This is a genomic window from Pseudomonas sp. BNK-30 (assembly GCF_047456185.1).
In the GTDB taxonomy this organism is placed as follows: Bacteria; Pseudomonadota; Gammaproteobacteria; order Pseudomonadales; family Pseudomonadaceae; genus Aquipseudomonas; species Aquipseudomonas putida_E.
The window spans coordinates 281,866-338,185 of record NZ_CP179904.1 but is presented as its reverse complement, the minus strand read 5'-3'; the positions used below and the strand labels follow the sequence as shown (position 1 = coordinate 338,185).

The following is a 56,320-nucleotide window of genomic DNA, read 5'->3' as shown; positions in this document are numbered from 1 at the left end:
ACCGAACTGCCCCAGGTACAACGTGGCACACTGCTCAAGGACGCCCTCCTTGAAATGTCCCGCAAAGGCCTGGGCATGACCGTGGTCGCCGAAGCGAACGGCACGCTGGCCGGGATCTTCACCGACGGCGACCTGCGCCGCAGCCTGGACCGCAACATCGACGTGCACACTACCCTGATCGACCAGGTCATGACCGTGCACGGCAAGACAGCCCGCGCCGAGATGCTCGCCGCCGAAGCACTGAAGATCATGGAAGACCACAAGATCAGCGCCCTGGTGGTGGTGGACAAGGACGACCGCCCGGTCGGTGCCCTGAACATGCACGACCTGCTGCGCGCAGGCGTGATGTAAATGAGAACGACGCAAATGACCCAGAACCTGATGCAGCGCGGCAAGGCCATCAAGCTTGCCGTGTTCGATGTGGACGGTGTGCTCACCGATGGCCGCCTTTACTTCCTCGAAGATGGCAGCGAATTCAAGACGTTCAACACCCTCGACGGCCAAGGCATCAAGATGCTGATGGCTTCGGGCGTGACCACGGCAATCATCAGCGGGCGCAAAACCCCGGTGGTCGAGCGTCGCGCAAAAAACCTCGGCATCCCGCATCTGTTTCAGGGCCGCGAGGACAAACTGGTGGTGCTCGACGGCCTGCTCGCCGAACTGGGCCTAAGCTATGAGCAGGTCGCCTATCTGGGCGACGACCTGCCCGACCTGCCGGTCATTCGCAAGGTCGGCCTGGGTATCGCCGTGGCCAATGCAGCGCCCTTCGTTCGCCAGCATGCCGACGGCGTGACCCAGGCACGCGGCGGCGAGGGCGCCGCTCGCGAATTCTGTGAGCTTATCATGCAGGCCCAGGGCACCCTGGACGCTGCCAACGCCAACTACCTGTAGGTTGCCCATGTTCAGCAAGAAAGCCCGCAATATTGCGCTGCTCGCGGTGATCGCCGCCCTGCTGGCGGCAATAGGCTACTGGAATGTCAGCCCCGAGAGCTTCCTCGACAAGCCGGTAGCGCAGGTCGACGAAAGCGCGATCGACTATTATGCGATCAACGCCCACAGCGTACAGTTCTTGCCCGATGGCAAGCTGCAGTATGAAATGACCGCCGACAAGGTCGAACACCTCAAGGCCACCGAGGTCACACTGGTGACCACGCCCGACCTGCATATGTACCGCGGCACCGAATACCCCTGGCACATACAGAGCGTGCGCGCCGAGGTCAACCCGGACGGCACCGAGGTCGAACTGATCGACAAGGTGCGCGTGGCCCGCACCGATGAGAAGCAGCGTGAGACCATCATTACCAGCTCACGCATGACCGTGTTCCCGCAGAAGCAATATGCGCAGACCGAGCAAGCCGTTAGAATCGACGGCGCCGGTGGCACAACTACGGGCAAAGGAATGAAAGCGTATTTGAAAGAAGGCAGGATGGACCTGCTCTCTAACGTAAGAGGACAGTATGAGGCTCGTTAAAACCCTCCCCCTTTTGCTCAGCCTGAGCGCAGCACTGGGAAGCGCGAGCGCCTTCGCCCTGCCGACCGACCGTGACCAGCCTATCCGCATCCAGGCCGACAACGCGCACCTGGACGACAAGCAAGGCGTAGCCACCTACACCGGTGACGTGATCATCACTCAGGGCTCGATGATGATCAAAGGCAATACCGTGACCATGACCCGCGCCGCCAACGGTGACATCGACGTGGTCACTTCGGTGGGCAACCTGGCCTATTTCGAGCAGCAGCAAAGCGCCGCCAAGCCTGACAAGATGAAAGGCTGGGCCGTGACCATCCAGTATCAGGCGCAAAAGGACACCGTGATTCTCACCGACCGCGCCAAGGTCGAAAACGAAGGCAACACCACCGAAGGCGAGAAGATCGTCTACAACACCAAGTCCCAGGTTGCGACCGCCGGTCGCGGCGGCAACGTGACCCAGCCACGTCAGCGCATCGACATGGTGATCCAGCCGAAGAAGAAGGCCGAGTAAATGGCAACCCTCAAAGCCCAGCACCTGGCCAAGAGCTACAAAGGGCGTCAAGTCGTGCGTGACGTCAGCCTGTCGATCGACAGCGGTCAGATCGTCGGCCTGCTAGGCCCCAACGGCGCAGGCAAGACGACCTGCTTCTACATGATCGTCGGCCTGGTCCAGGCCGACCAGGGGCGCGTGCTCATCGACAACCTCGATGTCAGCCATCAGCCCATGCACGGGCGCGCACGCGCCGGCATCGGCTACCTGCCGCAGGAAGCTTCGATCTTCCGCAAGCTGTCGGTGGCCGACAACATCATGGCCATCCTCGAGACCCGCAAGGAGCTCGACCGTGAGGGCCGCCGCAAGGAGCTGGAAAGCCTGCTGCAGGAGTTCCACATCAGCCACATCCGCGACAACCTCGGCATGAGCCTTTCCGGCGGCGAGCGTCGCCGTGTCGAGATCGCACGCGCCCTGGCAACCGCCCCCAAGTTCATCCTGCTGGACGAACCCTTCGCTGGCGTCGACCCCATTTCGGTCGGTGACATCAAGCAGATCATCCACCACCTCAAGGCCAAGGGCATCGGCGTACTGATCACCGACCACAACGTCCGCGAGACCCTGGATATCTGCGAAACCGCCTATATCGTCAATGACGGGCAACTGATCGCCGAGGGCGATGCGCAGACCATCCTGGCCAACGAACTGGTCAAGGAAGTTTACCTGGGTCACGAGTTCCGACTCTGATTCAGGGACGCGCCTGGAGCACTGGTTTTACAGCCTTGAATGGGCTTAAGTTGTTACAGTGCTCTAGGCAAACGCTACAATTTAAGGCATAAAACTTGCTTGAAATTGGCGCTCCGGCGCCCTCGTGTAGTGGATGGCGCATGCGCGCCGGCGAACAAGGTATTAGCCCCTGCCATGAAACCATCGCTCGTCCTAAAAATGGGCCAGCAACTGACGATGACCCCGCAGTTGCAACAGGCCATCCGCCTACTCCAGCTCTCTACCCTGGACCTTCAGCAGGAAATCCAGGAAGCGCTGGAGTCCAATCCGATGCTCGAACGTCAGGAAGACGGCGAAGACTTCGACAACAGCGACCCGATGGCGGATAACGCCGAGAGCAAGCCGGCCGCCGAAGTCCAGGACAACAGCTTTCAGGAAAGCACCGCCAGTGCCGAGACCCTGGAAGACGGTGAGTGGAACGAGCGCATCCCCAATGAGCTTCCGGTCGACACGGCCTGGGAAGACATCTACCAGACCAGCGCCAGCAGCCTGCCGAGCAACGATGACGACGAGTGGGACTTCACCACCCGCACATCAGCCGGCGAAAGCCTGCAAAGCCACCTGCTGTGGCAGCTGAACCTGGCACCGATGTCCGATACCGACCGCCTGATCGCAGTCACCCTTATCGACAGCATCAACGGCCAAGGTTATCTGGAAGACACGATCGAAGAGATCTGCGCCGGTTTCGATCCGGAGCTGGATATCGAACTGGACGAAGTCGAAGCGGTGCTGCACCGTATCCAGCAGTTCGAGCCTGCAGGCGTCGGCGCACGCAACCTGGGCGAGTGCCTGTTGCTGCAACTGCGCCAACTTCCGGCCAGCACACCATGGATGGCCGAGGCCAAGCGCCTGGTCACCGAGTTCATCGACCTGCTCGGCGGGCGCGACTACAGCCAGCTGATGCGCCGCATGAAGCTCAAGGAAGACGAGCTGCGCCAGGTCATCGAGCTGGTTCAGAGCCTCAACCCGCGCCCGGGATCGCAAATCGAGTCCAGTGAGCCGGAATACGTGGTGCCCGATGTCATCGTGCGCAAGGACAGCGATCGCTGGCTGGTCGAACTGAACCAGGAAGCGATCCCGCGTCTGCGGGTCAACCCGCAATATGCCGGCTTCGTCCGCCGGGCCGACACCAGCGCCGACAACACCTTCATGCGCAACCAGTTGCAGGAAGCACGCTGGTTCATCAAGAGCCTGCAAAGCCGCAATGAAACACTGATGAAAGTCGCCACACAGATCGTCGAGCATCAGCGCGGTTTCCTGGACCACGGCGACGAGGCAATGAAACCCCTGGTACTGCATGACATCGCCGAAGCCGTGGGCATGCACGAGTCGACCATCTCGCGGGTGACCACGCAGAAATTCATGCACACGCCACGCGGCATCTACGAACTGAAATACTTTTTCTCAAGCCACGTCAGCACCTCCGAGGGCGGAGAATGCTCGTCCACGGCAATCCGCGCGATCATCAAGAAACTGGTTGCGGCGGAAAATCAGAAAAAGCCATTGAGTGACAGCAAGATCGCTGGTTTACTGGAGGCACAAGGCATCCAGGTAGCCCGTCGCACCGTCGCCAAATACCGCGAGTCTCTCGGCATCGCACCGTCGAGCGAACGCAAGCGACTGATGTAGCCCCTCGGATCTGCCACAGCGTTTGTGGGGCAGGTGCAAGACCTGCCTCTTTATGCACGGGCAACAAAGGAGAAGCTGTATGCAAGTCAATATCAGTGGACAGCATGTAGAAGTCACCGAGCCGCTGCGCGATTACGTGCTTGAAAAGCTCGCCCGGGTGGAGAGTCACTTCGACAAGATCACCAACGTGCAGGTCATCATGAAAGTCGAGAAGCTGCAGCAGAAGGTCGAAGCGATCCTGCAGATTCCAGGCGGTGAAGTGGTTGCCAACGCCGAACACGAAGACATGTATGCAGCGATCGATGCCTTGGCCGACAAGCTCGACCGCCAACTGAAAAAACACAAGGAAAAACAGCAAAGCCTGCTGCAAGGTGCAGCCGCCCGCTGATCCCCTCATCCATGATCCGACTTGAAACCATCCTGACCCCCGGCCGTTCCCTGGTGAACGTGCCGGGTGGCAGTAAGAAGCGCGCCTTGGAAAAGGTCGCTAATCTGATTGCCGATCAAATACCCGAGCTGGAGATGCAAGACGTCTTCGAAAAGCTGATCGCTCGTGAAAAGCTCGGTTCCACAGGCTTCGGCAATGGCATCGCCATACCTCACTGCCGGCTCGAAGGCTGCACCTCTCCCGTCAGTGCCCTGCTGCACCTGGATGCTCCGATCGACTATGACGCCATCGATGGCGCGCCAGTCGACCTGCTGTTCATCCTTCTGGTGCCGGAGGCTGCCACCGACGCCCATCTGGAACTGCTGCGCCAGATCGCCAGCATGCTGGATCGCAAGGAAGTTCGCGAGCGCCTGCGTGCCGCCAACAGCAGCGAGGCCCTGTACCAGGTAGTCCTGGACGCACAGAACGAGCACTGAACATGCGCCTGATCATCGTCAGCGGCCGGTCCGGCTCCGGCAAGAGTACCGCCCTCGACGTGCTGGAAGACAACGGCTTTTACTGTATCGATAACCTGCCTGCCGGTTTACTGCCGCAGCTGGCGGAAAACGCGTTGATCCATACAGAGTTGCTGCAACCGAAAGTGGCAGTGTCCATTGATGCCCGCAACCTGCCCAGCCACCTGTCACGCTTCCCCGAACTGCTCGCCGAAGCGCGTGGCCGCCATATCCAGTGCGATGTGCTGTTTCTCGACGCCGACGAGGACACGCTGCTCAAGCGTTTCTCCGAAACGCGCCGGCGTCATCCGCTGACAAATGCAGATCGCTCACTGGCCGAAGCGATCCGCGTGGAAAGCGAACTGTTGGGGCCAATCTCCGACCTCGCCGACCTGAAGATCGACACTACCAGCCTCAACCTTTACCAACTGCGCGACTCGATCAAGTTGCGCCTACTCAATCAGCCTGAGCCCGGCACCGCATTCCTGGTCGAATCGTTCGGCTTCAAGCGTGGCATGCCGGTCGATGCAGACCTGGTTTTCGATGTACGCTGCCTGCCCAACCCGTACTGGAAGCCCGAACTGCGTGAGCATTCTGGCCTGGATCAGCCGGTTATCGATTACCTTGCCGCGCAGCCGGATGTCGAAGAGATGTTTACCGATATCTCGACCTACCTGCTCAAATGGCTGCCCCGCTTTGCCGCCAGCAACCGCGCCTACGTCACCATCGCCATTGGCTGCACAGGTGGCCACCACCGCTCGGTGTACATCACCGAGCGCCTCGGCCAGCTGCTGCAACAGTCCTTGAAAAACGTCCAGGTCCGCCACCGCGACCTCTAGCCCACAGGATCCGCACCACGATGCCCGCCCGCGAAATCACCATCATCAACAAGTTGGGCCTGCATGCCCGGGCGGCCGCCAAGTTCGTCGGCGTAGCCGGGCGCTTCCCCTGCCAGGTGCGGGTGGGCCGCGCACCCGACAAGCTGGTGGACGGCAAGAGCATCATGGCCGTGATGATGTTGGCGGCAGGCAAAGGCACCCAGGTGCACCTGCACACCGAGGGTGAGCAGGACAACGATGCGCTGGAAGCGCTGGTAGCGTTGATCAACAACTACTTCGACGAAGGCGAATAAGCCACCCCAAATCCAGGCTGGCCTCATCGCCGGCAATGCCAATTCAAGACATCGCCGTATCCATCACCATCATCAGGCAAAAACCCACGCACAGCCCGAGGCTGGCCAAACGGTGATGCCCATTGCTGCGCGACTCGGGGATGATTTCCTGGGTCACCACCAACAACATCGCCCCTGCCGCACAGGCCAGGCCCAGCGGTAGCAGCAATTCGGCGACATTCACCAGCCAGGCACAGATCACCGCTGCCAGTGGCTCCACCAACCCCGACGCGGCACCGATCAGAAACGCCTTGAACCGCGGCATCCCCGCCCCTGCCAGCACCAGCGCAATGACCAACCCTTCGGGTACATCCTGCAAGGCGATACCCATGGCCAGGCTGTCAGCGTCGGCCATGCCACCGCCCGCCGAAACACCGATAGCCATGCCTTCAGGAATGTTGTGGGCGATGATGGCGATCACGAACAGCCAGATTCGCGCCGCGATCACCGGCTGCCTCTCGTTGCCGACCAAGGCCTCGGGCGAAGCACCTGAGACTTTCAGATCGACCACGAACAGGCACATCGCACCGAACAGTAAACCGGCACTGATCAGGCCTCCCGCGCCCCAAGGGCTGAAACCTATGGACTGAGCGGCATCCAGCCCAGGGATGATCAGCGAGAAAGCGGTGGCCGCCAGCATCACACCGGCCCCGAAACCCAATAAGGTATCGGCCAGGGCCACCGGCATGTTGCGAATCACCAGCACCGGTACCGCGCCCAGCGCTGTTCCCAGCGCGCACAATGCGCCGCCCTCAAGGGCACGCAACATGCGTGGGTCCAGGTCCAGCCAGGCGATGCCCCGGGCCACCAGCAGGGCTGTGCCAACCAAGAGCAGCAAAGTACCCAGCGCCAGCCGGAACAGGCGCACACTACTGACCGACATCACCTCTGAGCGCATACCGGTCCGACTCACTGGCTGGCTTCGAGATAACGACGTTCCACTTCGGCCCAGTCAATTACGTTGTAGAAAGCCCCAATGTATTCCGGGCGACGGTTCTGGTACTTCAAGTAGTAGGCATGCTCCCACACATCCAGGCCGAGGATCGGTGTGTTGCCATGCATCAGTGGGCTGTCCTGGTTGCCGCTGCTTTCCACCACGAGTTTCTGCTCAGGGGTCACGCTGAGCCAGGCCCAGCCGCTGCCGAAGCGGGTCAGCGCAGCTTTGGTGAAAGCTTCCTTGAACGCCTCGAAACCACCCAGTTCAGCCTCGATGGCCTTGGCCACCAGGCCCTGTGGCTGGCCGCCGCCTGTGGGCGACATGACCTTCCAGAACAGCGAATGGTTGGCGTGACCACCCCCATGGTTGGTCACCGCGCCTCGCAGGTTCTCCGGCAACTGCTTGACCGCAGCAACCAGCTTTTCAACCGGCCATTCAGCCCACTCGGTACCTTCGACCGCGGCGTTGAGGCCGTTGACGTAGGTCTGGTGGTGCTTGGTGTGGTGGATTTCCATGGTCTGGGTATCGATGTTCGGTTCCAGCGCATCGTAGGCATAGGGCAATGCAGGCAAGGTATGAGGCATATCAATGGATTCCGTAAGCTTGGGTTGTGGGCGGCAGGTCCGGCTGGGCAGCCAGTTCACTGGCCAAGGGCGCCTGGCGATCGAGCAGACGCTCGGTGCGCGGATACTGGCCGTACTCGGCAATGAAGCTCAGCAATTGGGTGTAAGTGCGCCCGCTGTGGCGCAGCGCGGCATCACGCAGCGCCTGCGGCAAACGCGCTTGCTGGCTGGCCTGGAGCAGGCGCTGGTGAGCGGCGCACAGGTAGTCGACGCTCTCCTGCGGCTGGTTCAGGCGCAGGTGCAGGTCGGCCAGGTTGTGATGGGCGACGACGAACGCCGCCACCGCTTCGTCGACGTCATGCCAGCGCTCCAATAGCACCTGGGCCAGAGCCAGGGCTTGCAGGTAGAGTTCCCGGGCATCGACCAGCTCGCCCTGTTCGAACAGGCGATTGGCGGCCTCGGTGGTGCGTTTCCAGTGCTGCATGACACGTCTCCTGGGCGATGACGCGGGTCAGATGCCCCCAGCGGTGAGTTTTTCCGGGTCCAGCAGCGCCTCGAGCTGATCGCGCGACAGGTCGGTATGCTCCAGCGCCACGTCGATGATCGGCCGGCCCTGCTTGTAGGCGGTCTTGGCGATCTCGGCGGCCCTGAGATAGCCGATGATCGGGTTCAGCGCGGTGACCAGGATCGGGTTGCGCGCCAGGGCTTCCTTGAGCTTGTTCTCGTTGACCTTGAAGCTGGCGATGGCCTTGTCGGCCAGCAGGCGGCTGGCATTGGCCATCAGCTCGATACTCTCCAGCAGGTTGCGGGCAATCACCGGCAGCATCACGTTGAGCTCGAAGTTGCCCGACTGGCCGGCAACGGCGATGGTCGCGTCGTTGCCGATCACCTGGGCGGCAACCATGGCGGTGGCTTCCGGGATCACCGGGTTGACCTTGCCCGGCATGATCGAGGAGCCAGGCTGCAGGCCTTGCAGTTCGATTTCACCGAGGCCGGCGAGCGGGCCGGAGTTCATCCAGCGCAGGTCGTTGGCGATTTTCATGAGTGCCACGGCTGTGGTCTTGAGCTGGCCGGACAGCGCCACGGCGGTGTCCTGGGAGCCGATCAGGGCGAACAGGTTCGGTCCTTGGGTGAACTCGACCTGGGTGAGGCCGCTCAGCTGACGGGCAAAGCCTGCGGCGAACTGCGGGTGGGCGTTGATCCCGGTGCCCACGGCAGTGCCACCCTGGGCCAGGGCCTGCAGGCTCGGCAAGGTCGCTTCGATATGCGCCTTGGCGCCGTTGATCTGTGCTGCCCAGCCATCGAGCACCTGGCTCATGCGCACCGGCATGGCATCCATCAGGTGGGTACGGCCAGTCTTCACGTACTGATGCACCTGCACCGATTTGGCTTCGATCACCTGAGCCAGGTGAGCCAGGGCGGGCAGCAACTGCTCATGCAGCGCCAGTGCGGCACTGACGTGGATGGTGGTCGGGATGATGTCGTTGCTGCTCTGGCCACAGTTGACGTGGTCGTTGGCATTGACCGGCTCACCGAGCAGGCGGCTGGCCAAGGTGGCGATCACCTCGTTGGCATTCATGTTCGAGCTGGTGCCGGAGCCAGTCTGGTACACGTCCACCGGGAAGTGCTGGATGAAGTCCTCGGCAAGCAGCTGCTCGACCGCCTTGACGATGGCTTGGCCCTGGGCGGCGGAAATTTGCTCAAGCTCGATGTTGGCCTTGGCTGCCGCAGCCTTGGCCAGCAGCAGGGCACGAATGAACTGGGCCGGCATACGCTGACCGCTGATCGGGAAATTGTCGACCGCGCGCTGGGTCTGGGCGCCGTACAGGGCCTGGGCCGGCACTTGCAGTTCACCCATGCTGTCACGCTCGATACGGGTATCACTCATCATCAAATCCTTGCATCAGTTCATCGGGGGAAATGGACGGCAGCAACCGGCAATTGGCCAGTTGCAGAGCGTAGGGTTGCCAGCGCTGGTTCTGTTCGCGGCGGTCCAGGTTGCGCAGTTCAAGCAGAGGGCGCCAGGCCTGGTCCAGGCACTGGCAACGCCAATGCCATGGCAGCATGCGATCGCAAGCGGTATCCAGCAGCAGGCGGAAGGAAGTCAGAGCCACCGTCCATGGCGAGGTATCCGTGCAGCACACCAGGTAGCGGCCTTCGGCAAGGTAGTGCTCGATCAGGCGCGGCTCGTCGGGTTCGAGCGCGCAGCGGATGCGCCGGCTGAGCCAGCGCCAGTTTTCCAGGTAGGGCAGTTCGCGCAGGACAGGTTTCATGAACATCATCACCGAAGCTTTGGGTAATGATATTCATTATTAAATGATAAACGTAATCACTTCAAGCGCGGATTGAGCAAATAAAAACCCGGCACAGTGGCCGGGTTTTTAGGTTTTGCTTAACGCTCAAGCAACTCAGCTACCTGCAACGGTCATCCGCTCGATCAACACCGAGCCCGTGTGAATATTGCTGCGGGTTTCAAGATCGCTGCCAATCGCGACAATCTGCTGGAACATGTCCTTCATGTTGCCGGCAATCGTCACTTCCTGCACCGCATGCTGGATCTCGCCATTCTCAACCCAGAAACCTGCGGCACCCCGTGAGTAGTCGCCCGTGACCATGTTCAGGCCATGGCCCATCAGCTCAGTCACCAGCAAACCGCGCCCCATGCGCCGGATGAGTGCTGCCTGATCTTCGATGCCATGGGTGACATACAGGTTATGCACGCCACCGGAGTTGGCCGTGCTTGGCAAGCCGAGCTTGCGGCCGGAATAGGTGCCCAGCAGGTAAGACACCAGCTCCCCTTTATCGACAAACGGCTTGGCATAAGTCGCCAGGCCATCACCGTCGAATGCCGCGCTGCCAAGGGCACGCGGAATATGCGGGCGCTCGTCCAGCGTCAGCCAGCTGGGGAACAGACGCTGGCCAATGGCACCATCGAGGAACGACGACTTGCGGTACAGGTTGCCACCAGAAATGGCCGACAGGAAGCTGCCGAACAGACCACCCGCCAGCTCGGCGGAGAACAGCACCGGCACTTCGCATGTCTTGACCGGACGCGCACCGAGTCGGCTGGCTGCTCGCTGTGCCGCGCGCTGGCCAATGCTGCGCGGGTCGGCCAACAGGTGGCCCTGGCGGTTGACGTCATACCAGTAATCACGCTGCATCTGGCCTTCACCTTCAGCGATCATCACGCAGCTCAGGCTGTGCCGGGTCGATGCGTAGCCACCGATGAAGCCATGGCTGTTGCCATATACACGGCAGCCCTGGTGGGTATTGAGGGTGGTGCCATCGGCGTTGAGAATGCGCGGGTCAGCGTCAAACGCCGCAGCCTCGCAGGCCAGCGCCATCTCGATGGCTTTCTCGGGCTCCAGATCCCAGTCATGGTAAAGGTCCAGGTCAGGGATCTCGCGCGCCATCAGTGCCGCATCAGCCAGCCCCGAGCACTCGTCTTCGGAGGTGTGCCTGGCAATGGCCAGGGCGGCGGCAACGGTTTCGCGAATAGCCTCCGGCCCACTGGCCGAGGTGCTGGCCGAGCCCTTGCGCTGGCCGACATAGAGGGTGATGCCAAAGCCTTGGTCGCGGTTGAACTCTACCGTCTCAACCTCACGCTGGCGCACCGTGGTGGACAAGCCCTGCTCCAGCGATACTGCCACTTCGCAGGCGCTGGCACCCTGCCGGCTCGCCTCGGCGATGATCGCTTCGACCTGCTCCTGCAATGCTGGCAGGTCCTTGGGGCCTACGCTCTGGACTGCACTCATGGTTTTCTCCACTCAAATTCTGCGTTCGGCGAGGGTCATTCTACGACCGGGCCGGACAAGCGGCCCCCGGGTGGTTATCATGGCGGCAATTTCTATGCCTTGTACGAAAAGTGCCTGCGCGGCGACTTTTCATAAAACTTAAACGGACTGCCACCATGGTTGATTCATACGACGACGCCTTCGACGGCGAAAAAAGCAAAACCCAGATCAAGCGCGAGTTGCATGCGCTGGTCGAACTCGGCGAACGCCTGACCACGGTCAAGGCCGATACCCTGGCGCGCCTGCCGTTGACCGACGAGCTGCGCAAAGCCTTGGCCGAAGCCTGCAAGCACACCGCCCATGGCGCACGCAAACGGCATATGTCGTTCGTCGGCAAACTGATGCGCGACCAGGACCTGGACGCCATCCACGCGGTGCTCGAGCAGATCGACAGCTCCAGCCGCCAGTACAACGAACGCTTCCACAACCTGGAGCGCTGGCGGGACCGCCTGATCGACGGTAACGACGAGGACCTTGAACGCTTCGTCAACGAATACCCCGACACCGACCGTCAGCAACTGCGTTCGCTGATCCGTCACGCTCAGCACGAAAAGGCGCGGAACAAGCCGCCTGCCGCTGCGCGCAAGGTCTTCAAGTACATCCGCGACCTCGACGAACTTCAGCGCGGCCTGCGCTGAGCCCCGCCACCTGGGGCTGCCCTGCAGCCCCGGGGCATGCATCACGCGCCGGTACCACCGACGGTGATCGCGTCCAGCTTCAAGGTCGGCTGGCCAACCCCTACCGGCACCGATTGCCCATCCTTGCCGCACGTGCCCACACCGCTGTCCAACGCAAGATCGTTACCCACCATCGACACTCGGCTCATGGCCTCGGGCCCGTTGCCGATCAGCGTCGCGCCCTTGACCGGCGCGGTGATTTTCCCGTCTTCGATCAGATAGGCTTCGCTGGTGGAGAACACGAACTTGCCGCTGGTGATGTCCACCTGGCCACCGCCAAGATTGGCGCAGTAGATGCCTTTCTTCACCGAGGCGATGATTTCCTGCGGGTCGCTTTCGCCGGCACGCATGTAGGTGTTGGTCATGCGTGGCATCGGCAGGTGGGCATAGGATTCCCGGCGGCCGTTACCGGTCACGGCCATCCCCATCAGGCGTGCATTGAGTTTGTCCTGCATGTAGCCCTTGAGCACGCCGTTCTCGATCAGCGTGGTGCATTCGGTCGGCGTACCTTCGTCGTCGACACTCAGCGAGCCTCGGCGGCCCTCGAGGGTGCCGTCGTCCACGATAGTGCACAGGCTCGAAGCCACCTTCTCGCCGATCCGGCCACTGAACGCCGAACTGCCCTTACGGTTGAAGTCGCCTTCCAGGCCGTGACCGACCGCTTCATGCAACAGCACACCCGACCAACCAGAACCCAGCACCACCGGCAAGGTACCAGCTGGCGCAGGAATGGCCTCCAGGTTCACCAAGGCCTGGCGCAGCGCCTCACGGGCATAACCCATGACCCGTTCCTCGGTGAAGAAGCGGTAGTCGGTACGCCCGCCGCCGCCCTGCCCGCCCCGTTCGCGCCGACCATTTTGCTCGACGATGACACTGACGTTGAAGCGCACCAGCGGCCGCACGTCAGCGGCCAGGCTGCCGTCGGCCGCAGCAATCAGAATGCGCTCCCAAACCCCGGCCATGCTCACGCTGACCTGCTGGATACGCGGGTCGAGCGCCCGCGTGGCGGCATCGACACGTTTGAGCAGCTCGACCTTTTCAGCACGGCTGAGCACGTCCAGCGGGTTGTCCGGGGCATACAGGGCCGTCACGTCCTGGCTGCGGAACGCCTGGACAGTGCCATTCTGGCCGGCGCGGGAAATCGAACGCGCCGCACGGGCTGCCGAAGTCAGAGCCTCGAGGTTGATCGCGTTGCTGTAGGCGAAACCGGTTTTCTCACCCGACTGGGCACGCACGCCCACGCCCTGGTCAAGGTTGAAGCTGCCCTCTTTGACAATGCCGTCCTCCAGCGCCCAGGTTTCCGAGATCTGGCCCTGGAAGTACAGGTCGGCGGCGTCGATGCCCGGCCCGGCCAACTCGCCCAGTACAGCCTGCAGGCTGTCCAGGGTCAGTCCGCCTGGGGCCAGGAGCTGCTCGCTGACGGTGGATAACATCTGGCTCATAGTCACTCCGAGGTGTGCGCAGGCCGCAAGGCGTCCTGCGAAAAAAAGCGCCGGTGCGAGGCAACCGGCATGCGCGCCCGAATGGACGCTTGTTCATCACTGTCGCGCTCGGCGAGCAATACCGCTTCGCCCTGCGCCTGTTCGGCGACGATCCGCCCCCAGGGGTCGACGATCGCCGCGTGCCCATAGGTCTCCCGCGGGCCTGGATGGGTACCGCCCTGTGCTGCGGCCAGCACATAGCACTGTGTTTCGATCGCCCGGGCACGAATCAGCACTTCCCAGTGCGCCGCGCCTGTGACCGCAGTAAATGCCGCAGGTGCCGTAATCAGTTGCGCGCCGGCACTGCGCAGCGCGCTGTACAGTTCCGGGAAACGCAGGTCGTAGCAGACGCTCAAGCCAAGGCGCCCTGCCGGCGTGTCGGCCACCACCACTTGCGCGCCATGGGCATAGTCGTCGGATTCACGGTAACGGCCGCGGTTATCGGCCACGTCCACATCGAACAGGTGCAGCTTGTCGTAGCGCGCCACCACCTCGCCGTGCTCGTCGATCAAAAGCGAGCAGGCATGCGCCTTGGCATCAGGCTGATCGGCAGGTGGCAGCGGCAAGGTGCCGGCAACAATCCATAATCTGAGGTCGCGGGCCGTGCGTTTCAACCAGGGCAGTATCGGCCCCTCACCCAGCGCCTCGGCCCGGCCGAGCGCAGCGGCGTCCTTGCGCCCCATGGCGGCGAAATTTTCTGGCAGCACCGCCAGCCTCGCGCCGCCGAATGCCGCCTGTTCCAGCAAGGTACCCGCACGCTGCAAGTTGGCCAGCACATCGTCCTGGCTGACCATCTGGATGACCGCTACCTTCATGGGCACTCCTGGCACTACTTGTTGAACGGTTTCACAAAGGTGATTCTAGGCTCTTTCCACGGCCCTTCGATGCGATAGTGCACGCTGGCGAAGCGCGATACCCGGTCACCGATCAGCCTATCGACCAGAAACAGCGCCCCACCGACCGCCGGTGCGCCGACGATCAGCGCGGCCAGCGGCAGGTTGTTGGTCACTGGCAGGGAGACCTGCAGGTTGGCGTCGACCCGGTCGCGAACGAGGTCCAGCGTACCGTCGAGCTCGAAGTTGCTCGAAGGCCCGGTCACGCTGATCGGCTCGCGGGTCACGTAGACGCCGTCACTGGCTACCAGCAAGCCTTTTACCCGGTCATAGGCCAGGCCCTTGTCGAACAGGTCGGAGAAGTCCAGGCGCAGACGCCGGCCGATGGAGTTGAAGTTGAGCAGGCCGAACACCCGCAAGGCTTGCGCGCCGCCCTCCACTTCGACGAACTGCCCTGTGCGCAACGCCGCATCCATGCTGCCCGAGAAACGGTTTAGGCCGACCCAGGCTGGCGAACCGGGCCAACGGCCATCCACATCCAGACGGAAGTCACGACTGGTCACGGTAGGCGCGAAGCCCCAGGCCTTGAGCACGTCGGCCAGGTTCTTGCCATCCAGGCGGCCCTTGTACCAACTGCTGGTGGCGCCGCTGTCACCTTCCCAGCCGCCCCGGCCGTCGATGTGCAGGCCTTTGAAGACGAGGTCGATATCCTGAGCTGCCACCCCTCGAGCGGTCGGGCGCAGTTTCAGCGCCAGGTTGCCGTACAGGTCGTCGCCGCGGTACAGCTTGTCGATGGTCAGGTCCAGTGCCGGTACCTTGCGTGGGTCGAACGAGGCCAGCGGGTCAGGGCCTTCCTCGGCCTGTGCCTGCGCCGGGTCCGCTGGTGGCAGGCGCAAGGTCTGCAGGCGCACGGTCATCGGTGCGCCCTTGGCATCGGGTAAACGTGCATTGCCGATGACTTCCTTGCTGTCCAGGCGCAGATCCCACGCTGGGCCTCCCCGGGCCAGACGCACGACCGCCTGGTTCAGGTCCATGCCAAGGGCCTTCAACTGGCCGATGCTCAGGTCTACGCTCTGCAGAGTCTGCCGGGCACTTGCGCCAGGGTCGTCGCCACTCATCTGCGTCATCTGCGCCTGCCAGGGCGCCAGGTCCAGGCTCTCGAGGCGCCCCCGTACACGCAGGCCCTGCCCAGCTGGCACCTGCGCCTGCCCTGCCCCCAGCAGCAGTTCGCCGCGACCTTGCGCCAGGTTTTGGCTGGGCGCGGCATAGGCAAAGCGGGCAAGGTCGGCGTAGGCAGCATCCAGACGCCGCTCAGGCCCCTGCAGGCTCATGCTGAATCGGCTCTCACGGGTATCTGCTGCGGCCTTGCCGAACGGCGCAGGCAAATCGATTGCAAGGCCTTTGAGCGACGAATTCACGCTCAGACTGTTGTCGCGGCTGCCAAGGTTGAGTTGCAATTGATAGGGCAGGTCACCGGACGCCGGCAAGGGCTGCTTGAACTGCAGCCAGTCGGTCAAGGCCCGGAGCGCCACGTGGCCATTCGCGCTGATACGCGTCTGCATCTGCCCAGGCTGGCCCCCGGCGGTTATCTGCGCGGTCACCGGCTTGCCAAATGCCTGCAGGGCGATGTTCTTCCCGCTCAGCCCCTTGTCGAGATCGAAACTGAAATCGCCCTTGAGTCGGCTCAGCTCCAGGCTTGGCGGCGCAACCTTGAGGCGTGCATCGGAGGTGGCAAAGTCGACCTGTACCTTCGGGCGTTGTCCTCGGGCCAGGGGGATGTCGAGCTTGAGCTTGCCCTTGAGCGGCCCCTCGCCCTCCCATCCTGCGAAAATTTCGCCCGTGCCGATAGGCGCTTCCTTGAGAATCCTCAGACCATCGCCGAGGCTGCCGTCGAAATTGCCATCAAGGTACAGGCGGCTTTGCTCGGCACCCTCCACATGGGGAATGTTGACACTGACGTCACTTACCTGGGTGTCCAGCAACAGGCCTTTATGGGCCTTGATGCGCACGCCACTGTCCTCGATCAGCACATCGCCATCGACGTTTTGCACCTGTGGCCAGCCAGGCTGGAAGTTCAGGGCGGCGTCGTGCACCTTGAAGAACAGGCTGATGCTGCGCGATTCGGGGCTGGCACCGTGGTTCAGCGAACCTTGGTACTGGAAGTAGCCTTCATCGACGTTGCCCTTGACGATGGCACTGCGCAGCCACTCATCGAGCGCCGGGCTGAGCACTTCAGGCAGGTATTTGGCGGTGTAGCGCCCATCGCCCTCGGTCAGGCCTACGCGCAGGTCCATATAGCTCTCGCTGCCTTCATTGAACAGCAGGCGAATCAGGAAATCCCCGGCGATCTTGCCCTCTTCGCCCAGCACTTTCAGGTAGGGGGCAGCCAAGGTAAAACCCTCTTTGTCGAGGGTATAGGTCAAACGGGCGTTGGCTTTCTGATAATGCCAAGGTTTGGCGAAGATCGGATACAGATGCAACATGAAAGCGTCGGTATCCAGGCGCAGCTCGCCATGGCCCAGGTCTCCGCTGATGCTGCCGCTGACATTGCCGGCAGCGGGTGCGCCGTGGTAGGCGTCAAAACCCACTTTTTCCAGATTGGCAGCGAACTGCAGCCGTTGATCACCCTCGGCCTTGGGCCGCAAGTCGAGGCGCAAGTTGCGCACGGCACCGGTCACATTCAGCGCATCGACCGCAGTCATGAATTTTTCAGGCAGTGGCGCCAGTGCATCTATCAAAGGCGTCAGCGGCGCAAGGTCAAGGCGGTCGGCCTGTACCTGCCAGCTTTCCCCACCGGGTTGCTCACCTGCGCGCTGACGCACCTGCAGCTTCGACTCCCAGCGAGCCTTGCCGATGTTGGCAGCCAGTGAATCGACAACCACATCGAACCCTTGCTCGCGACGCTGGAACCAGGCCGAGACCGCCAGGTTATCCAGTGTCACCGCCTGGCGCTGGGCATAGGCGCCGCGCAACTGAGGGGCATTGAGGCGGACCACCGCCTGCTGCAACCGGCCCTCGCCCCAGTCAACCCAGAATTCACCACCGGCGCGCAGGGCTTGGGCCTGCCACTGGCCGAGCAGGCGTGGCGGCAGCCAACGCGCCCAGTCGCTCTGCGGCAGGCTCAGGTAAGCCTCTGCCTTACCATCGCGCCAGGCCTGGGGCGTTACCCGGCTGCGCAGGTTCAGTGCCAACGGCTGGCCGTCAGGCAGGGTCGCACGCAGGTCCAGCGCCTGACGTGAAGCGCCGGCCTGCAGGCCAAGGCTGACATAGGTAAGAGTCAACGGGTCACGCTGCCAAGGCTGCAGGGTAACCTGGCTGTCGAATACGTCGATACGGCCCAACTGTTGCAAACGCTGCAGCACCTCGGCCGGGTCCAGCGGCGCGTCGTCCTTTTTCGGTAAGCCTTCAAGCGCCCAACCGCCCTGCTCGTTCTCACGCAGGATCAGTTGCAGGCCCGCCAACTGGATATGCGCCAGGCGTACTTCGCGTGCAGTGAGGCTGGCCCAGAGGTCCGGCACCAGCTTGACGTCATCCAGGCGCAACGCCGAAGCGCCCTCGCCCAACTGCAGGTCACGTACCCGCAGCACCGGCGCCAGGCCACTCCAGCGCCCTTCAAGCGCCCCCACATGCACCGGCAGGCCCAACGCCTGCTCGGCCTTGCTTTCAAGGTCGGCGCGGTATTCGGCCACCAGTGGCACCAGCTCCCGGCCGAGGCTGACATAGAGCGCCACCAACACAGCCAGCAGGGCGCAGATGCCCAGCCCCCAACGGGTCAAGGCGACAAGAACGCGGGTCAGACGTCCCATGGCCAAGGCCCTCCAGGTCGTTTATCCATGATGGCTCGAAGCAGCGGTTTTGCCAGCCCGAGCACCTTGGGCTGGGTATCAGAAAGCCTCAGAGCAGCACCACATCGTACTGCTCCTGCGAGTACATCGACTCGACCTGGAAGCGAATGGTTCGACCGATGAACGTTTCCAGCTCGGCCACGTTGCCGGACTCTTCATCGAGCAAGCGGTCGACCACCTTCTGGTTGGCCAGCACCCGATAGCCTTCTGCCTGATAGGCGCGGGCTTCACGAAGGATCTCGCGGAAAATTTCGTAACAGATAGTTTCCGGGGTTTTCAGCTTGCCACGCCCCTGGCAGGCGGTGCACGGTTCGCACAGTACCTGCTCCAGGCTCTCACGCGTGCGCTTGCGGGTCATCTGTACCAGGCCCAGCTCGGTGATGCCGATGATGTTGGTCTTGGCATGGTCACGTTCGAGCTGTTTCTCCAGCGTACGCAGCACCTGGCGTTGATGGTCCTCATCCTCCATGTCGATGAAGTCGATGATGATGATCCCGCCAATGTTGCGCAGGCGCAGCTGCCGGGCGATTGCCGTGGCCGCTTCAAGGTTGGTCTTGAAAATGGTCTCTTCGAGGTTGCGGTGGCCGACGAAGGCGCCGGTGTTGACATCGATGGTAGTCATTGCCTCGGCGGGGTCGACCACCAGATAGCCGCCGGACTTGAGCGGCACCTTGCGATCCAGTGCGCGCTGGATTTCGTCCTCGACGCCGTACAGGTCGAAGATCGGCCGCTCACCCGGGTAGTGCTCCAGGCGGTCGGCGATCTCCGGCATCAGTTCGGCAACGAACTGCGTGGTTTTCTGGAAGGTTTCCCGGGAGTCGATGCGAATCTTCTCGATCTTGGGGTTGACCAGGTCACGCAGTGTGCGCAAGGCCAGGCCAAGATCCTCGTAGATGACCGTCGGCGCGCCGCAGGTCTGGATCTGGCTGCCAATCTGCTCCCACAGGCGGCGCAGGTAGCGGATGTCCTGCAGGATCTCTTCGGCCCGTGCGCCCTCGGCAGCAGTGCGCAGGATGAAACCGCCGGCGTTCTTGATGTCTTCGCTGTCCATGCAGTCACTGACCACCTGCTTGAGGCGATCACGTTCGGCTTCGTCTTCGATCTTCAGGGAAATGCCGACATGGCTGCTGCGCGGCATGTACACCAGGTAACGCGACGGTATGGACAGCTGGGTGGTCAGCCGTGCGCCCTTGCTACCGATGGGGTCCTTGGTCACCTGCACCACCAGGGCCTGGCCCTCGTGTACCAGTGCGGTGATGGTCTCCACGGCAGAACCTTCGCGCTGGGAAATCTCCGAGGCATGAATGAACGCGGCGCGCTCCAGGCCGATATCGACGAACGCCGCCTGCATGCCTGGCAGCACCCGCACCACTTTGCCCTTGTAGATATTGCCGACGATGCCGCGACGCTGGGTGCGCTCGACGTGCACTTCCTGCAGCACCCCGTTTTCCACCACCGCCACACGCGACTCCATCGGGGTGATGTTGATCAGGATCTCTTCACTCATGGCAGGCTCTCGTCAAAGGTCTTCGGTAATCATGGATCGCGGGCGCCGGGCTGGCTACTGCTGCTTTGTTACCTCAGGAGAAAGCGCCGGCACCTGCCAGCAGGCGATACCGAATTGGGCGAGCAGCTCGGCCGTCTCGCTCAGGGGCAGGCCGACTACCGCCGAATAGCTGCCCTGAAGGCCGGTCACGAATACCGCCCCCAAGCCCTGGATGGCATAACCGCCGGCTTTATCCACTGGCTCGCCACTGGCCCAATAGCGCTGTGCTTCTTGCAGGTCGATGGCGCGAAAACGTACGTTGCTGGTGACGCAGACACTCAGGCAGCACTGGCCATCGCTCAGCGCCACCGCCGTCAACACCTGATGTTCGCGCCCTGCCAGGTCGGCCAGCATGGCCAAGGCATCTTCACGGTTTTCCGGTTTGCCGAGAATACGACCATCGAGCACCACCGCAGTGTCTGCGCCGAGCACCACGGCCGGGCCGGCAAGACTGGCAAGGCCAGCCTCGGCCTTGCTCCGGGCCAGGCGTTCGACATACGCCACGGCGCTTTCGTCTGGCAGCGGGGTTTCATCGATGGGGGCGCTGGTGACGGTGAACGGCACGCCGATCTGGGCCAGCAATTCACGACGACGGGGCGAGCCGGAGGCCAGGTAAAGTGGTTTCATGCAGACATCTCCCTGTCGGTGGCGGCGGCGCCGTCAGTTGATATGCAAACGCCGGCGCAGATCACGCAGGGCGAAGCTGATCCACGGCCAGAGCAAGGCGCTGATGACCGCCGACCAGACCAGCGCCAGCGTCGGCAAACGGTTGCCGGTGAGCGCACTGAGCCACAACTGGATCAGCTGGGCGATACCGAAGATCACCAGGATTACCAGGCTCTGCTGCCACATCGGGAACATGCGCAGACGCTGCTGCAGCGACAGCACCAGGAAGGTGATCAGGGTCAGGACCAGGGCATTCTGCCCGAGCAGCGTGCCGTACAGCACGTCCTCGGCCAGGCCCAGCACGAACGCAGTGGTCATGCCGACCTTGTTCGGGACCATGAGCGTCCAGAACGACACCAGCATCGCCAGCCACATGGGCCGGAACACCTCGAGAAACGGTGGCATGGGCGAGACGCTGAGTAGCAGGCCAATGGCGAAGGTCAGCCAGATGACCCACCCGTGGTTACGGCGCGTTTTGGCCATCATTGCCTCCGAGGCTGGGCGGGTGCCGCAGGCGCTGCGGCAGGGCTGGCGGGTGCCGGGGCCGGTGCTGAAGCGGCCGGGGCCGGGGCCGCTGTGGCAGGTACCGCCGGCGTGGCCGGGGCCGGCGCTGCCGCTGCAGGCGTGCCGGGGGCAGCCTGTTCGCCATTGGCGCCAGGCTGAGCAGGGTTCGCTGCGCCCTTGCGGTCCGCCTCTTCCTGGGCGAGCGCCGCGTCGGTGGCACGCTGCTCCGGAGAACGCCGGTCGCTGAACACCAGCAGCATGTAGCGGCTGCGGTTGAGTGCGGCGGTAGGAATGGCGCGAACGATGGCGAACGGCTGGCCGGAGTCATGGATCACTTCGTTGACCGTGGCCACCGGGTAGCCGGCCGGGAAGCGCTGGCCCATGCCGGAGCTCACCAGCAAGTCGCCTTCCTTGATGTCAGCCGTGTCGGCAACATGACGCAGCTCCAGACGCTCCGGGTTGCCAGTACCGCTGGCAATCGCGCGCAGGCCGTTACGGTTGACCTGTACCGGGATGCTGTGGGTGGTGTCGGTCAGCAGCAACACTCGTGCGGTGTAGGGCATCAGCTCGACCACCTGGCCCATCAGGCCGCGGGCATCGAGCACCGGCTGGCCAAGGAACACACCGTCGCGCTCGCCTTTGTTGATCAGGATACGGTGGGTGAACGGGTTGGGGTCGACGCCGATCAGCTCAGCCACCTCGACCTTCTCGTTGACCAGTGCAGAGGAGTTGAGCAACTCGCGCAGGCGCACGTTCTGCTCGGTCAGGGCCGCCAGCTTCTGCAGGCGCCCCTGCAGCAGCAGGGCTTCGGTCTTGAGTTTCTCGTTTTCCGCGATCAGTTCGTTACGGCTGCCGAACTGGCCCGCAACACCTTGCCACATCCGCTGAGGCAAGTCGGTGATCCAGTACGATTCCATCAGTACCAGGCCCATCTGGCTGCGCACGGGCTTGAGCAGGTCAAAGCGCGCATCGACCACCATCAGCGCGACCGAAAGCACCACCAGTACGAGCAGGCGCACGCCCAGCGAAGGGCCCTTGGAGAAAAGCGGTTTAATGGGCCGTTCCTCGTGGACGACTCAGGAAGTCATTGGACATGGGACAACGCACCAGCCTGGTTGCGGGTTGACGGAAGCGGCGCCCCAACGGACGCCAGCCCAACGCATACAGGTAGCACTGCGCGTGCCACCTGTAAACCGGGCGCTCGATCACTCGCTGGAGAGCAGGTCCATCGCGTGCTTGTCCATCATCTCCAGGGCGCGACCGCCGCCACGGGCCACGCAGGTCAGCGGGTCCTCGGCAACGATCACCGGCAAGCCGGTTTCCTGGGCCAGCAGCTTGTCGAGGTCGCGCAGCAGCGCGCCACCACCGGTCAGCACCAGGCCACGCTCGGCGATGTCGGAGGCCAGCTCCGGCGGAGACTGCTCCAGGGCGCTTTTTACGGCCTGAACGATGGTCGCCAGCGACTCCTGCAGGGCTTCGAGCACTTCGTTGGAGTTCAGGGTGAAGGCACGTGGCACGCCTTCGGCCAGGTTGCGGCCGCGCACGTCGACTTCACGCACTTCGCCGCCCGGGTAGGCGGTACCGATTTCCTGCTTGATGCGTTCGGCAGTGGATTCGCCGATCAGGCTGCCGTAGTTGCGGCGCACATAGGTGACGATGGCCTCGTCGAAGCGGTCGCCGCCAACGCGGACAGACTCGGCGTAGACCACGCCATTGAGCGAGATCAGGGCGATTTCAGTGGTACCACCACCGATATCGACGACCATCGAGCCACGGGCTTCTTCGACCGGCAGGCCCGCACCGATGGCAGCGGCCATTGGTTCTTCGATCAGGAACACTTCACGGGCACCGGCACCCAGAGCCGATTCGCGAATGGCGCGGCGCTCTACCTGGGTCGACTTGCACGGCACGCAGATCAGCACGCGAGGGCTGGGCTGGAGGAAGCTGTTCTCGTGAACCTTGTTGATGAAGTACTGCAACATTTTTTCACAAACGCTGAAGTCGGCGATGACGCCGTCCTTCATCGGACGAATGGCAGCAATGTTGCCGGGCGTACGGCCCAGCATGCGTTTGGCTTCGGTACCGACGGCGACGACGCTTTTCTGGTTGCCGTGGGTACGGATGGCAACTACCGAGGGCTCATTCAGGACGATACCGCGCTCACGCACGTAGATAAGGGTGTTGGCAGTACCCAGGTCGATGGAGAGATCGCTGGAAAACATGCCACGCAGTTTCTTGAACATGGGAAAGTGACCCTGGGGAAAGCGTGGGTAAAAAAGTGCGGCAAACTCTAACAATGGCAGGGATTTTGGGCAAGGAGCCAATATGTTAAATTGGTCGTTTTTCCGAGCACGCCAGCAGATGATCGCGGCCGTATGACCGCCAGAATGCCGACATGTTCCTCATCACGGACCTTATTCCGTTCTTTGTTTCCCCTGGAGATACCCATGGCGCTTGAACGCTGCGACGTGGAAAAGATCGCCCATCTGGCCCGCCTGGGCCTGAATGAAGGCGAACTGCCACGCATTACCGATGCACTGAACAGCATTCTCGGGCTGGTCGACCAGATGCAAGCGGTCGACACCACCGGCATCGAGCCCCTGGCCCACCCCCTGGAGGCCAGCCAGCGCCTGCGTCCCGACCAGGTCACCGAAAGCAACCAGCGCGATGCCTACCAAGCCATCGCACCAAAGACCGAAAGCGGTCTGTACCTGGTTCCCAAAGTCATCGAGTAAGGGATAGTGCCTGCCATGCATCAATTGACCCTGGCCGAGATCGCCCGCGGGCTCGCCGACAAGTCGTTTTCCTCCGAAGAGCTGACCGGCGCCCTGCTGGCGCGCATCCAGCAGCTCGACCCGCAACTCAACAGCTTCATCAGCGTCACCGAGGAGCTGGCCCTGGGCCAGGCCCGTGCCGCCGACGCCCGTCGCGCCGCCGGTGAGACCGGCGCACTGCTGGGCGCCCCTATCGCCCACAAGGACCTGTTCTGCACCAACGGCGTACGCACCAGCTGCGGCTCGAAGATGCTCGACAACTTCAAGGCGCCGTATGACGCCACCGTGGTCGCCAAGCTGGCCGAGGCCGGCATGGTCACCCTGGGCAAGACCAACATGGACGAATTCGCCATGGGGTCTGCCAACGAATCCAGCCACTATGGCGCGGTGAAAAACCCCTGGAACCTCGAGCACGTGCCAGGCGGCTCGTCCGGCGGCTCCGCTGCGGCCGTGGCTGCCCGCCTGCTGCCGGCGACCACCGGCACCGATACCGGCGGCTCGATCCGACAGCCGGCAGCACTGACCAACCTCACAGGCCTAAAACCGACGTACGGTCGCGTTTCGCGCTGGGGCATGATCGCCTATGCCTCCAGCCTCGACCAGGGTGGCCCGCTGGCCCGCACCGCCGAAGACTGCGCGCTGCTGCTGCAAGGCATGGCCGGTTTCGACGCCAAGGACTCCACCAGCATTGACGAGCCGGTGCCGGACTACAGCGCCAACCTGAATGCCTCGCTGCAAGGCCTGCGCATCGGCCTGCCGAAAGAGTACTTCGGCGCCGGCCTCGACCCGCGCATCGCCGAACTGGTCCAGGCCAGCGTCAAGGAGCTGGAAAAGCTCGGCGCAGTGGTCAAGGAAATCAGCCTGCCGAACATGCAGCACGCAATCCCTGCGTACTACGTGATCGCGCCGGCCGAAGCCTCTTCCAACCTGTCGCGATTCGACGGCGTGCGCTTCGGCTACCGCTGCGACGCCCCCAAAGACCTGACCGACCTGTACAAGCGCTCCCGTGGCGAAGGCTTCGGTGCCGAAGTCCAGCGCCGCATCATGGTCGGTACCTACGCCCTGTCGGCTGGCTACTACGACGCCTACTACGTCAAGGCGCAGCAGATCCGCCGCCTGATCAAGAACGACTTCATGGCCGCCTTCGAAGGCGTCGACCTGATCCTTGGCCCGACCACGCCCAACCCGGCCTGGAAGCTGGGCGCCAAGAGCAGCGACCCGGTCGCGGCATACCTTGAAGACGTCTACACCATCACCGCCAACCTGGCGGGCCTGCCGGGCCTGTCGATGCCAGCCGGCTTCGTCGATGGCCTGCCGGTCGGCGTACAGCTGCTGGCCCCGTACTTCCAGGAAGGCCGCCTGCTCAATGTCGCGCACCGCTACCAGCAGGTCACCGACTGGCACACCCGCGCCCCCAACGGCTTCTGAGGAATTCACACATGCAATGGGAAGTTGTGATCGGGCTGGAAATCCATACCCAGCTGGCCACCCAGTCGAAGATCTTTTCCGGCAGCGCCACCACCTTCGGCTCCGAGCCGAACACCCAGGCGAGCCTGGTTGACCTTGGCATGCCCGGCGTACTGCCGGTGCTGAACCAGGAAGCCGTGCGCATGGCCTGCATGTTCGGCCTGGCGATCGATGCCCAGATCGGCAAGCGCAACGTGTTCGCGCGCAAGAACTACTTCTACCCCGACCTGCCCAAGGGCTATCAGATCAGCCAGATGGACTTGCCGATCGTCGGCAAGGGCCACCTGGACATCGCCCTGGAAGACGGCACCATCAAGCGCATCGGCGTAACCCGCGCGCACCTGGAAGAAGACGCTGGCAAGAGCCTGCACGAAGACTTCAGCGGCTCCACCGGTATCGACCTGAACCGTGCCGGCACCCCGCTGCTGGAAATCGTTTCCGAACCGGACATGCGCAGCGCCAAGGAGGCCGTGGCCTACGTCAAGGCGATCCACGCGCTGGTGCGCTACCTGGGCATCTGCGACGGCAACATGGCTGAAGGCTCGCTGCGCTGCGACTGCAACGTCTCGATCCGGCCCAAAGGCCAGGCCGAGTTCGGCACCCGCTGCGAGATCAAGAACGTCAACTCGTTCCGCTTCATCGAGCGCGCGATCAACAGCGAAATCCAGCGCCAGATCGACCTGATCGAAGATGGCGGCAAGGTGGTTCAGGAAACCCGCCTGTACGACCCGAACAAGGACGAGACCCGCTCCATGCGCAGCAAGGAGGAAGCCAACGACTACCGTTACTTCCCCGACCCGGACCTGCTGCCGGTGGTGATCGAGGACAGTTTCCTCGAAACCATCCGTGCCGGCTTGCCGGAACTGCCACCGCAGAAGGTCGAGCGCTTCCAGAGCCAGTATGGCCTGTCGGCCTACGACGCCAACGTGCTGGCCTCCAGCCGTGAGCAGGCGGACTACTTCGAGCAGGTGGTGAAGATTGGCGGCGACGCCAAGCTGGCAGCCAACTGGGTCATGGTCGAACTGGGCAGCCTGCTGAACAAGCTGGGTATCGAGATCGACCAGGCACCGGTCAGTGCCGAGCAGCTCGGTGGCATGCTGCTGCGTATCCGCGACAACACCATCAGCGGCAAGATCGCCAAGACCGTGTTCGAGGCCATGGCCGCCGGTGAAGGCGATGCCGACAGCATCATCGAGAGCAAAGGCCTGAAACAGGTCACCGATACCGGCGCGATCGACAAGATGCTCGATGAAGTGCTTGCTGCCAACGCCGAGCAGGTCGAACAGTACCGCGCCGCCGATGAAGCCAAGCGCGGCAAGATGTTCGGCTTCTTCGTCGGCCAGGCGATGAAAGCCTCCAAGGGCAAGGCCAACCCGGGGCAAGTGAACCAATTGCTCAAGGCCAAGCTCGAAGGGTGAGCTTTGTAGGAGCGGCCTCGTGTCGCGAAAGGGCTGCAAAGCAGCCCCAAAGGCTTATGCAGTGACCTGGCCATGGGGCCGCGCTGCGGCCCTTTCGCGACACAAGGCGGCTCCTACAGCCACCGCGCCGCCAAGCGCGCCCAATGGCAGCACCGGAGCATCACCTTGCTAAAAAGATCCATCGCCACCCTGGCCCTGTTTTCCCTGTTGGCCGGCTGCGCCAGCCACGACATCGACCCCCGTGGTTACAACCAGACCGGCACCGCCTCCTATTACGGCGCCCGCCACCACGGCAAACGCACCGCCAGCGGCGAAGCCTTCAACCAGCACGGCCTGACCGCAGCGCATCGCAGCCTGCCCTTCGGCACCCGGGTACTGGTCACCAACCTCGCCAACCAACGCAGCGTGGTGGTCCGCATCAATGACCGCGGCCCGCACACACGCGGCCGGCTGATCGACCTGTCGCGCGCTGCAGCAGAAAAAATCGGCATGATCCGTAGCGGAACGGCGCGCGTGCGGGTACAAGGTCTAAGCGACTGACGCAACGGAGTTCCAACCATTTTCGACCTGGCCACCCTCCCCACCTTCAGCCTCCTGCAACTGGGCATAGCCTTGCTGTTGCTGGTGGCCGGCGCCGAACTGCTGGTGCGTGCCGCCCTTCGCCTGGCACAGCGTGTACACGTACGGCCGCTGATCATTGGCCTGAGCCTGGTGGCATTCGGCAGTACGGCGCCACAGCTGACCGTCAGCCTGCAGGCCGCCTATCAGGGCGCGCCCGATGTGGCCGTGGGCAGCGTGATCGGCAGTAACATCTTCAATGTTCTGGTGATCCTTGGCCTGGCTGCATTGATCATCCCGCTACGCGTGTCCCGCCAACTGGTGCGCCTGGACATTCCACTGATGATCCTCGCCAGCGCACTGGTCTATGCGCTGGCCGCCAACGGCCATCTGGGGCGCGTGGAAGGGCTGGTGCTGCTATCAGGCCTCGTGGGGTATCTGGTCATGCTCTGGCACCAGTCGCGCCACTATGCCCGCACCTACCCTGCACCGCGTGCGCTGGCCAGCAGCGCCGGGCGCTTCTGGACCGGCACACTGCTGCAAGTGGCGTTCGGCTTCGGCCTGCTCAGCCTGGCCGGCCACTTGCTGCTGGAAGCGGCGGTCGAAGTCGCGACCGACCTGGGCTTGTCTGAACGCATCATCGGCTTGACCGTTGTCGCGGTGTGCACGTCACTGCCCGAACTGGCTGCGGCGCTGATTGCCGCCCTGCGAGGGGAACGGGAGATCGCCGTGGGCACGGTGATCGGCAGCAACCTGTTCAATCTGCTGGCGGTGCTAGGCCTGACCGCACTGACCACACCCGAGCCGCTGACCATATCGCCAAACGCACTGGGCTTCGACCTACCGGTAATGCTCGGCGTCGCGGCGCTGAGCCTGCCAGTGTTCTACTCCGGGTACCGGATTACCCGGGCCGAAGGGTTGGTATTACTTGGCCTTTACCTGGTCTACGGGCTGCACGTGGTGGCGTTCACCATCGGCATGCCGCTGGCCGGCCGCCTGGAACGGCTGATGCTCTTCTACGTTCTGCCAGTGCTCGGCCTGGTGCTGTTGTACACCACTGTGAGGGCCTGGCGGCGGCAGCACTAACGGCGGGAAGGTAGTGTCGCGACGAAGTGCATGGCTTGGGTGGCGCGCCGCACCACTCAAGACATGCACCCTGACTCAAGCCTGCCGGGCTTTCTTCAACCGGAACGCTACCCAAAGCAGCGCAATCCACCCGGGTATCAGCATCACCGAAATACGAATCGGCGGGGTCAGGTACATCACCACCAGAATCAGCACGATAAATGCCAGGCACAGGTAGTTGGTGAACGGGTGCCCCCAGCTCTGGTAGAACGGCTGGATACCTGCCGCCAGCTTGGCCTTGCGGAACTTCAGGTGGGTAATGCTGATGCTCGCCCAGTTGATCACCAGCGCCGACACCGCCAGCGCCATCAGCAGGCCGAATGCATCACCCGGCATCAGGTAGTTGATCACCACGCACATGCCCGTAGCGAAAGCCGACACGCCCAACGCAGTCAGTGGCACACCGCTGCGGCTGACCTTGAGCAGCTGGCGTGGTGCGTCGCCCTGGCTGGCCAGGCCGAACAACATACGGCTGTTGGCGTACACGCAACTGTTGTAGACCGACAGCGCAGCTGTCAGCACCACGATATTGAGGATGGTCGCCACCAGGTCGCTGTCCAGTTCGTGGAAGATCATCACGAACGGGCTGCCACCCTGCACGACCTTCTGCCACGGGTACAGCGACAACAGCACCGCCAGCGCGCCGATGTAGAAAATCAGGATACGGTAAACCACCTGGTTGGTTGCCTTGGGAATGCTCTGGCGCGGGTTGTCCGCTTCGGCGGCCGTGATGCCCACCAGCTCCAGGCCACCAAAGGAGAACATGATCACCGCCAGCGCCATCACCAGCCCGGTGACGCCATTGGGGAAAAACCCGCCGTATTGCCACAGGTTGGCCACACTGGCGTCCGGGCCGCCGTGGCCACTGCTCAGCAGCCACGCGCCGAAACCGATCATGCTGACGATGGCCACCACCTTGACCAGGGCGAACCAGAACTCCATCTCGCCATAGACCTTGACCTGGGTCAGGTTGATCAGGTTGATCACCACGAAGAAGATCGCCGCCGTGGCCCAGGTGGGAAACTCCGGCCACCAGTACTGCACATAGATGCCAACGGCGGTGAGCTCGGCCATACCCACGAGCACATACACCACCCAGTAGTTCCAGCCCGAGACGAAGCCTGCGAACTCACTCCAGTATTGGTGTGCGAAGTGGCTGAAACTGCCGGCTACCGGCTCTTCGACCACCATTTCGCCCAACTGGCGCATGATGAAGAAAGCCATCAGGCCAGCGATGGCATAGCCCAGCAAAACGGAGGGGCCCGCCAGCTGGATGGTCTGGGCGATACCCAGGAACAACCCGGTACCGATGGCACCGCCCAGCGCGATCAGCTGGATATGGCGATTCTTCAGCCCGCGCTGCAACCGCTCGGGCGTGCTCTGGTCTTGCATGAAGTGTCCTTAAGCTCAGTGAGGCAGTGTTTTTTGAGGTATGCAGTCAAGGATCTAGATCCATCCGCCCCACTGCAAGATGAAAATACCAATATTGGTGGTGATCGCCGCCATTAGCGTAGTGATCACGATGATCGATGCCGCCAGTTCGTGATTGCCGTTGGCTGCCCGTGCCATGACGTAACTGGCCGCCGCAGTGGGGCTGCCGATGTACAGGAACAGAATGCCCAGCTCGGCCCCGCGAAAACCGCAGAGCCAGGCACCGAGCGTGCCGAACAGCGGCAACCAGAGCATCTTCACCAGGCTGGCATCGATGGCCAACTTGCCGCTGTCGCGCAGGGCGTTGAGCGACAGGGTGCCACCGATACAGATCAGCGCCAGCGGCAGGGTCATCTGCGCGAGGTAGTCGCCCGAGGTGAGCAACCAGTTGGGCAGGGGTACCTGCCCGTAGGCCATGGGCGTGGCCAGTAGCACGCTGATGATCAGCGGGTTGCTGAAAATGCTCTTGCAGATGCTCCACGGGTCGGACTTCAGGTCCGGGCTGTATACCGCCAGCACTACGGCTGAAAGCGAGTTGTACAGGAGGATCACCAGGCCTGCGAGCACTGCCCCCAGCGAGATACCGTAGTCCCCGTAAAGGCTGGCGGCCAGGGCCAGGCCGATCACGCCGTTGTTGCCGCGAAACGCACCCTGGGTGTAGATGCCGCGGTCGGCCAGCGGGCTGCGCCAGATTGCCAGGCCCCAGGCCACGGCGAAGCCGACCAGGGTGGCAGCGACGAAATAGAGGATGACACCCGGTTTGATCGCCGTTGCCAGGTCGGCATGGTAGATGCCGAGGAACAACAGCGCAGGCATGCAGACGTTGAACACCAGTTGCGAGGCAACCCGGTTGAAATTGTCGTCGATCAGGTGAATGCGTTTGAGCAGCACGCCCAGGAACAGCATGGCGAAGACGGGCGCCGTGATGTTCAGCGTCTGGATAAGAAGGGCGAGCATGCGCTAGCGATCCTGAAGGGTTGCCGTTAGGGGGCTAATGATACGCCAACGCGTCAGGAGTTGCGGGGATCAGCCGCAATATAAAGAAATTTCTGTTAGGCCCTATCGCCGGCAAGCCGGCTCCCACTGGTCCCCATCAAGCCTGAATACTGTGGAGCACCTGTGGGCCGGCTTGCCGGCGATAGGGCCGGTACTGCCAGGATAAGTTAGCGCCGCACAGGCCGTTTCTGCAGCTTGCGCTGCAACGTGCGCCGGTGCATGCCCAGCGCCCGCGCGGTAGCGGAGATATTGCCCTCGTGCTCGCTGAGCACGCGCTGGATGTGCTCCCACTGCAAGCGGTCCACCGACATGGGGTTTTCCGGCACCAACGTATCCAGGTCCGTATGCTCCGAAAGCAGTGCCGCCAGCACATCGTCGGCATCGGCCGGTTTGCACAGGTAGTTGCACGCCCCGCGCTTGACCGCCTCGACCGCCGTGGCAATGCTCGAGTAGCCGGTGAGGATCACCACGCGCATTTCCGGGTCCAGCTCCAGCAGCTTGGGCAGCAGCACCAGGCCGGAGTCGCCCTCCATTTTCAAGTCCAGCGTGGCGTAGTCCGGCAGATCATTCTGCGCCAGGACCAGACCTTCCTCGGCGGAGCTTGCAGTGCTCACGCGGAAACCGCGACGGCTCATGGCACGGGCCATGACCCGCGTGAAGGTGGCATCGTCATCCACCAGCAGCAGGTGCGGCAGCTCTTCGCTTTCGACCTGGTTTTCTTCGCTCATCATTCATCTCCTCGCTTGCCATGGGGCAGGCGCAGTTCGGTCAGGGTGCCACCCTGCTCATGACTATAGAGTTTCACCGAACCGCCCGCACGGGTCACGCTGGCTTTGCTCAAGAACAGGCCCAGGCCGAAGCCTTTGCCTTTGGTGGTAATGAAGGGTTTGCCGATTGCTTCGGCAATGGCCGGCGGCACGCCGGGGCCATGGTCGCGGATGCTGATGACGATGTCCTGGGCGTCCCAGTCCAGGCGTACCTCCAGGTCGTCAGGGCACGCATCGGCGGCATTGTTCAACAAGTTCAGCAGCGCCTGGGTCAGGTCCGGTGGCGGGGTCAGGCGGGGCACCTGGCCGTCGCGCAGACGCTGGAAGCGGTAGCTGGCTTCCGGACGCATCAGGTGCCAACGGTTCAGCGCCTCATCGAGCCACTCGGTCACGTCCTGCTCCACCATCGCCAGGCGGCGATTGGCTTCAGCGGCACGCACCAGTTGCTGCAGGGTTTCCTTGCACAGCTTGACCTGGTCCTGAAGGATCTGCAGGTCCTCCTGCAACAGCGGGTCGGCGTGGTCCTGGCGCATTTCGTTGAGCAGCACGCTCATGGTCGCCAGCGGCGTGCCCAGCTCATGGGCGGCACCGGCGGCCTGGGTGGCCACGGCCAACAATTGTTCGTCGCGCAGGCTTTCTTCGCGCCGTTCGGAGCGCAGTTTTTCCTGACGGCGCAGCTCTTCGGCCATGCGCGCGGCGAAGAAGGTGATCACCGCAGCCGCCAGCGCGATGCTCAACCACATGCCGTAGACCTGCATCTTGTCCCGCGCCATCGGCAGGCCTTCAAGCGGGTAGAACTGCACCAGCAACAGGCTGTAGGCGGTCAGGGCGATACCCGACAGGATCAGCGAGTAGAGCCAGGGCAAGGTCACGGCGGCAATGGCCAGCGGCACCAGGTAATAGGAAACGAAGGGGTTGGTCGAGCCGCCCGAGTAATAAAGCAGCGCGCTGTGGATCAGCAGGTCGCAGGCCAGTTGCAGCGCGTATTCCAGTTCGGTGACCGGCAGCGACAGGCGCAAGCGCAACGCGGTGAAGGCGCACAGCAGGGACGACAGAGCCAGGGTCGCGGCCAGGGAAAACCACGGCAGCGGCAGCAGTTCGGTCCAGTAGGCAACGCCCACCGAGCCTGCCTGAGCGGCCAGGACCAGAACGCGAATGACAGTCAGGCGCCAGAGGTTCTGGCGGGTAGCGGACAGCGGTTGTGCGGCGGCGAGCATGAGCTCTCCTGATGAGTGCTCCAGGACAATCGGCTGGAGTATACCGAAGGCGCGCGCCCAGCTGCAGCGATGCGGCAAAGCGCCACAGTTTGTCACAGCTTCATGATGGCACTTTTGAACCCACTACACTGATCCCGGTCTGATGGGCCATGCGTGGGATGGATGGCCAGAACCCACGCCTTTCATTGCCAAGGAGTATCACATGCCTAACCCTCGTCGCGGCGCTGCCCTGATCCTGACCTGCGGCCTGCTCGCCAGCCTGCCGGCGCTGGCGGCTGATGAGCCGCGCTACAACCAGATATCGCTGCGTGCAGAAGTCAGCAAGGAAGTGCCCCGCGACCTGATGGTCGTGACCCTTTATAGCGAAGCGCAGAACACCGACCCGGGCAAGCTTGCCAAACAGATCACCGAAACCATGAACAAGGCCGTGCAGCAGGCCCGCCAGGTCAAGGACGTGAAAATCAGCCAGGGCAGCCGCAACAGCTACCCGGTCTACGACAGCAAGGGGCAGAAGATCACCGGCTGGCGCGAGCGTGCCGAAGTGCGCCTGGAAAGCGCCGACTTCCCGGCCCTCTCTCAGCTCAGTGCCGACCTGCTGCAAGACCTGAAGATGGGCGGCATGGATTTCTCCATCGCCCCGGCCACGCGCAAGGCCAGCGAAGACGCCTTGCTCAAGGATGCGGTCAATGCCTTCAAGGCCCGCGCGCAACTGGCCACCGAAGCCCTGGGTGGCAAGGGCTATAAAGTGGTCAGCCTGAACCTCAACAGCAGCGGCTACCCACGCCCCTATCTGCGCAGCGCGCCAATGGCCATGAAAGCCATGGGTGCCGACGAAGCAGCACCGGCGCCGGATATCGAGGCGGGTACCAGCGAAGTCAGCATGAACGCAGACGGCCTGATCGAAGTGCAGATGCCTTGATCAACGCAGGCGATACAAGGGGCGCATTGCGCCCCAGCAGCACAAATAGAGACATTTCCTACGCACTCAAATAGTGCTTCCTACAAATTCCCTCCCGCGAAACATCCCGCAAAAAGCCATCATTTTGCCCTCGCAAACGTTCAACTTCCTCGAAAGTTATACATATGCGACATCCATGTACGCCCGTACTACTTTTCTGACGCCAACTATCCTTCGCAGTGTTGCATTGGGAACACACCCTGCATAAGTATCCGCAGGTCGGCTCACGAGGCCACCTCGAATCAGAAAAATGACAACAATGAGGCCACCATGCTCAAACACGCAGTCATTCCGTTCCTGCTCGGCGCAGGCTTGCTGACCGGCGCTCCGCTTGCCCACGCCGCGTCCAACCTGGTGTTCTGCTCCGAAGGCAGCCCCGCCGGCTTCGACCCGGGGCAATACACCACCGGAACCGACTTCGATGCCTCGGCCGAGACCGTGTTCAACCGCCTGACCCAGTTCGAACGTGGCGGCACCGCCGTTATCCCCGGCTTGGCGACCAAATGGGAGGTGTCCGACGACGGCAAGACCTACACCTTCCACCTGCGCGAAGGGGTCAAGTTCCACACCACCGATTACTTCAAGCCAAGCCGCGAATTCAACGCAGACGACGTGCTGTTCACCTTCAACCGCATGCTCGACAAGAATCACCCGTTCCGTAAGGCCTACCCCACTGAGTTCCCCTACTTCACCGACATGGGCATGGACAACAACATCGCCAAGGTGGAGAAACTCGACGAGCACACCGTCAGGTTCACCCTCAACCAGGTGGACGCCGCGTTCATCCAGAACCTGGCGATGAGCTTTGCCTCCGTGCAGTCGGCCGAGTACGCCGACCAGTTGCTCAAAGAAGGCAAGGCTGCAGACATCAACCAGAAACCGATCGGCACCGGCCCGTTCGTGTTCAGCAAGTACCAGAAGGACGCCCAGATCCGCTTCAAGGGCAACAAGGATTACTGGAAACCCGAGGACGTGAAGATCGACAACCTGATCTTCGCCATCACCACCGACGCCTCGGTGCGCATGCAGAAGCTGAAGAAGAACGAGTGCCAGGTGACCTTGTTCCCGCGCCCTGCCGATATCGAGCCGCTCAAGGCCAACGACAAGCTGCAGATGCCGCACCAGGCCGGTTTCAACCTGGGCTACATCGCCTACAACGTGATGGACAAGCTCAAGGGCAGTGACCAACCCAACCCGTTGGCTCAACTGAAGGTGCGCCAGGCACTGGACATGGCCGTCGACAAGCAGAAGATCATCGAATCGGTCTACCAGGGCGCCGGCCAGCTCGCCGTCAATGCCATGCCGCCGACCCAGTGGTCCTACGACGAAAGCATCAAGGATGTGCCGTACGACCCGGAAAAGGCCAAGCAACTGCTCAAGGAAGCCGGGATCAAGGAAGGCACCGAAATCACCCTGTGGGCCATGCCGGTGCAACGCCCGTACAACCCCAACGCCAAGCTGATGGCCGAGATGCTGCAGGCTGACTGGGGCAAGGTCGGCATCAAGGCGAAAATCGTCAGTTACGAGTGGGGCGAGTACATCAAACGTTCCAAAGGCGGCGAACAAGGCGCCATGCTGATCGGCTGGAGCGGCGACAACGGTGACCCGGACAACTGGCTAGGCACCCTGTATGGCTGTGATGCCATCGAGGGCAACAACTTCTCCAAGTGGTGCTACAAGCCCTACGACGACCTGATCAAGCAGGCCAAGGCCACTTCCGACCAGGCCAAGCGCACCGAGCTGTATAAACAGGCGCAGCATATCCTCAAAGATCAGGTACCGATCACGCCAATCGCCCACTCCACGGTCTACCAGCCGATGAGTGCCAAGGTGAAGGGCTTCAAGATCAGCCCGTTCGCACTGAACTCCTTCTACGGCGTCAGTGTGGAGAAATAGCGCCGGGCACACGCACCACCCTCGCCCACTTCCACCCTTCGAACTCCCCCCGGCGCTACCCGCGCCGGGGTTGGGGCCCCTGTTGCCGCATTTCGTATCCCGAAGCGGAAAAAACAGACGGAAAAAAGGATTTGCCATGCGCCACACCACACTGTTTTCCACGCTGCTCGCCGTGGGCCTGCTGAGCCAGGCATCAGCCCCTCAGGCCAGTAGCCTGGTGTTCTGCTCCGAGGGTAGCCCGGCCGGGTTCGACACAGCCCAATACACCAGTGCCACCGACAACGATGCGGCAGAACCGATCTACAACCGCCTGGTGGAATTTCAACGCGGCGGTACGGCAGTGCATCCCGCCCTGGCAACGAAGTGGGAAGTATCCGACGATGGCCTGCGCTACACCTTCCACCTGCGCGAGGGGGTGAAATTCCACGCCAACAAGGCATTCACCCCCAGCCGCGACTTCAACGCCGATGACGTGCTGTTCACCTTCAACCGCATGCTCGACCGCGAGCACCCGTTCCGCCAGGCCTACCCCACCGAGTTCCCCTACTTCGTCAGCATGGGCCTGGACAAGAACATCGCCGGTATCGAAAAGACCGGCCCGATGACCGTGGTGTTCACCCTGAACAAGGTCGATGCCGCCTTCGTGCAAAACCTGGCGATGAGCTTCGCTTCGGTGCTTTCGGCTGAATATGCCGAGCATCTGATGGCGAGCGGGCGCCCCAGCGACATCAACCAGCAGCCTATCGGTACCGGCCCGTTCGTGTTCCAGCGCTACCAGAAAGATTCGCAGATCCGCTTCAAAGGCAACAAGGACTACTGGGCACCGGACGAGGTGAAACTCGACAACCTGGTATTTTCGATCAACACCGACCCCTCGGTGCGCATCCAGAAGCTGCGCCGCGGCGAATGCCAGGTCACCCTGCACCCACGCCCGGCCGACCTGCCAGCCCTCAAGCAGGACAGCAAGCTGCAGGTGCTGCAACAACCAGGCTTCAACCTCGGCTATATCGCTTACAACACCCAGCACCCGCCGTTCGACCGCCTGGAGGTACGCCAGGCCATGGACATGGCAGTGAACAAACAGGCGATCCTGCAGGCGGTGTATCAGGACTCGGGGCAACGCGCAGTCAACGCCATGCCACCAACCCAATGGTCCTATGACGACAGCTTAAAGGACGCACCCTACGACCCTGAGCAGGCCCGCCAGCTGCTCAAGCAGGCCGGGGTCAAGGAAGGCACCGAAGTCACCCTGTGGGCCATGCCCGTGCAGCGCCCGTACAACCCCAACGCCAAGCTCATGGCCGAGATGCTTTAGGCCGACTGGAGCAAGCTGGGCTTGAAAGTGCGCATCGTCAGTTATGAATGGGGCGAATACCTCAAGCGCATGAAAAGCGGCGAGCACGACATCGCCCTGATCGGCTGGACCGGTGACAACGGCGACCCGGATAACTGGCTGGGCACCCTCTACAGCTGCGATGCCATCGGCAGCAACAACTACTCGCAGTGGTGCGACCGGCAGTACGACAGCCTGGTCAAGCAAGCCAAGCAGGTAACCGACCGCGAGCAGCGCACAGTGCTGTACCAGCAGGCCCAGCAACGCCTCAAACAGCAGGTGCCGATCACGCCGGTGGCGCACTCCACGGTGAACCAGCCGCTCAGCGTCAAGGTGGCCGGCTTCAAGGTGAGCCCCTTTGGCCGCAACGACTTTTCCGGAGTGAGCGTTGATTGAGCGTTAGCCGGTAGCGGCCCTCTCGCCGGCAAGCCGGCTCCTACAAAAATGGCACAAGCCTGGGGATCTTTATTGATTCCTGTGGGCGCCGGCTTGCCGGCGAAAGGGCCAGCACTGGCCACACACCTCCCCCTGATTGGCCCGGCAACCCCGGGCAACCCTGGCAACACCGCAACAACCCGGCCCACAAGGCCAGGCAATAACTAAAAGAACAGAAAGGGAGCTTTCATCTTGAGACTATTCACGTTCACCACACTGGCGTTATCCATCGCCACCTTCGCCGCCATGGCCCAGGCCGACACCCAAAGCCAGGACTACGTCCCGTTCAGCCTCAAAGGCACCAGCGAGCAGGATGAGGCCAAAGGTTTCATCGACGGCCAGAGCCTGTCCGGCAGCACCCGCAACTGGTACGCCCGCGAACGCGCCACCCGCGCGCCGTTGTTCAAGTACTACAAAAGCGACGGCACACGCCACGACAGCCACAGCCGCGACAACTGGCTGCAGGGCACCATCCTCAACTACAGCTCAGGCTTCACCCAGGGCACCGTGGGTTTTGCCGTGGAGGCAGCCGGCTACAACGCCATCGCTCTGGAGCAAGGCCGCGCCGCAGTCGCCGGGCCGAACAACCGTACCCTGACCCATAGCGATGGCGACCCCATCGGCCAGTGGAGCAAGATGGGCCTGGCCAACCTCAAGGCACGGGTGTCCAACACCACCCTCACCGTCGGCCGCCAGTCCGTGGACACGCCGATGATCGCTTACATCGGCAACCGCGCCCTGCCCTCCAGCTTCCAGGGCGCGTTCCTGCACAGTGCAGAGTTCGACAACCTGTCATTCGACCTGGGCACCTTCGACCGTGTCTCGCCGCGCACCGAACAGAGCCTGAGCAAGTTTCGCAGCGAGTATGGCGCCGCTGGCGTGGAAACCGACCGTGCCAGTACCGCCGGGGTCAACTACCAGCCGCTCAAGAGCCTGACCACCAGCCTGTACGCCACCAAGGTCGACGACTTCTGGAACCAGTACTACTTCGGCGCCAGCCACGTGCTGGGCGACAGCGCGGTGCTGAGCCTGACCACCGGCCTGAACTACTACAAGACCGTGGACGCAGGCAGCCAGAAGATGGGCGAGATCGACAACGACACCTACAGCCTGTCGTTCGGCCTGACCCACCAGGCCCACACCCTCAGCGCTTCGTGGCAGCAGGTCAACGGTAACGAGTACTTCGACTACCTGCACGAAACCAACGGCATTTACCTGGCCAACTCCCTGCTCTCGGACTTCAACGGCCCGAACGAGAAATCCCTGCAGATTTCCTACGTGCTGAACATGGCGCCGTATGGCGTGCCGGGCCTGAAGTTCAACCTGTACAACGCCCGCGGCTGGGGCATCGACGGCACCCATTACCGCGGTACGGCCTATGACGTGAACGGCCTGGATGGCGAAACCCACTATGAGTGGGGTATCGGCACCAGCTACGCGGTGCAGAGCGGGCCGCTGAAAGACACCAGCATCCGCGCTACCTATACCGCGCATCGCGCCAGCAAGGCACAGGCCGATGGCAGCCTGGATGAGTTCCGCGTGGTGACCACCATTCCGTTCAACATTCTCTGACCGCTTACGCCCAGGTCCGCTTCAGTGCGGGCCCGGGCGGCTACGCTGGAATCATTGCAAGCAAGGAGGACACATGACATCGCTACCGCTACGCGCTGCCCTGGCAGCGGTCATCCTCGGCGCCGCCGGCAACCTGGCGGCCAAGCCGCTGGTGGTGTGCACCGAAGCCAGCCCGGAAGGCTTCGACATCGTTCAATACACCACGGCGGTCACCGCCGATGCCTCGGCTGAGACGGTGTTCAACCGCCTGGTCGACTTCAAGCCCGGCACCACCGACATCCAGCCAGCCCTGGCCGAACGCTGGGACATCTCGGCCGATGGCCTGACCTACACCTTTCACCTGCGCCAAGGGGTGAAGTTCCACACCACCGACTACTTCAAACCGACCCGCGAGTTCAATGCCGACGACGTGCTGTGGAGCCTGCGCCGCCAGCTCGACCCCAACCACCCGTGGCACGACAAGACCAGCGTCGGCTACCCGTATTTCGAGAGCATGGCCTTCAAGGACCTGCTCAAATCGGTGGACAAGACCGACGACCACACCGTGGTCATCACCCTGACCCGCCCGCAAGCACCGTTCCTGCGTGACATGGCCATGGCCTTCACCTCGATCTACTCCGCCGAATACGGCGACCAGTTGCTCAAGGCAGGCAAGACCGGCGACCTCAACAGCAAACCGATCGGCACTGGCGCGTTCATCTTCCAGCGCTACAACAAGGACGCCCAAGTGCGCTTCAAGGCCAACCCGGACTACTTCCGCGGCAAGCCGCCGGCCGACTCGCTGATCTTCGCCATCGCCACCGACAGCAACGTGCGCCTGCAGAAGCTGCGCGCCAACGAATGCCAGGTGGCGCTTTACCCGAAACCGGACGACGTGGCGTCGATCAAGGCTGATCCCAAGCTCAAGGTCGCCGAGATCGAGGCCCTGGTCACCGGCTATATCGCCATGAACACCGAGCACAAATACCTCAGCGATGTGCGCGTGCGCAAAGCCATCAACATGGCCTTCGACCGCCAGACCCACGTCGACCAGCTGTTCGGCAAGGGCAATGCGCTGGTGGGGGTAAACCCCTACCCGCCAACCATGATCGGCTACAACAGTGCCAACCAGAACCCACCCCGTGACCTGGCCAAGGCCCGTGAACTGCTCCAGCAGGCCGGGGTGCCGCAAGGCACGGTCATCACGCTGTTCACCCGCAATGGCGGCGGCGCGACCAACCCCAACCCACGGCTGTCGGCGGAAATGCTCCAGTCCGACCTCGCCAAAATCGGCCTGAAGCTGGACATCCGTGTGATGGAGTGGGCCGAGATGCTGCGCCGGGCGAAAAACGGTGAGGCCGACCTGGTCTCCACCGGCTGGGCCGGCGACAACGGCGACCCGGACAATTTCCTCAGCCCCCTGCTCAGCTGCGATGCGGTCAAAAGTGGTGAGAACTACGCGCGCTGGTGCAACTCGAAGTTTCAGGACCTGATCACCCGCGCCCGTGAGGTGATCGACAACGACGAGCGTGCCAGGCTCTATGCCGAGGCATTGAAGGTGTACGATGACGACCAGCCCTGGATCAGCATGGCGCACCCGAAGATGTTCACTGCCATGCGTGACAACGTGGAGGGTTATGTGATCAACCCTCTGACCAACAACAACTTCGCCACCACCCAGGTGAAGTAGAACAACAACGACCGCCGGCAACCCACACGGGCAACGGCGGCACCGCCGTACAACGGCTGATGAGGTAACCCTGACAATGTTGAGTTTTATTGCCCGGCGCCTGGGCCTGCTGATACCGACGTTTTTCGGCATCACCTTGCTGACCTTCGCGCTCATACGCCTGATCCCCGGCGACCCGGTGGAAGTGATGATGGGCGAGCGCAGGGTCGACCCCGAGATGCACGCCCAGGCCATGGAGCGCCTGGGCCTGAACAAGCCACTGCCGGTCCAGTACCTGGATTACGTGGGCAAGCTCGCCCAGGGTGACCTGGGCGAGTCGCTGCGCACCCGTGAAAGCGTATGGAGCGAGTTCCTCACCCTGTTCCCTGCAACCCTGGAACTGGCCTTTGCCGCGCTGCTGTTCGCCGGCATCGTCGGCTTATTGGCCGGCGTGATCGCTGCGCTCAAGCGTGGCTCGCTGTTCGATCACGGGGTCATGGGCATCTCCCTGGCCGGCTATTCGATGCCGATTTTCTGGTGGGGCCTGATCCTGATCATGTTCTTCTCGGTGAGCCTGGGCTGGACGCCGGTCTCCGGGCGCATCGACCTGCTGTACGACATCGAGCCGAAAACCGGCTTCATGCTCATCGATACCCTGCTCAGTGACGAAGAAGGCGCGTTCAAGGATGCGGTGATGCACCTGATCCTGCCGGCCATCGTGCTCGGCACCATCCCGTTGGCGGTAATCGCCCGCATGACCCGCTCGTCCATGCTCGAAGTGCTGCGCGAAGACTACATTCGCACTGCGCGCGCCAAAGGCCTGTCACCGGCCCGCGTGGTGTTCGTGCACGGCCTGCGCAATGCGCTGATCCCGGTGCTGACCGTGTTCGGCCTGCAGGTCGGCACGCTGCTGGCCGGTGCGGTGCTGACCGAAACCATCTTCTCCTGGCCGGGCATCGGCAAATGGCTGATCGAAGCCATCGGCGCCCGTGACTACCCCGTGGTCCAGAACGGCATCCTGTTGATCGCCTGCCTGGTGATCCTGGTCAACTTCGTCGTGGACATCCTCTACGGTCTGGCCAACCCACGCATCCGTCATCAGCGCTGAGGCCTTCGCCATGACTAGCCCTATTCCGAAATCCGTGACGCCGGCCAGCCCGGTGGACCAAAGCCTGCTCTACCCCTCGCCATACAAAGAGTTCTGGCACGCCTTCTCGCGCAACAAGGGCGCGGTGATGGGCCTGGCCTTCATGTGCGTGGTGGTGTTCTGTGCGCTGTTCGCGCCGTGGGTGGCGCCGCATGACCCAAGCGAACAATACCGTGACTTCCTGCTGACCCCGCCGGTATGGCTCGAAGGCGGTACCTGGCAATTCATCCTCGGCACCGACGAACTGGGCCGTGACCTGCTCTCGCGGCTGATCCAGGGCGCCCGGCTGTCGCTGCTGATCGGCCTGTCGTCGGTGGTGATGTCGCTGATCCCGGGCATCCTGCTGGGCCTGCTGGCCGGTTTCTTCCCGCGCTTGCTCGGTCCGTCGATCATGCGCCTGATGGACGTGATGCTGGCCCTGCCGTCGCTGCTGCTGGCCGTGGCGATCGTCGCCATTCTCGGCCCAGGCCTGATCAACACAGTGATCGCCATCGCCATCGTGTCGCTACCGTCCTACGTGCGCCTGACCCGCGCTGCGGTGATGGGTGAACTGAACCGCGACTACGTGACCGCCGCGCGCCTGGCTGGCGCCGGGTTGCCACGGCTGATGTTCGTCACCGTGCTGCCCAACTGCATGGCACCGCTGATCGTGCAGGCCACCTTGAGCTTCTCCTCGGCCATCCTCGACGCCGCTGCGCTGGGCTTCCTGGGCCTGGGTGTACAACCGCCGACCCCGGAGTGGGGCACCATGCTCGCCTCGGCCCGGGACTACATCGAGCGCGCCTGGTGGGTGGTGAGCCTGCCCGGCCTGACCATCCTGCTCAGTGTGCTGGCAATCAACCTGATGGGCGACGGCTTGCGCGATGCGCTGGACCCGAAACTCAAGAACGCCGCCTGAGGAGAGCGCCATGTCACTGTTGCAGATCAACAACCTGAGCGTGCGCTTCGGCGACGCCAATGCAGTCCCAGTGGTGGACGGCCTGGACCTGGCGGTGGACGCCGGTGAAATACTGGCCATTGTCGGTGAGTCCGGCTCGGGCAAATCGGTCACCATGATGGCCCTGATGGGCCTGATCGAGGCCCCCGGGCGCATCACCGCCGATACGCTCACCTTCGACGGCACCAACATGCTCAAACTCAGCTCCCGCCAGCGGCGCAAGGTGGTGGGCAAGGACATCGCCATGGTCTTCCAGGACCCGATGACCGCGCTCAACCCCAGCTACACCGTGGGCTACCAGATCGAAGAAGTGCTGCGCCAGCACCTGGGCCTCAAAGGCAAAGCCGCGCGCCAGCGTGCCCTGGAGCTGCTGAAAAAGGTCGAGATCCCGGCTGCCGAAAGCCGCCTGGACGCCTACCCGCACCAGCTGTCCGGTGGCATGAGCCAGCGCGTGGCAATCGCCATGGCGATTGCCGGGGAGCCCAAGCTGCTGATCGCCGACGAGCCGACCACGGCGCTGGACGTGACCATCCAGGCGCAGATCATGGAACTGCTGGTCAACCTGCAGGAAGAGCGCAACATGGCGCTCATCCTGATTACCCACGACCTGGCCGTGGTCGCCGAAACCGCCAAACGCGTCTGTGTGATGTATGCCGGCCAAGCCGTGGAAGTGGGCCAGGTGCCTGAGCTGTTCGACGTGCCCGCGCACCCCTACAGCGAAGCACTGCTGGCGGCCATCCCCGAACACAGCATCGGCGCCGAACGCCTGGCCACGCTGCCGGGCATCGTCCCTGGCCGGTACGACCGCCCGGACGGCTGCCTGCTGTCGCCACGCTGCCCGTACGTGCAGGACAACTGCCGGCGCCAACGCCCACCCCTTGACCCTCAGGCCCATAGCCTGGTGCGTTGCTTCTACCCGCTGAACCAGGAGGTGGCGTGATGAGCGTCGTTCTAACCGCACGGGAGCTGACCCGGCATTACGAAGTGTCCCGCGGGCTGTTCAAGGGCCATGCCTTGGTGCGCGCACTCAATGGCGTGTCATTCGAGCTGGAAGCTGGCAAGACACTGGCCGTGGTGGGTGAGTCGGGTTGCGGCAAGTCCACGCTGGCGCGCGCACTGACGTTGATCGAAGAGCCCTCTTCCGGCTCGTTGCAGATCGACGGCACCGAGGTCAAAGGCGCCAGCAAAAGCGAGCGCAAACAATTGCGCCGCGACGTCCAGATGGTGTTCCAGAGCCCCTATGCCTCGCTCAACCCACGGCAGAAGATCGGCGATCAGTTGGCCGAACCGCTGCTGATCAACACCTCGTTGAGCAAGGCCGAGCGGCGCGAAAAAGTGCAGAAGATGATGGAGCAGGTGGGGTTGCGGCCTGAGCATTACCAGCGCTACCCGCACATGTTCTCGGGCGGCCAGCGCCAGCGCATCGCCCTGGCCCGGGCGATGATGCTGCAACCCAAAGTGCTGGTGGCCGACGAACCGACCTCGGCGCTGGATGTGTCGATCCAGGCACAGGTGCTGAACCTGTTCATGGACCTGCAGAGGGAATTCAACACGGCCTACGTGTTCATCTCCCACAACCTGGCAGTGGTACGCCACGTGGCGGATCAGGTGCTGGTGATGTACCTGGGCCGGCCGGCGGAAATGGGGCCGAAGGAAGATATCTACGAAAAGCCGCTGCACCCGTACACCCAGGCGCTGCTTTCAGCGACACCGGCGATCCACCCGGACCCGTTGAAGCCGAAGATCCGCATCGCCGGCGAGCTGCCCAACCCGCTCGACCCGCCGGATGGGTGCGCATTTCACAAACGCTGCCCGTATGCGACGGAACGGTGTGGTGTTGAAGTGCCGGCGTTTCGCCAGGTCGGGACCAGGCAAGTCGCCTGTCACTATGCCGAGCAGTTTCTTTAGGTCGGCATAGCCTCAATCGCCGGCAAGCCGGCCCCCACAGGTAGTTCACTGCTCCTGAGAACGGTGATGTACCTGTAGGAGCCGGCTTGCCGGCGATGGGCCGCACAGCGGCCCCAACCACTCAATGCATGAATATCGCGATCAGAATGATCACCGGAATCGGCACCCCAAGCATCCACAGCAGTAATGAGCGCATGATGTTTCTCCTTACTCAACGTTGAATAGTACGACGCGTGGTGTAATCAACCCCTTCCCCTTCCAGCCACATCACGCGATCACGCTGGCGACCACCGTACAGGGCTGCCAGGCTGGCGAAGAATGCCCCACACAACAGCGCAACGAAGGTCCACAGCGCGGTCCATGCCGCCACTTTGGCTGCGGTGTCGGCAGCTTTTTTTGCCTCGACCTTGGCTTGCTCGACCTGGGCGAACACCTGGTCTACGCGTGCTTCGGCTTCAGGCTGGCTGAGGCGGGTACGCTGGGCCACCAGTTGCGCCAGGTAAGCGCGGTCATCTTCGGCGAGCGTCCCCTGCGCAATGGACCTGGCGATAATCCGTGCTGCCACGCCATTGGCGGCGTCGTCACTCACAGGCGCCGGGCCATCACTGCGGAACAGGCTGTCGACGAAATAGCCATTGGCGTCAGGCTTGGGCGCCATGCTGGCTGCGGCCCCCACGGCATTCGCGCCCGCCTGCACACCGGCACTGGCCAGCCCCCCGGCGGTACTCACGATCAGCATCGCCGCTACCAGGGTGGCGACCGCCCAGGCGAGAAAACCATGCGCCGTGTCGCGGAAGTACACCTCGTCACCGTGCAGGTTCGCCCACTTCACCCGCAGGCGCCCGGCAATATAGCCACCCAGCCCGGAAGCAAGAATCTGGGTCAGCAATAGCCAGATGATGGTCGAGATGCCCAGTGCCTTGGCGCTGGCGCCTTCATCGGCCCAAGGCGAGGTAGCGGCAAAGCCGAGCCCCGCACCCAGTACCATCAGGATCAGTGAAAGGGACGCCGCGGCAGCTGCCCCGGCGAAGATGGCCGCCCAGGACACGCCTGAGCGGCTCTGGGAATCGACATGCGGGTAGTCGGCAGGGTGAATCATGAGGTTTTCGCCTTTATTGTTGATAACAGGTCCATTGCCCTGTAATCGGTGCAGAGGCTGTGCCAGTTGTGTCAAAAAATGACATGCTGCCAAATCAATGGCTTAGCTCAAGCGTGCGTCCTAGGACCGTGCAGAACACCCGAATCGAGGCTCACCACTCAGGGTTTATGCAACGCCCCCCAAGATCCGACCCACGCATCCCAGGGCCCACAGACTTGCCTGCTTCCGCCCTCCCCGGCACTATCAACCCATGACCCCGACCATCCTCGCCGACGGCCCTGAACAAACGCCGATCACCGCCGAAACCGTGCTGCGCTACCACCTGTGCTGGAAGCACCGCGACCTCGACGGGGTGATTGCGCTCTATCACCCGGACGTGCAATACCACGATTTTTTCCAGAACCGCGTGCTCGGTTACGACGCGTTGCGTGACTACGTCCGCGCTTGCCTGCCCCACGAGGCCGGCGAGGACATCGTCCATGGTGACCGCATCCGCGTAGACGGCAGCACGGCATTCATCCAGTACCAGGTCACGGTGCAGGGCGGCGAAGGCCTGGTGGCGTTTCAGTCCAGCGAAGCGATCACGGTCAAGGACGGGCTGATCTGGCGGGTCAACGAGTACGCCACGCTGGTCCGCCAGAACAGCCAGGGGCTTGCCAGCAGCGGCCCGCGCCCAGCCGTCAGCCGCCTGGGCCTTTCGCCGCGACAGCTGTCGACCATGGCCCAGGACCTGGAGCACTACTTCCAGCGCCAGCGCCCCTACCTTGACCCGGAACTGGACCTGCAACAGGTGGCCGATGCCAGTGGCTACAGCCGCAACCAGATCTCCTACCTGCTCAACCAGGTGCTGGGGCAAAGCTTCTACCGCTACGTCAACCAGGCCCGCCTGCAGCACCTGATGGCCAGCCTGGATGACGACAGGGTCGGGGCGCCGATCGACGACCTGGCGTTCAGCGCGGGCTTCAACTCCCTGTCGGCATTCTACAAGTGCTTCCGCGAACACACCGGGCTTACGCCCAAGGCCTATCTGAAGCAAATTTCCCTGCGTGCACGCACGTAAGACAGCCAGCGCTGAACGCCACTAGGATCGCCCACAGACCTTGACGGATGTGGAGCCGAACCCGATGCAACCTTTGCGCACGCTCAGCCTGTGGATGGACCAGCTTGAAGAGCCGCTGTGCGCCCGCCCGGCCCTGCGCGAAGACCTCGACGTCGATGTGTGCATCATCGGCGCTGGCTACACCGGGCTTTGGACCGCCTACTACCTCAAGCGCCAGGCGCCACAGCTGAACATCGCCGTGATCGAGGCCAACATTGCCGGCTTTGGCGCCTCTGGGCGCAATGGCGGCTGGCTGATGGGCAACATGCTCGGTGAAGACCGCCTGCTCGCCACCCTGTCGCCGCAACAACGCCGCGCCAGCATCGACCTGCTGCATGGCATCCCCGACGAAGTCCACCGCGTGCTGCAACGCGAAGGTATCGATTGCGACTACCGCAAAGGCGGCGTGCTGTATTGCGCCGCGCGCTACCCGGAACAGGAGCGCAGCCTGCGTGCCTACCTCGATGACCTCTACCGCCAGGGCATGACCGAGGATGACTACCGCTGGCTGCGCCCTGAGCAACTGGACGCCCAGCTTCGCGTGAGCAACGCCTACGGCGCGATCTACAGCCCGCATACCGCGACCATCCAACCGGCCAAGCTGGTGCGTGGCCTGGCCCGGGCGGTTGAAGCGCTGGGCGTGCCGATCTACGAAAACACCCCCGCCGTCGACTGGCAGCCCGGTGAAGTACGGGCACCCCTGGCGCGCATCCGCTGCCAGTGGATGGTCCCTGCTGTGGAGGGCTACGCCGCCAGCCTGCCACCGCTGGGCAAACATCAACTGCCGGTGCAGAGCCTGCTGGTGGCCACCGAGCCCCTGCCCGAATCGACCTGGGAGCAGATCGGCCTGTCACAAGGCCAGGCCTTCAGCGAGAGCAGCCGCCAGGTCACCTATGGCCAGCGCACCGCCGACAACCGCCTGGTGTTCGGCGCCCGCGGCGGCTACCGCTTCGGCGGCAGGCTGCGCGAAGACTTCACCCTGACAGAGGCCGAAGTCGACCTGCGCCGCTACCTGTTCAGCGAGCTGTTCCCACAACTCAAGCATGTGCGCATCACCCATTCGTGGGGTGGCAACCTGGGCATGGCCCGGCGCTTCCGCCCGCACATGCTGTGTGACCGCCAGCGCGGTATTGCCCTGTCCGGCGGTTATGGCGGTGAAGGTGTCGGCGCCACCAACCTCGGTGGGCGCACCTTGGCCGCGCTGATCCTCAACCAGCACAACGAACTGACCGCGCAACCCTGGGTGCTCGACAACCGTCCGCTGTCGAGCCTGGCCAGCTGGCCGCCCGAGCCCTGCCGCTGGCTGGGCTACAACGCGATCATCCAGAGCTTCGTGCACGAGGACCGAACCCTCGCCAACCCCGCCACCGTGCCATGGCGGCGGCGCCTGGCCAGCTCGCTGGCGGACTTCATGGAAGGCTTCATGCACTGACTTCCCTTTCACCCACACAGGATCCAACGGTAATGAGCATCACCCAGTTCAAACACACCGAAAGCGCCGTGCTGGAAAGCTCCAACCCGGTCGCGGTGCCGCTTGGCGAACCCGTGGCAGTGACCTCGGTCACCTGCGTGGAACGCAGCGATGGCGTCGAAACCGGCATCTGGGAATGCACGCCCGGGCGCTGGCGGCGGCAGATCGCGCAGCAGGAGTTCTGCCACTTCATCAAGGGCCGCTGCACCTTCACACCCGACGGTGGCCAGCCCCTTCACATAGAAGCCGGAGACGCACTGATGCTACCGGCCAACAGCATGGGCATCTGGGATATCCAGGAAACCGTGCGCAAGACCTACGTTCTGATCTTCTGATCCGCTGATCGCCTGCCTTCGAAAACAACAGACAAAGCAAGGTAAACCCGACATGCGTACCCTCCTTCTCGCACCCCTGATGCTGGCCGCCAGCGTGGCCAATGCCGCCGACTCGGTAAAAATCTACAACTGGTCCAGCTACGTGGCCCCCGACACGTTGAAGAACTTCCAGCAGGCCACCGGCATCAACCCGACCTACGACGTGTACGACAGCAACGAGACCCTCGACGGCAAGCTGATGACCGGCAACTCAGGCTACGACGTGGTATTCCCCTCCAACCACTTCATGGCCCGACAGATTCAGGGCAAGGCCCTGAAGAAGCTGGACAAGTCGCAGCTACCCGGCTGGAACAACCTCAACCCGGTGCTGCTCAAGGCGCTGGAGGTCAACGACCCCGGCAACCAGTACGGTTTCCCGTACCTGTGGGGCAGTACCGGCATCGGCTACAACATCGACAAGGTAAAGGCAGTGCTCGGTGACAATGCCCCGGTGGATTCATGGGACCTGATCTTCAAGCCCGAGTACATGAGCAAGCTCAAGAGCTGTGGGGTCGCCGTGCTCGACAACGGCCCTGAACTGTTACCCATCGCCCTGCACTACCTGGGTTTGCCGCACCACAGCAAAGACCCGAAGGACTACGAGAAGGCCAAGGAACTGCTGATGAAGGTGCGCCCGTACATCAGCTACTTCCATTCATCCAAGTACACAGGTGACCTGGCCAATGGCGATATCTGCGTGGTGGTAGGGTTCTCGGGTGACGTGCTGCAGGCGAAAAACCGCGCCGATGAAGCGAAGAACGGGGTGAAGGTCGGCTACTCGATCCCCAAGGAAGGCGCACCGATGTGGTTCGACATGGTTGCCATGCCGGCCGATGCACCGGATGAGAAGGCGGGTTATGCCTATATGAATTACCTGTTGCAGCCGCAGGTGATGGCCAATATCAGTAACCATGTGCAGTACGCCAACGGCAACCTCAAGGCCGACGCCCTGGTGGACCCGGCACTCAAGGGCAACACCATGATTTATCCGAGCGAAGAGATGATGGGCAAGCTGTATGCGCTGGAGGCGATGCCGGCCAAGATCGACCGCATTCGTACGCGCATCTGGACCAGTATCAAGGCGGGGAACTGAAATGGGGCCGCTTTGCGGCCCTTTCGCGACACAAGGCCGCTCCTACAGCTGTAGGAGCGGCCTTGTGTCGCGAAAAGGAGGGCATAGCCCTCCCAGGATCAGTGATGCTCGCGAGTAGCGCGGAACTTGACGTCCGGCCAGCGCTCTTCCATCAGCGACAGGTTGACCCGGGTCGGGGCCAGGTAGGTCAGGTGACCGCCACCGTCGATGGCCAGGTTTTCCATGGCCTTGACCTGGAAGTCTTCGAGCTTCTTCTTGTCGTCGCAGCTGATCCAGCGTGCCGACCACACGGTGATCGGCTCGTAGGCGCACTCGACCTTGTACTCTTCCTTCAGGCGGCTGGCGACCACGTCGAACTGCAGCACACCGACCGCACCAAGGATGATGTCGTTGCTGCGTTCTGGGAAGAACACCTGGGTCGCGCCCTCTTCGGCCAGCTGCTGCAGGCCCTGGCGCAGCTGCTTGGACTTGAGCGGGTCCTTCAGGCGCACGCGGCGGAACAGTTCCGGGGCGAAGTGCGGGATGCCGGTGAAGCCCAGCGCCTCGCCTTCGGTGAAGGTGTCGCCGATCTGGATGGTGCCATGGTTGTGCAAGCCGATGATGTCGCCAGCGTAGGCTTCTTCGAGCTGCTCGCGCTCGGACGAGAAGAAGGTCAGCGCGTCACCGATGCGCAGGTCCTTGCCGGTACGCACGTGACGCATCTTCATGCCTTTCTCGTACTTGCCCGAGCAAATGCGCATGAAGGCGATACGGTCGCGGTGTTTCGGGTCCATGTTCGCCTGGATCTTGAACACGAAGCCGGTGAACTTCTCTTCAACCGGCTCCACGGTACGCTCGTGGGCTACACGGGCCAGCGGGCGCGGCGCCCAGTCGACAACGGCGTCAAGTACATGGTCGACACCGAAGTTGCCCAGTGCGGTACCGAAGAACACCGGCGTCAGCTGGCCATTGATGAACTCGTCCTGATCGAACTCATGGCAGGCGCCCTGCACCAACTCGAGCTGCTCGAGGAAGCGGTCGTACTCGTCACCCAGGTGGGCACGGGCTTCATCAGAGTCGAGTTTCTCGATGATCTTCGCCTCGGTACGCTCATGGCCGTGGCCCGGGGTGTAGACAATGATGTAGTCGCCGGCAAGGTGGTACACACCCTTGAAGTCGCGATAGCAACCGATCGGCCAGGTGATCGGCGCGGCCTTGATCTTCAGCACCGCTTCGATCTCGTCGAGCAGTTCGATCGGGTCGCGGATGTCACGGTCGAGTTTGTTGATGAAGCTGACGATGGGCGTGTCGCGCAGGCGGCAGACGTCCATCAGGGCGATGGTCCGCGGCTCTACACCTTTACCGCCGTCGAGCACCATCAACGCCGAGTCCACTGCAGTCAGCGTGCGGTAGGTATCTTCCGAGAAGTCTTCGTGGCCAGGGGTGTCGAGCAGGTTGATCATGTGCTCGCGGTACGGGAACTGCATCACCGAGGTGGTGATGGAAATACCGCGCTGCTTCTCCATTTCCATCCAGTCGGAGGTGGCGTGGCGGTCGGACTTGCGCGACTTCACGGTACCGGCGACGGCAATGGCCTTGCCCATCAGCAGGAGTTTCTCGGTGATGGTGGTCTTACCGGCGTCGGGGTGGGAAATGATTGCGAAAGTGCGGCGCTTCGCGACTTCGGCGGCCTGGTTGGTCATGGGAAATCGCCTGACTGGGGGATTCAAAAAGGGGCGATATCATACCTGAAGTTGGGCGGGGACCAAAATTTGATCCCCTCCGTTGGTAACCGATGGTCAGTCAGGCGCGTTTCGCCTGGCTTTCACAAAAACCGTCAAGCGTCACAGGAGGGCGGCCAGGTATATTCACAACGAGTTCCAGAGTGCCGCCCAAGGCCTCCACATAGCTGCGCAGGGTCGAAATCAACATGTCACTGCGCTTCTCCACCTTGGAGATGTTGCCCTGACGCATGTCCAAGCGTTCTGCCAAACCTTCTTGCGTGAGTTCAAGCTGCTTACGCAATGCCTGAAGCGTCATTTCTTCGCGAATCAATTGACGACCCAGCTGCTCCACCCTCTCCCTGCGCTCAGGGGACAATTCGTTGATGACCTCATCAAGCGTCTTGGACATCTTTCTCTCCTCTGGACAAGTGGTTTTCAAAGCGAGTGTCTGCTTGCTTGATCAACACCTGATAAAACCTGTGCTCCCTGACCCCGCACTTGTCACCTACCACCAGGATCGAGAAGGGAAATTCTGTCCATCAGCACAGGTAGACAGATAGCAGGTAAACCAACGCCTTTACGTAGGATTCACGCTGTTTTTTAGTACGAAAAAACACTCGCCCCAGTGATTAACACTGGCCAAATGCCGCTGCAGATGGGAACCTTTACGCCCTCGGAGACGTCCACTCCCCTGCAACCCGCTTCGCTTGGGGACTGGTTTCATCAGCATTTTCGGGCCCGACGGGGTTCGGCTCATGGCCTGATCGCAGCCTTCGGTTGCTTCACGCTGCTAATCGCGAACACACCACTCGCCGCCAGCCATGGCCGGCCATAAAAAGAGTGTGCTCGCCGACAACACAAGGAGTCCGCCTGTGGCTACACGCTACGGAAAAGGGCTGTTGGGATGGGCCGCCGTGCTCGTCATCCTGGCCCTGCTGGTTCACTGGATCGGCATCGACACGATCGCGCGTTACCGCGACGATCTTGGGTTTTACCTGCAAGCGCACCTGGTACTGGTGCTGGCTTCGATGGCGGCGGCGTTGGCCGTGGGCATCCCCGCCGGCATTGCGTTGAGTCGACCACACCGGGTCGACAAAGCCGAGCGCTTCATGCAGTTCTTCAACGTTGGCAACACCATTCCCCCTCTGGCCGTTCTGGCCATCGCCCTCAGTATCCTGGGCATCGGCGCCGGGCCCGCGATCTTCGCGCTGTTCCTCGCCTCCCTTCTGCCTATCGTGCGCAACACCTACGAAGGCCTGAAAAACGTCCCCGCCTCGCTCAAAGAAGCCGCCACCGGCATCGGCATGACCCCGCGCCAGCAACTGTGGCAGGTGGAACTGCCCAATGCCGTGCCGATCATCGTCGGCGGTGTGCGCGTGGCCCTGGCGCTGAACGTGGGCACTGCGCCCCTGGCGTTCCTGATCGGTGCCAACAGCCTGGGCAGCCTGATTTTCCCCGGCATTGCCCTAAACAACCAGCCACAGCTGCTGCTTGGCGCGGCCTGCACGGCGTTGCTGGCACTGGCGCTGGATGCCGCGGTGAGTTTCTCCAGCAAGCGCTGGCTGGAACGTGGCCTGGCCCAATAAAAAGAGGGAACGTATGAAGAAGAGAATCGCCTTGCTGCTGGGCGCGGCCCTGCTGTTCGCAGGCTTTGCCCAGGCGGCGGAAAAACCCCTGGTGCGCATCGGCGCACGGGTGTTCACCGAACAGACCGTACTCGCCGAAATCACCGCCCAATACCTGCGCGCCAATGGCTTCGATGTACGCGTCACCTCCGGCCTTGGCAGCAGTCTCGCCCGCCAGGCCCAGGAGACCGGCCAGTTGGACTTGATGTGGGAATACACCGGCGTGTCGCTGGTGTCGTACAACCACATCGAAGAGCGCATGCCCAGCGCCGAAGCCACCTACGCCAAGGTCAAGGCGCTGGACGCCAAGAAGGACCTGATCTGGCTGACCCCGACCAAGTTCAGCAACACCTACGCCCTGGGCCTGCCCAAACAGGTCGCCGAGGCCTACCCACAGATCAACACGATCAGTGACCTCAACCAAGTGCTGCGCGACGAGCGCCAGCGCAACCACCTGGTAGCCCTGGACACCGAGTTCGCCAACCGCCCGGATGGCCTGGTAGGCCTGAAGGAGATGTACGACCTGCAAGTCGGCCGAGCCAACATCAGGCAGATGGACGCCGGCCTGGTCTACACCGCCATGCACAACAACCAGGTGTTCGCAGGTCTGGTGTACACCACTGACGGCCGCCTGAGCGCCTTTAACCTCAAGCTGCTGGAAGACGACAAGCACTACTTCCCCGACTACACCGCTGCCCCAGTGGTGCGCAAGGCCGTGCTCGACGCCAACCCGCAACTGGTCGCCCTGCTCAAGCCACTGGCCGAGCAGCTCGATGACGAGACCATGCGCCAGCTCAATGCCAAGGTCGACGTCGATCACCAGAGCCCGACTGCTGTGGCCGCAGCATTCCTGCGAGAGCACCCACTCAAGGAGGTGCAGCCATGAGCCTGCTCGATACGTTCGCCCACCTCGACTGGGCCCTGGTGCTGCAACTGACCTGGCAGCACATCATGCTGGTCGGCATTGCCGTTGGCCTGGCAATCCTGGTCGGCGTGCCGCTGGGCATCCTGATGACCCGCTTCCCGGTGGTGGCCGGGCCATTGCAAGCCAGCGCCACAGTGCTGCTGACCATCCCGTCGATTGCCCTGTTCGGCCTGCTGCTGCCGTTCTACTCCAAGTTCGGCCAGGGCCTGGGGCCATTGCCTGCGATCACTGCGGTGTTTCTTTATTCACTGCTGCCCATCCTGCGCAACACCTACCTCGCCCTGACCAACGTCGAGCCTGGCATCCGTGAAGCCGCGCGCGGTATCGGTATGACCTTCGGCCAGCGCCTGCGCATGGTCGAGCTGCCCATTGCCGTCCCCGTCATCCTCGCCGGCGTGCGCACTGCCGTGGTGATGAACATCGGCGTGATGACCATCGCCGCGACCATCGGTGCCGGAGGCCTGGGCGTACTCATCCTCACCTCCATCAGCCGCAGCGACATGTCGATGCTGCTGGTCGGCGCCGTACTGGTCAGCCTGCTGGCAATCATCGCCGACCTGCTCCTGCAAACCCTGCAACGTGCCCTGACTCCAGAAGGACTGCGCTCATGATCGAACTCAAGAACCTCAGCAAAACCTTCAACGTCAACGGCAAGGACGTCAAAGCCGTCGAGTCGGTCAGCCTGACCGTCAACGAAGGCGAAATCTGCGTATTCCTCGGCCCCTCGGGCTGTGGCAAGAGCACCACGCTGAAGATGATCAACCGCCTGATCACGCCAACCTCCGGCCAGGTGTTCATCAATGGCGAAGACACCAGCGGCCTGGACGAAGTGACCTTGCGCCGCCATATCGGCTATGTGATCCAGCAGATCGGCCTGTTCCCCAACATGACCATCGAGGAGAACATCACCGTGGTCCCGCGCCTGCTCGGCTGGGACAAGCAGAAGTGCCACGACCGCGCCCGTGAGCTGATGCACATGATCAAGCTCGAGCCCAAGCAGTACCTGCAACGCTACCCGCGTGAACTGTCCGGTGGCCAGCAACAGCGCATCGGGGTGATCCGTGCGCTGGCTGCAGACGCGCCGGTGCTGTTGATGGACGAGCCATTCGGCGCAGTCGACCCGATCAACCGCGAGATGATCCAGAACGAGTTTTTCGAAATGCAGCGGGCGCTGAACAAGACTGTGATCATGGTCAGCCACGACATTGACGAAGCGATCAAGCTGGCCGACAAGATTGCCATTTTCCGCGCCGGCAAGTTGCTGCAGCTGGACCACCCGGACACCTTGCTGGCGCACCCGGTGGATGACTTCGTAAGCAACTTCGTGGGCCAGGACAGCACCTTGAAACGCCTGTTGCTGGTGCGCGCCGAAGATGCGGCGGACAACGCCCCGTCGGTAAGCCCAGAAACGCCCGTGAGCGATGCGCTGGAGCTGCTGGACGAGCACGACCGCCGCTATGTGGTGGTCACCGATGCGCAGAACAAGGCGCTGGGGTATGTACGCCGGCGCGACATGCACCGCCAGCAAGGCACGTGCGCGGACTTCCTGCGCCAGTTCAATGCAACGGCTTCCCACGATGAGCATCTGCGCATCCTGCTGTCGCGGATGTACGAGTTCAACCGCGCCTGGTTGCCGGTGCTCGATGCCGAGCAGGTGTTCCTGGGCGAGGTGACGCAGGAGTCGATCGCGGCTTACCTGAGCTCGGGGAGATCGCGCGGGGCCAAGACCAGCATCATCTCACCAGCTGAGGCGGTGGTTTCCTGATCAAAGGGAGCGCTTCGCGCTCCCATCGCCGGCAAGCCGGCTCCCACAGGGTTCGGCAGCGCTGCTGTCAATGTGGAAGCCGTCTTGCCGGCGATTGAGGCACTGCTGCTATCAGAACCCCACGCTGGCCTGCACATAGAAGGTCCGTGGCTCGCCCACATAAATGCCGGCATTGTTGTCGCTGGAGCGGGTGAAGTACTGCTTGTCGAAGAGGTTCTTCACCCCCGCCGCCAGCTTCAAATTGGCCATCTTCGGTCCGAAGTCATAGCCACCACGCGCATGCCAGGTCACATAACCCGGAATG

At 62.7% G+C, this 56,320-nt stretch carries 54 protein-coding genes and 1 pseudogene (2 of these 55 running past the window's edge); 33 read left to right on the top strand and 22 right to left on the bottom strand.

All coding sequences use genetic code 11. The annotated features are described in order from the left end of the window. The 10 genes from ACMGGN_RS01580 to ACMGGN_RS01535 all read left to right on the top strand — a co-directional run. A protein-coding gene (locus ACMGGN_RS01580; RefSeq protein WP_046784444.1) for a KpsF/GutQ family sugar-phosphate isomerase crosses the window boundary here: on the top strand, positions 1 to 351 show its end. Its footprint begins 624 nt before the window's first position; only the last 351 of its 975 coding nucleotides appear in the window; its start codon lies off the left edge, out of view; it ends in the stop codon at positions 349 to 351. Between the two features lie 15 nt (positions 352 to 366). Next, complete coding sequence (locus tag ACMGGN_RS01575) at positions 367 to 891, top strand: KdsC family phosphatase (protein ID WP_039604821.1); 525 nt, start codon at positions 367 to 369, stop codon at positions 889 to 891. 7 nt (positions 892 to 898) lie between these two features. Continuing rightward, a complete protein-coding gene (gene lptC, locus ACMGGN_RS01570; RefSeq protein ID WP_039604820.1) occupies positions 899 to 1,471 on the top strand; it encodes an LPS export ABC transporter periplasmic protein LptC in 573 nt (190 codons plus the stop codon). Further along, positions 1,458 to 1,982: a lipopolysaccharide transport periplasmic protein LptA gene (lptA, locus tag ACMGGN_RS01565; protein ID WP_012316073.1), complete on the top strand. Its 525-nt coding sequence runs from the start codon at positions 1,458 to 1,460 to the stop codon at positions 1,980 to 1,982. Before lptC ends, lptA begins: the two co-directional genes overlap by 14 nt. After that, positions 1,983 to 2,708 (top strand): LPS export ABC transporter ATP-binding protein, encoded by a 726-nt coding sequence (gene lptB, locus ACMGGN_RS01560; protein ID WP_046784445.1) that lies wholly within the window; start codon positions 1,983 to 1,985, stop codon positions 2,706 to 2,708. 174 nt (positions 2,709 to 2,882) lie between these two features. Next, a complete protein-coding gene (locus ACMGGN_RS01555) occupies positions 2,883 to 4,376 on the top strand; it encodes an RNA polymerase factor sigma-54 (RefSeq protein ID WP_039602457.1) in 1,494 nt (497 codons plus the stop codon). Between the two features lie 79 nt (positions 4,377 to 4,455). Beyond that, positions 4,456 to 4,764: a ribosome hibernation-promoting factor, HPF/YfiA family gene (hpf, locus tag ACMGGN_RS01550; RefSeq protein ID WP_012316076.1), complete on the top strand. Its 309-nt coding sequence runs from the start codon at positions 4,456 to 4,458 to the stop codon at positions 4,762 to 4,764. A gap of 11 nt (positions 4,765 to 4,775) precedes the next feature. After that, positions 4,776 to 5,240 (top strand): PTS IIA-like nitrogen regulatory protein PtsN, encoded by a 465-nt coding sequence (ptsN, locus tag ACMGGN_RS01545; RefSeq protein ID WP_039602459.1) that lies wholly within the window; start codon positions 4,776 to 4,778, stop codon positions 5,238 to 5,240. 2 nt (positions 5,241 to 5,242) lie between these two features. Continuing rightward, on the top strand, positions 5,243 to 6,097 hold the full coding sequence (gene rapZ, locus ACMGGN_RS01540) for an RNase adapter RapZ (RefSeq protein ID WP_012316078.1): 855 nt from the start codon (positions 5,243 to 5,245) through the stop codon (positions 6,095 to 6,097). Positions 6,098 to 6,117: 20 nt separating this feature from the next. After that, a complete protein-coding gene (locus ACMGGN_RS01535) occupies positions 6,118 to 6,390 on the top strand; it encodes an HPr family phosphocarrier protein (protein WP_046784446.1) in 273 nt (90 codons plus the stop codon). Positions 6,391 to 6,433: 43 nt separating this feature from the next. On the opposite strand, the gene ACMGGN_RS01530 is transcribed toward ACMGGN_RS01535, so the two are convergent. The 6 genes from ACMGGN_RS01530 to pmbA form a co-directional block, all read right to left on the bottom strand. After that, a complete protein-coding gene (locus tag ACMGGN_RS01530; RefSeq protein ID WP_039602462.1) occupies positions 6,434 to 7,327 on the bottom strand; it encodes a ZIP family metal transporter in 894 nt (297 codons plus the stop codon). Positions 7,328 to 7,338: 11 nt separating this feature from the next. Continuing rightward, positions 7,339 to 7,950, bottom strand: coding sequence for a superoxide dismutase (locus ACMGGN_RS01525; RefSeq protein WP_046784447.1), 612 nt, complete (start codon positions 7,948 to 7,950; stop codon positions 7,339 to 7,341). Between the two features lies 1 nt (position 7,951). Then, complete coding sequence (locus ACMGGN_RS01520) at positions 7,952 to 8,413, bottom strand: hypothetical protein (protein ID WP_115273945.1); 462 nt, start codon at positions 8,411 to 8,413, stop codon at positions 7,952 to 7,954. A 27-nt stretch (positions 8,414 to 8,440) separates the two neighbouring features. Then, entirely contained in the window at positions 8,441 to 9,817 is a 1,377-nt protein-coding gene (locus tag ACMGGN_RS01515) for a class II fumarate hydratase (RefSeq protein ID WP_119687729.1), read from the bottom strand. Then, positions 9,810 to 10,211 (bottom strand): FagA protein, encoded by a 402-nt coding sequence (locus ACMGGN_RS01510; protein WP_080952054.1) that lies wholly within the window; start codon positions 10,209 to 10,211, stop codon positions 9,810 to 9,812. Before ACMGGN_RS01510 ends, ACMGGN_RS01515 begins: the two co-directional genes overlap by 8 nt. A gap of 126 nt (positions 10,212 to 10,337) precedes the next feature. Continuing rightward, positions 10,338 to 11,684: a metalloprotease PmbA gene (gene pmbA / locus ACMGGN_RS01505; RefSeq protein WP_046784450.1), complete on the bottom strand. Its 1,347-nt coding sequence runs from the start codon at positions 11,682 to 11,684 to the stop codon at positions 10,338 to 10,340. 155 nt (positions 11,685 to 11,839) lie between these two features. On the opposite strand from pmbA, the gene yjgA reads away from it, so the two are divergent. Then, positions 11,840 to 12,361, top strand: a complete 522-nt coding sequence (gene yjgA, locus ACMGGN_RS01500; RefSeq protein WP_012316086.1) for a ribosome biogenesis factor YjgA — start codon at positions 11,840 to 11,842, stop codon at positions 12,359 to 12,361. A gap of 41 nt (positions 12,362 to 12,402) precedes the next feature. Here yjgA and tldD read toward each other — a convergent pair whose 3' ends face one another. From tldD to mreB, 8 genes are all read right to left on the bottom strand, one after another. Continuing rightward, positions 12,403 to 13,842, bottom strand: a complete 1,440-nt coding sequence (gene tldD, locus ACMGGN_RS01495; protein ID WP_012316087.1) for a metalloprotease TldD — start codon at positions 13,840 to 13,842, stop codon at positions 12,403 to 12,405. Positions 13,843 to 13,844: 2 nt separating this feature from the next. Further along, positions 13,845 to 14,696: a carbon-nitrogen hydrolase family protein gene (locus ACMGGN_RS01490; protein ID WP_115273943.1), complete on the bottom strand. Its 852-nt coding sequence runs from the start codon at positions 14,694 to 14,696 to the stop codon at positions 13,845 to 13,847. Positions 14,697 to 14,710: 14 nt separating this feature from the next. Further along, positions 14,711 to 18,520, bottom strand: a complete 3,810-nt coding sequence (locus ACMGGN_RS01485) for a YhdP family protein (RefSeq protein ID WP_414156404.1) — start codon at positions 18,518 to 18,520, stop codon at positions 14,711 to 14,713. 88 nt (positions 18,521 to 18,608) lie between these two features. Continuing rightward, positions 18,609 to 20,066 carry a ribonuclease G gene (gene rng / locus ACMGGN_RS01480; protein ID WP_012316090.1) on the bottom strand — a complete coding sequence of 486 codons (1,458 nt, stop codon included), beginning with the start codon at positions 20,064 to 20,066 and terminating at the stop codon, positions 18,609 to 18,611. A 54-nt stretch (positions 20,067 to 20,120) separates the two neighbouring features. After that, entirely contained in the window at positions 20,121 to 20,732 is a 612-nt protein-coding gene (locus tag ACMGGN_RS01475) for a Maf family protein (RefSeq protein WP_414156403.1), read from the bottom strand. Between the two features lie 33 nt (positions 20,733 to 20,765). Continuing rightward, entirely contained in the window at positions 20,766 to 21,254 is a 489-nt protein-coding gene (mreD, locus tag ACMGGN_RS01470) for a rod shape-determining protein MreD (protein ID WP_012316092.1), read from the bottom strand. Further along, positions 21,254 to 22,330: a rod shape-determining protein MreC gene (gene mreC / locus ACMGGN_RS01465; RefSeq protein WP_115273940.1), complete on the bottom strand. Its 1,077-nt coding sequence runs from the start codon at positions 22,328 to 22,330 to the stop codon at positions 21,254 to 21,256. Before mreC ends, mreD begins: the two co-directional genes overlap by 1 nt. A 150-nt stretch (positions 22,331 to 22,480) precedes the next feature. Beyond that, positions 22,481 to 23,518, bottom strand: a complete 1,038-nt coding sequence (gene mreB, locus ACMGGN_RS01460) for a rod shape-determining protein MreB (protein WP_003255163.1) — start codon at positions 23,516 to 23,518, stop codon at positions 22,481 to 22,483. 204 nt (positions 23,519 to 23,722) lie between these two features. On the opposite strand from mreB, the gene gatC reads away from it, so the two are divergent. The 5 genes from gatC to ACMGGN_RS01435 all read left to right on the top strand — a co-directional run bounded on the left by gatC (position 23,723) and on the right by ACMGGN_RS01435 (position 28,578). After that, positions 23,723 to 24,010 carry an Asp-tRNA(Asn)/Glu-tRNA(Gln) amidotransferase subunit GatC gene (gene gatC / locus ACMGGN_RS01455; RefSeq protein WP_012316094.1) on the top strand — a complete coding sequence of 96 codons (288 nt, stop codon included), beginning with the start codon at positions 23,723 to 23,725 and terminating at the stop codon, positions 24,008 to 24,010. Positions 24,011 to 24,025: 15 nt separating this feature from the next. Continuing rightward, positions 24,026 to 25,477 carry an Asp-tRNA(Asn)/Glu-tRNA(Gln) amidotransferase subunit GatA gene (gatA, locus tag ACMGGN_RS01450; RefSeq protein ID WP_115273939.1) on the top strand — a complete coding sequence of 484 codons (1,452 nt, stop codon included), beginning with the start codon at positions 24,026 to 24,028 and terminating at the stop codon, positions 25,475 to 25,477. Positions 25,478 to 25,488: 11 nt separating this feature from the next. After that, positions 25,489 to 26,934: an Asp-tRNA(Asn)/Glu-tRNA(Gln) amidotransferase subunit GatB gene (gene gatB / locus ACMGGN_RS01445; RefSeq protein WP_039603446.1), complete on the top strand. Its 1,446-nt coding sequence runs from the start codon at positions 25,489 to 25,491 to the stop codon at positions 26,932 to 26,934. 165 nt (positions 26,935 to 27,099) lie between these two features. After that, a complete protein-coding gene (locus ACMGGN_RS01440) occupies positions 27,100 to 27,474 on the top strand; it encodes a septal ring lytic transglycosylase RlpA family protein (RefSeq protein ID WP_115275495.1) in 375 nt (124 codons plus the stop codon). A 60-nt stretch (positions 27,475 to 27,534) separates the two neighbouring features. Then, on the top strand, positions 27,535 to 28,578 hold the full coding sequence (locus ACMGGN_RS01435) for a calcium/sodium antiporter (RefSeq protein ID WP_046784454.1): 1,044 nt from the start codon (positions 27,535 to 27,537) through the stop codon (positions 28,576 to 28,578). A gap of 75 nt (positions 28,579 to 28,653) precedes the next feature. Here ACMGGN_RS01435 and ACMGGN_RS01430 read toward each other — a convergent pair whose 3' ends face one another. From ACMGGN_RS01430 to ACMGGN_RS01415, 4 genes are all read right to left on the bottom strand, one after another. Next, a complete protein-coding gene (locus tag ACMGGN_RS01430) occupies positions 28,654 to 30,009 on the bottom strand; it encodes an amino acid permease (RefSeq protein WP_046784455.1) in 1,356 nt (451 codons plus the stop codon). Positions 30,010 to 30,063: 54 nt separating this feature from the next. Beyond that, positions 30,064 to 31,005 (bottom strand): AEC family transporter, encoded by a 942-nt coding sequence (locus ACMGGN_RS01425; RefSeq protein ID WP_046784456.1) that lies wholly within the window; start codon positions 31,003 to 31,005, stop codon positions 30,064 to 30,066. 206 nt (positions 31,006 to 31,211) lie between these two features. Continuing rightward, positions 31,212 to 31,772, bottom strand: coding sequence for a response regulator transcription factor (locus tag ACMGGN_RS01420; protein ID WP_039604181.1), 561 nt, complete (start codon positions 31,770 to 31,772; stop codon positions 31,212 to 31,214). Next, the gene (locus ACMGGN_RS01415; RefSeq protein WP_046784457.1) at positions 31,772 to 33,028 is read right to left on the bottom strand and encodes an ATP-binding protein; all 1,257 of its coding nucleotides are present in this window, start codon (positions 33,026 to 33,028) and stop codon (positions 31,772 to 31,774) included. Before ACMGGN_RS01415 ends, ACMGGN_RS01420 begins: the two co-directional genes overlap by 1 nt. Positions 33,029 to 33,230: 202 nt before the next feature. On the opposite strand from ACMGGN_RS01415, the gene ACMGGN_RS01410 reads away from it, so the two are divergent. From ACMGGN_RS01410 to ACMGGN_RS01370, 9 genes and pseudogenes are all read left to right on the top strand, one after another. Further along, on the top strand, positions 33,231 to 33,947 hold the full coding sequence (locus tag ACMGGN_RS01410) for an SIMPL domain-containing protein (protein ID WP_204918824.1): 717 nt from the start codon (positions 33,231 to 33,233) through the stop codon (positions 33,945 to 33,947). A 309-nt stretch (positions 33,948 to 34,256) separates the two neighbouring features. Beyond that, complete coding sequence (locus tag ACMGGN_RS01405) at positions 34,257 to 35,882, top strand: ABC transporter substrate-binding protein (protein ID WP_046784459.1); 1,626 nt, start codon at positions 34,257 to 34,259, stop codon at positions 35,880 to 35,882. A gap of 136 nt (positions 35,883 to 36,018) precedes the next feature. Continuing rightward, positions 36,019 to 37,611 (top strand): annotated as a pseudogene (locus tag ACMGGN_RS01400) (ABC transporter substrate-binding protein). Between the two features lie 231 nt (positions 37,612 to 37,842). Then, positions 37,843 to 39,222, top strand: coding sequence for an OprD family porin (locus ACMGGN_RS01395; RefSeq protein WP_046784461.1), 1,380 nt, complete (start codon positions 37,843 to 37,845; stop codon positions 39,220 to 39,222). 73 nt (positions 39,223 to 39,295) lie between these two features. After that, a complete protein-coding gene (locus ACMGGN_RS01390; RefSeq protein WP_125923443.1) occupies positions 39,296 to 40,891 on the top strand; it encodes an ABC transporter substrate-binding protein in 1,596 nt (531 codons plus the stop codon). A 76-nt stretch (positions 40,892 to 40,967) separates the two neighbouring features. Next, positions 40,968 to 41,978 (top strand): ABC transporter permease subunit, encoded by a 1,011-nt coding sequence (locus tag ACMGGN_RS01385; protein ID WP_012316108.1) that lies wholly within the window; start codon positions 40,968 to 40,970, stop codon positions 41,976 to 41,978. A 10-nt stretch (positions 41,979 to 41,988) separates the two neighbouring features. Beyond that, complete coding sequence (locus tag ACMGGN_RS01380; RefSeq protein WP_115273935.1) at positions 41,989 to 42,915, top strand: ABC transporter permease subunit; 927 nt, start codon at positions 41,989 to 41,991, stop codon at positions 42,913 to 42,915. Between the two features lie 10 nt (positions 42,916 to 42,925). After that, entirely contained in the window at positions 42,926 to 43,894 is a 969-nt protein-coding gene (locus tag ACMGGN_RS01375) for an ABC transporter ATP-binding protein (protein WP_414156402.1), read from the top strand. Then, entirely contained in the window at positions 43,894 to 44,862 is a 969-nt protein-coding gene (locus ACMGGN_RS01370; RefSeq protein ID WP_251962486.1) for a peptide ABC transporter ATP-binding protein, read from the top strand. Before ACMGGN_RS01375 ends, ACMGGN_RS01370 begins: the two co-directional genes overlap by 1 nt. Before the next feature lie 211 nt (positions 44,863 to 45,073). On the opposite strand, the gene ACMGGN_RS01365 is transcribed toward ACMGGN_RS01370, so the two are convergent. After that, complete coding sequence (locus ACMGGN_RS01365; protein WP_414156401.1) at positions 45,074 to 45,961, bottom strand: hypothetical protein; 888 nt, start codon at positions 45,959 to 45,961, stop codon at positions 45,074 to 45,076. A gap of 250 nt (positions 45,962 to 46,211) precedes the next feature. On the opposite strand from ACMGGN_RS01365, the gene ACMGGN_RS01360 reads away from it, so the two are divergent. The 4 genes from ACMGGN_RS01360 to ACMGGN_RS01345 all read left to right on the top strand — a co-directional run bounded on the left by ACMGGN_RS01360 (position 46,212) and on the right by ACMGGN_RS01345 (position 49,998). Continuing rightward, entirely contained in the window at positions 46,212 to 47,021 is an 810-nt protein-coding gene (locus ACMGGN_RS01360) for an AraC family transcriptional regulator (protein WP_204918827.1), read from the top strand. Positions 47,022 to 47,085: 64 nt separating this feature from the next. Continuing rightward, a complete protein-coding gene (locus ACMGGN_RS01355) occupies positions 47,086 to 48,492 on the top strand; it encodes an NAD(P)/FAD-dependent oxidoreductase (RefSeq protein WP_115273931.1) in 1,407 nt (468 codons plus the stop codon). Positions 48,493 to 48,524: 32 nt separating this feature from the next. Further along, a complete protein-coding gene (locus tag ACMGGN_RS01350; protein ID WP_039604408.1) occupies positions 48,525 to 48,866 on the top strand; it encodes a cupin domain-containing protein in 342 nt (113 codons plus the stop codon). Between the two features lie 52 nt (positions 48,867 to 48,918). Continuing rightward, positions 48,919 to 49,998: a polyamine ABC transporter substrate-binding protein gene (locus ACMGGN_RS01345; RefSeq protein ID WP_046784466.1), complete on the top strand. Its 1,080-nt coding sequence runs from the start codon at positions 48,919 to 48,921 to the stop codon at positions 49,996 to 49,998. A 98-nt stretch (positions 49,999 to 50,096) separates the two neighbouring features. Here the strand turns inward: ACMGGN_RS01345 and ACMGGN_RS01340 are convergent, their stop codons facing one another. Together ACMGGN_RS01340 and ACMGGN_RS01335 are read right to left on the bottom strand one after the other, a co-directional pair. Further along, positions 50,097 to 51,680, bottom strand: a complete 1,584-nt coding sequence (locus ACMGGN_RS01340) for a peptide chain release factor 3 (RefSeq protein WP_012316117.1) — start codon at positions 51,678 to 51,680, stop codon at positions 50,097 to 50,099. Between the two features lie 100 nt (positions 51,681 to 51,780). Further along, positions 51,781 to 52,110 carry an XRE family transcriptional regulator gene (locus ACMGGN_RS01335; protein ID WP_115273929.1) on the bottom strand — a complete coding sequence of 110 codons (330 nt, stop codon included), beginning with the start codon at positions 52,108 to 52,110 and terminating at the stop codon, positions 51,781 to 51,783. Positions 52,111 to 52,573: 463 nt separating this feature from the next. On the opposite strand from ACMGGN_RS01335, the gene ACMGGN_RS01330 reads away from it, so the two are divergent. Genes ACMGGN_RS01330 through ACMGGN_RS01315 form a run of 4 tightly spaced genes read left to right on the top strand, consistent with a single transcriptional unit; the run spans position 52,574 to position 56,016 of the window. Then, positions 52,574 to 53,287, top strand: a complete 714-nt coding sequence (locus ACMGGN_RS01330; protein ID WP_012316118.1) for an ABC transporter permease — start codon at positions 52,574 to 52,576, stop codon at positions 53,285 to 53,287. Positions 53,288 to 53,300: 13 nt separating this feature from the next. Continuing rightward, positions 53,301 to 54,212 carry a glycine betaine ABC transporter substrate-binding protein gene (locus tag ACMGGN_RS01325; RefSeq protein ID WP_115273928.1) on the top strand — a complete coding sequence of 304 codons (912 nt, stop codon included), beginning with the start codon at positions 53,301 to 53,303 and terminating at the stop codon, positions 54,210 to 54,212. Further along, positions 54,209 to 54,862, top strand: coding sequence for an ABC transporter permease (locus tag ACMGGN_RS01320; protein ID WP_012316120.1), 654 nt, complete (start codon positions 54,209 to 54,211; stop codon positions 54,860 to 54,862). Before ACMGGN_RS01325 ends, ACMGGN_RS01320 begins: the two co-directional genes overlap by 4 nt. Beyond that, positions 54,859 to 56,016, top strand: coding sequence for a betaine/proline/choline family ABC transporter ATP-binding protein (locus ACMGGN_RS01315; RefSeq protein WP_414156400.1), 1,158 nt, complete (start codon positions 54,859 to 54,861; stop codon positions 56,014 to 56,016). The genes ACMGGN_RS01320 and ACMGGN_RS01315 overlap by 4 nt, the downstream gene beginning before the upstream one ends. Positions 56,017 to 56,127: 111 nt before the next feature. Here ACMGGN_RS01315 and ACMGGN_RS01310 read toward each other — a convergent pair whose 3' ends face one another. After that, a protein-coding gene (locus ACMGGN_RS01310; RefSeq protein WP_414156399.1) for a TonB-dependent siderophore receptor crosses the window boundary here: on the bottom strand, positions 56,128 to 56,320 show its 3' portion. The gene runs 2,237 nt beyond the window's last position; only the last 193 of its 2,430 coding nucleotides appear in the window; its start codon lies off the right edge, out of view; the stop codon is at positions 56,128 to 56,130.

Bases quoted from the DNA above. Each gene is read 5' to 3' on its own strand.
- ACMGGN_RS01575 (WP_039604821.1), top strand. From the start codon at position 367: ATGACCCAGAACCTGATGCAGCGCGGCAAGGCCATCAAGCTTGCCGTG.
- lptC (WP_039604820.1), top strand. From the start codon at position 899: ATGTTCAGCAAGAAAGCCCGCAATATTGCGCTGCTCGCGGTGATCGCC.
- lptA (WP_012316073.1), top strand. From the start codon at position 1,458: ATGAGGCTCGTTAAAACCCTCCCCCTTTTGCTCAGCCTGAGCGCAGCA.
- lptB (WP_046784445.1), top strand. From the start codon at position 1,983: ATGGCAACCCTCAAAGCCCAGCACCTGGCCAAGAGCTACAAAGGGCGT.
- ACMGGN_RS01555 (WP_039602457.1), top strand. From the start codon at position 2,883: ATGAAACCATCGCTCGTCCTAAAAATGGGCCAGCAACTGACGATGACC.
- hpf (WP_012316076.1), top strand. From the start codon at position 4,456: ATGCAAGTCAATATCAGTGGACAGCATGTAGAAGTCACCGAGCCGCTG.
- ptsN (WP_039602459.1), top strand. From the start codon at position 4,776: ATGATCCGACTTGAAACCATCCTGACCCCCGGCCGTTCCCTGGTGAAC.
- rapZ (WP_012316078.1), top strand. From the start codon at position 5,243: ATGCGCCTGATCATCGTCAGCGGCCGGTCCGGCTCCGGCAAGAGTACC.
- ACMGGN_RS01535 (WP_046784446.1), top strand. From the start codon at position 6,118: ATGCCCGCCCGCGAAATCACCATCATCAACAAGTTGGGCCTGCATGCC.
- ACMGGN_RS01530 (WP_039602462.1), bottom strand. From the start codon at position 7,327: ATGCGCTCAGAGGTGATGTCGGTCAGTAGTGTGCGCCTGTTCCGGCTG.
- ACMGGN_RS01525 (WP_046784447.1), bottom strand. From the start codon at position 7,950: ATGCCTCATACCTTGCCTGCATTGCCCTATGCCTACGATGCGCTGGAA.
- ACMGGN_RS01520 (WP_115273945.1), bottom strand. From the start codon at position 8,413: ATGCAGCACTGGAAACGCACCACCGAGGCCGCCAATCGCCTGTTCGAA.
- ACMGGN_RS01515 (WP_119687729.1), bottom strand. From the start codon at position 9,817: ATGAGTGATACCCGTATCGAGCGTGACAGCATGGGTGAACTGCAAGTG.
- ACMGGN_RS01510 (WP_080952054.1), bottom strand. From the start codon at position 10,211: ATGATGTTCATGAAACCTGTCCTGCGCGAACTGCCCTACCTGGAAAAC.
- pmbA (WP_046784450.1), bottom strand. From the start codon at position 11,684: ATGAGTGCAGTCCAGAGCGTAGGCCCCAAGGACCTGCCAGCATTGCAG.
- yjgA (WP_012316086.1), top strand. From the start codon at position 11,840: ATGGTTGATTCATACGACGACGCCTTCGACGGCGAAAAAAGCAAAACC.
- tldD (WP_012316087.1), bottom strand. From the start codon at position 13,842: ATGAGCCAGATGTTATCCACCGTCAGCGAGCAGCTCCTGGCCCCAGGC.
- ACMGGN_RS01490 (WP_115273943.1), bottom strand. From the start codon at position 14,696: ATGAAGGTAGCGGTCATCCAGATGGTCAGCCAGGACGATGTGCTGGCC.
- ACMGGN_RS01485 (WP_414156404.1), bottom strand. From the start codon at position 18,520: ATGGGACGTCTGACCCGCGTTCTTGTCGCCTTGACCCGTTGGGGGCTG.
- rng (WP_012316090.1), bottom strand. From the start codon at position 20,066: ATGAGTGAAGAGATCCTGATCAACATCACCCCGATGGAGTCGCGTGTG.
- ACMGGN_RS01475 (WP_414156403.1), bottom strand. From the start codon at position 20,732: ATGAAACCACTTTACCTGGCCTCCGGCTCGCCCCGTCGTCGTGAATTG.
- mreD (WP_012316092.1), bottom strand. From the start codon at position 21,254: ATGGCCAAAACGCGCCGTAACCACGGGTGGGTCATCTGGCTGACCTTC.
- mreB (WP_003255163.1), bottom strand. From the start codon at position 23,518: ATGTTCAAGAAACTGCGTGGCATGTTTTCCAGCGATCTCTCCATCGAC.
- gatC (WP_012316094.1), top strand. From the start codon at position 23,723: ATGGCGCTTGAACGCTGCGACGTGGAAAAGATCGCCCATCTGGCCCGC.
- gatA (WP_115273939.1), top strand. From the start codon at position 24,026: ATGCATCAATTGACCCTGGCCGAGATCGCCCGCGGGCTCGCCGACAAG.
- gatB (WP_039603446.1), top strand. From the start codon at position 25,489: ATGCAATGGGAAGTTGTGATCGGGCTGGAAATCCATACCCAGCTGGCC.
- ACMGGN_RS01430 (WP_046784455.1), bottom strand. From the start codon at position 30,009: ATGCAAGACCAGAGCACGCCCGAGCGGTTGCAGCGCGGGCTGAAGAAT.
- ACMGGN_RS01425 (WP_046784456.1), bottom strand. From the start codon at position 31,005: ATGCTCGCCCTTCTTATCCAGACGCTGAACATCACGGCGCCCGTCTTC.
- ACMGGN_RS01420 (WP_039604181.1), bottom strand. From the start codon at position 31,772: ATGAGCGAAGAAAACCAGGTCGAAAGCGAAGAGCTGCCGCACCTGCTG.
- ACMGGN_RS01415 (WP_046784457.1), bottom strand. From the start codon at position 33,028: ATGCTCGCCGCCGCACAACCGCTGTCCGCTACCCGCCAGAACCTCTGG.
- ACMGGN_RS01410 (WP_204918824.1), top strand. From the start codon at position 33,231: ATGCCTAACCCTCGTCGCGGCGCTGCCCTGATCCTGACCTGCGGCCTG.
- ACMGGN_RS01405 (WP_046784459.1), top strand. From the start codon at position 34,257: ATGCTCAAACACGCAGTCATTCCGTTCCTGCTCGGCGCAGGCTTGCTG.
- ACMGGN_RS01390 (WP_125923443.1), top strand. From the start codon at position 39,296: ATGACATCGCTACCGCTACGCGCTGCCCTGGCAGCGGTCATCCTCGGC.
- ACMGGN_RS01385 (WP_012316108.1), top strand. From the start codon at position 40,968: ATGTTGAGTTTTATTGCCCGGCGCCTGGGCCTGCTGATACCGACGTTT.
- ACMGGN_RS01380 (WP_115273935.1), top strand. From the start codon at position 41,989: ATGACTAGCCCTATTCCGAAATCCGTGACGCCGGCCAGCCCGGTGGAC.
- ACMGGN_RS01375 (WP_414156402.1), top strand. From the start codon at position 42,926: ATGTCACTGTTGCAGATCAACAACCTGAGCGTGCGCTTCGGCGACGCC.
- ACMGGN_RS01370 (WP_251962486.1), top strand. From the start codon at position 43,894: ATGAGCGTCGTTCTAACCGCACGGGAGCTGACCCGGCATTACGAAGTG.
- ACMGGN_RS01365 (WP_414156401.1), bottom strand. From the start codon at position 45,961: ATGATTCACCCTGCCGACTACCCGCATGTCGATTCCCAGAGCCGCTCA.
- ACMGGN_RS01360 (WP_204918827.1), top strand. From the start codon at position 46,212: ATGACCCCGACCATCCTCGCCGACGGCCCTGAACAAACGCCGATCACC.
- ACMGGN_RS01355 (WP_115273931.1), top strand. From the start codon at position 47,086: ATGCAACCTTTGCGCACGCTCAGCCTGTGGATGGACCAGCTTGAAGAG.
- ACMGGN_RS01350 (WP_039604408.1), top strand. From the start codon at position 48,525: ATGAGCATCACCCAGTTCAAACACACCGAAAGCGCCGTGCTGGAAAGC.
- ACMGGN_RS01345 (WP_046784466.1), top strand. From the start codon at position 48,919: ATGCGTACCCTCCTTCTCGCACCCCTGATGCTGGCCGCCAGCGTGGCC.
- ACMGGN_RS01340 (WP_012316117.1), bottom strand. From the start codon at position 51,680: ATGACCAACCAGGCCGCCGAAGTCGCGAAGCGCCGCACTTTCGCAATC.
- ACMGGN_RS01335 (WP_115273929.1), bottom strand. From the start codon at position 52,110: ATGTCCAAGACGCTTGATGAGGTCATCAACGAATTGTCCCCTGAGCGC.
- ACMGGN_RS01325 (WP_115273928.1), top strand. From the start codon at position 53,301: ATGAAGAAGAGAATCGCCTTGCTGCTGGGCGCGGCCCTGCTGTTCGCA.
- ACMGGN_RS01320 (WP_012316120.1), top strand. From the start codon at position 54,209: ATGAGCCTGCTCGATACGTTCGCCCACCTCGACTGGGCCCTGGTGCTG.
- ACMGGN_RS01315 (WP_414156400.1), top strand. From the start codon at position 54,859: ATGATCGAACTCAAGAACCTCAGCAAAACCTTCAACGTCAACGGCAAG.